A 56,155-nucleotide genomic window follows, 5' to 3' on the forward strand; every position below is an offset into this window, starting at 1 on the left:
AGCCTCATCGAAAATAGGAGAATGATGATGAGAATGTTCAAGGCCGCGGTGTTCGCGGCGTCCCTGATGATGAGCGTAGCGCCGGCGGCGCTCGCCGAAACGCCGGCGGAAGTGCTGGTCGTGGCGCAGAACATCGACGACATCGTCAGCATCGATCCGGCCGAAGCCTACGAGTTTTCTTCGGGCGAATACGTCACCCAGACCTATGACCGCCTGGTGCAGTACGATGCGCCTGATGTGAAGAAGCTGGCGCCGGGCCTTGCCTCCGAATGGACGGCCGACGATGCCGCCAAGACGATCACCTTCACGCTGCGCGATGGGGTCACCTTCACCTCCGGCAACCCGCTGCGCGGCGAAGACGTCGTCTATTCCTTCAAGCGCGTCGTCGTTCTCAACAAGGCGCCTGCCTTCATCCTGACGCAGCTTGGCTGGACGCCTGAAAACATCGACAAGATGGTGACGGCCAACGGCAACAAGGTCACGATCAAGTATGAAGGCGACTTCTCGTCGGCCTTCGTTCTGAACGTTCTCGCCGCCCGCCCGGCTTCGGTCGTCGATGCCGAGACCGTCAAGGCCAATGAGGCCGATGGCGACTTCGGTAATGCGTGGCTCAAGGCCAATTCGGCCGGCACCGGTCCCTTCGTGCTGAAGGCCTTCCGCGCCGGCGAGCTCCTGAACCTGCAGAGCAACCCGAACTATTTCGGTGGCGCTCCGGCAATCAAGGGCGTGATCATCCGTCACGTGGCCGAAGCTGCAACGCAGCAGCTGATGCTGCAGACCGGCGACGTCGACATGGCCAAGAACCTGACGCCGGACCAGGTTTCGGGTCTCGAAGGCAAGGACGGCGTGAAGGTCGAATCCTACCCGCAGGCCGCCGTGCACTTCCTGTCGTTCAACCAGAAGAACGCAGCCCTGCAGCCGGAAGCCGTCTGGGAAGCCGCCCGCTACCTCGTGGACTACAAGGGCATGACCGACAGCTTCCTGAAGGGTCAGATGGAAGTTCACCAGGCCTTCTGGCCGAAGGGCTTCCCGGGCTCGCTCGATGAGACGCCCTACAGCTACGACGTCGAAAAGGCGAAGAAGATCCTCGCTGACGCCGGTATCAAGACGCCGATCAAGGTAACCCTCGACGTCATCAACTCGACGCCGTTTACCGACATGGCACAGTCGCTGCAGGCATCGTTCGCCGAAGCCGGCATCAACTTCGAGATCATCCCGGGCACCGGCAGCCAGGTGATCACTAAGTACCGTGCGCGTACCCACGAAGCCATGCTGCTCTATTGGGGCCCCGACTTCATGGACCCGCATTCGAACGCCAAGGCCTTCGCCTATAACGAAGACAATGCCGACGACAAGTATCAGTCGACGACCACGTGGCGTAACGGCTGGGCCGTGCCGGCCGAACTCAACGAAGCGACCAAGGCAGCACTCAAGGAAGCCGATCCGGCCAAGCGCGATGCGCTCTATGTCGACCTGCAGCGCAAGGTGCAGGAAAAGTCGCCGATCGTGATCATGTTCCAGGCCGCGACCCAGGTTGCAATGAAGGACAAGGTCGAGGGCTACGTCAATGGCGCGACGTCGGACTTCGTGTTCTACCGCCTGGTGAAGAAGAACTGATCGAGCATCGCTCTTGCGCCGTTCTTCAAAGGCGCACATATCAACGCCCTGGGCCTTGCGGCCCGGGGCGACGTGTTTCTGCCGACAACGATGGTGTCGGTTCCGAGAATTCTGGGAAGGTTTGCGAGATGGCGGATGTGAAAGTGAGAACGCGTGAAACCGGTGCAACGGCCGTGGTCGGCAGAACCGGCTTTCCGCATGTGACTTCGGTGACCGGCGGCGAACTCGATATCGTTACCGGCCCGTCGCAGGCGGGTTACGGCCCGCTCGATCTGCTTTACGCCTCGCTCGCAAGCTGCCTGGTCTTGAGCGCCCGCATTGCCGCCAGCCGCTATGGCGTGCTCGACCGGTTGACGGAGGTAAGTGCCAAGGTGACCGGCGAGAAGGCCCATGACGAACCCTCTCGCGTAGCCAAGTTCAACATCGTCTTCGACATCAAAGGCGATTTCGACGATGCGGTCCGTCATGCGATCGCGGAAGCCGCCGAAAACGAGATCTGCACCGTCAGCAACACCATTCGCGGCAATCCGGAATTCGTGACTGAGTTCAGTCACTGACGGTCCAAGGTCTAAACATCAAGGGCGGGTGCCACCGGCAGCCCGCCCTTTTTGCGCACAACTATGGGGAAGAACTCAGGCCGGCTGCGGCACCAGCGCCTCCGGCTGGCGCCGGCCGATCGTCAGGACTAGCAGGGCGGCGACGATGCAGAGCATTCCGGCGGCGATCAGCGCCGGCGCGTAGGTTTCGAGCGACGTCCGGCTTGCGCCAGCGAGGAAGGTCGCACTGGCGGCGCCGAGCTGATGGCCGGTAAAAACCCAGCCGAAGACGAGACCGGCCCGTTCCGGGCCGAAGCGTTCGGCCGAGAGCTTCACGGTCGGCGGAACCGTCGCGACCCAGTCCAGGCCGTAGAAGATCGCGAAGATCGACAGCGTGTAGATGTTGAAGCCGCTGAACGGCAGGAACATCAGCGAGAGACCACGCAGGCCATAGAACCAGAAGAGCAGCCACCGGTTGTCGTAGCGATCCGAAAGCCAGCCGGAGCCGACGGTCCCGATGAGATCGAACACGCCGATCAGCGCCAGGAGGCTGGCCGCGGCGACGGCGGCAATACCCACATCACCGCAGATCGAAACCCAATGGGTCTGGATCAGGCCGTTGGTGCTGAAACCGCAGACGAAGAAGGTGGCGAACAACACCCAGAAGGTGTTGGTCTTCGCGGCGTCGGAAAGCGCCCTGATCGGTGCCATCAGCAGAGCCCCGAAGCTCTTTGCCTTCGGCGCCGCCGGCACCATCTGTTTCGAGCCGAAGGGCGCGAGGCCGAGATCACCAGGGCGATCCTGCATCAGCAACAGGACCAGTGTGAGGGCTGCCATGAGGATGACGATGATCAGCGTCAGTGCCGAGCGCCAGCCGATCGTTTCCGTGAGAGACGCGAGCAGCGGCAGGAACACCAGCTGCCCCGTGGCGTTGCTGGCAGTCATCAGTCCCACGACGAGCCCGCGTCGCTTGTCGAACCAGCGTGTCGCGACCGTCGCGCCGAGAACCAGCGCCGTCATGCCGGTGCCGACGCCCAACACCACGCCCCAGATCGCGACCAGGTGCCAGAGCTCCGTCATGTAGAAGGAGGCGGCGATGCCGGCGATGATCAGGACCAGCGCCGCGGAAACGACCGGGCGTACCCCGAAGTGGTTCATGAACGATGCTGCGAACGGTCCGAGCAGACCGAACAGGCAAAGGCGGATCGCCAGCGCCAGCGAGATCTGGGCATTCGACCAGCCGAACTCGGTTTCAAGCGGCTTGATCAGCACGCCGGCCGAGCCCATCGCTCCCGCAGTCGACAGCATGACCAGGAAGGTGACGGCGGCCACAGCCCAGCCGTAATGGATATTGCGTTTGGCTAGATAACGCGCAAGCGCCGGACCGAGCATAGTCGACTTCCTTTCGTCCGTGTTTTCGGGTGTGCGAGAACGCTGCGCGGGCTTTCGGAGCGCAGGTCGCAGGTTGAATTGTTGTTTTGCAGTTTGCTGACGGTTCCTGGCAGGCCAGGTTGTCTAGAGCGCCAGAAGCAGGTCCTCTAGCTGGGCGGCCGCGTCGGTCCCCAGTCGCGCCTCGATCTTGTCCTGTGCGGCCTGCCAGAGCGGTGCGCCGTCAATGAGAATCCGATGGCCGTTTTCCGTAAGTTCGACAACGGCCTCCCTCTGATCTTTCCCGCTTCCGGTTGCCGCCAACCCCATTCCTTCCAGCACCTTGACGTTGCGGCTGACCGTCGAGCGTTCGAGTTCGATCTTGCGGCCAAGTTCGGTCATCGAGATCGGCTCATCGCGCGCGATGTGCCGAAGCAAGCTGAACTGGGCGAGGTTGAGACCGATCGGCTGCAGCGCGTCGTCGTAGACCGACGTCACTCTCCGGGTGGCTTTGCGTAAAAGGGCACAGTAGCAACGAGACATGATGTGTGTATATACACGCAATATCCCGACGTCAAGTCCGCGATCGCGGAAGCACCGTTTTAAGCGTTGTCAGCGACGGACCGATTTAGGCGAAAATGTAGGATGTTGTTCGGGTAGGCCCGGTCGCCGGTCTCCCCGACCTTCTCGAAGCCGCTCGCGATGTAAAAGGCCGTGGCCTTTTCATTTTCGGCGTTCACCGCCAGCCAGGTGCTCGCCCTGCCAATGTCCGAGCAGTATTGAAGCCCCGTTTTCAGAAGCTTCCTGCCGATGCCGCGGCCGTGGTGACGGGGCTGCACATAGAGCGTCGCGATTTCAAGGTCCGAAACGATATCGACCGGCGCCCGTGAATTCGACGACATCCGCAGAAAGCCGTCGATGCCGACGGCATTCTGCGAAACCCAGATGTTCTCGTTCTCCTGATCTAGAATGTCCTTGAAGCGTGCGGCGGTGAATTGTTCCAGCGCATAATCGGCAAAGAACGCGTTGACGCCATCGCGGATATAGGTGTTGAGCCAGACTTCCAGGCTGGACGCATCCTCGATCGTGGCCGGTCTGGTCATCGTCTTTCCTATTGCTGCGGCAGCAAGCTGAAACATTTGGTTCGTCGGCTTCTCAGTCGACGAACGGTTCCAGTTCCTTGTCGAACTCGACCTCGACGACATTGTTGAAGAGGGCGGTCGCCACCATGATGCCGGCGAAGGCGACGAGATCGACCAGCGCCTTGGCGTCGTATCGCGCCTTAAGTTCGGACCAGATCTCCGCCGGGACGGCGTTGCTATCGACGACGACCGCACGACCGAAGGCGATCAGCCGCTGCTCGTCTTCGGTCGGAGTGACCGTGTGGAAGTCGATGCCGGCATTGGCGAAGGCGCGGCGAAAGAAACCCATGGCGATCGGCGATCGCATGGCCTCGGAAATCGCGTGTGAAAGAAACCAGATCTCGCGGTCGTTCAACGACGGGCGCAGTTCTTCGCGTAGCGTGAACCATTCCGCGTAGATGCGATGGGCGACCGGCGAATGCAAAAGTGTGCGCTTCATGTTGGTCATGCGTCCGCGCACGCGCACTTCCTCGTCATGGGCGGCGCGGATTTCGTCGGAAGCGGTGTCGTAGTCGATCTGGGGAATATGGCTCATGGGTCTTACCGGTCTTGAATGGCGCGCGGGCGGCGCGCTTGTGATGGTGGGGGATCAGACGGTGCTGAGCAGAATGCTCGTTTCGCTGTTCGATACGCCATCGACGTCGCGCACTTCGCGCAGGATGCGGTCGAAATCGCTGAGGCTGTTGGCGCGGATTTCGGCGACCAGATCCCAGCCGCCATTGGTCGTGTGCAGGGCATAAAGCTCGGGCAGCCCGCGCAGATATTTGATCACCTTGGTGGTATTGCGGCCGCTGACCTCGATCATCATGATCGCACGGATGGCGCGATCGTCATAGTCCTGACGCACGCGCAGCGTGAAGCCGAGCACGGCACCGCTTTCGAGCAGCCGGTCGATGCGCGTTTGAACCGTGGCCCGGGAAATGCCGAGCACGGCCGCGATCTTGGAGTAGGGGGCGCGGCCGTCTTCTCGCAATAGCGAGATGAGTTGGTGATCGAGGTCGTCGAAGATATGCATGAAAATTGTATAATCCGACTGCGCAAAATGCTCAATAAGGCTTTGCATATTAGGCAGGTTTAAAATTTCAACTCACTTCTTGCAAGCCTAGGCTGACTTCATCGAATTTCTCCGATGGAGTTTTAAACGTGGTTCAGTATGTCGGTGTCGGCAACGTAATCGAGCTGGTCAAATCGATCGGCATTGAGACGTTCCTTGTGGGTCTTGCGGAATACATCGAGGATGATTTCCGCCGGTGGAACGCATTCGAGAAAACGCCGCGGCTCGCGAGCCACTCGAAGACGGGCGTCATCGAGCTGATGCCGACCTCGGACGGCGAGCATTACGGCTTCAAATATGTCAACGGACACCCGAAGAACCCGAATGTCGGCCTGCAGACGGTCACCGCCTTCGGTGTTCTCTCCGATGTCAGCACCGGCTATCCCTGCCTCGTCTCCGAAATGACGATCATGACCGGTCTGCGCACGGCGGCCACCTCGGCGCTTGCCGCAAAGTACCTCGCTCGACCCGACGCCCGTTCGATGGCAATCATCGGCCTCGGCGCGCAGTCTGAATTCCAGGCGCTTGCCTTCCGTGCCCTGCTCGGAATCAAGCGGCTGCAGGTCTTCGACATCGATCCCGAAGCCGCCGAGAAGTTCTGCAACAACCTCTCGGACATGGATTTCGATATCGTCGTTGCTGCGACGGCGGAAGAGGCCGTTGCCGGTGCCGACATCATCACGACGGTGACGGCCGACAAGCGCAACGCCACAATCCTTTCCGACAACATGGTTGGCGCCGGCGTTCACATCAATGCGGTCGGCGGCGACTGCCCCGGCAAGACCGAGCTCCAGGGCGACATCCTGCGCCGTGCCGACGTCTTCGTCGAATATCCGGAGCAGACCCGCATCGAAGGCGAAATCCAGCAGATGGCGCCGGATTTCCCCGTTACCGAACTCTGGCAGGTCATCGCCGGCGACGCCGAGGGCCGCCGCAGCAACGGCCAGATCACCATCTTCGATTCCGTCGGTTTTGCCACTGAGGACTTCTCGGCACTGCGCTTCCTGCGCGACAAGATCCAGGGCACGGCGTTCTACACCGAACTCGACCTGACGACACAGCCGGAGCATCCGCGCGATCTCTACGGCCTGTTCCGGCAGCAGCCGGCCGCCTTTGCCGAGCGGAGCGTTGCATAACATGAAGAGACTGTCCGTGCAGGCGCCGAAGGGCGTCGTGATGATCCGTCCGCATCATTTCGGCCCGAATCCGATGACCGCTGAGGACAACGCCTTCCAGGCGACCGACGCGGCACGCCAGCCGTCGGCGATCGCCAAGGCCGCTTATGACGAAGTCAGCCGTATGGCTGATGGCCTCACCGGTGCAGGTGTCGCGGTGCATCTCTTCGAGGATGAAACGACGACGCGCCCCGACTCCGTCTTTCCGAACAACTGGTTCTCGACCCATTCCGGCGGCCATGTGGCGATCTATCCGATGTATTCGGAGAGCCGCCAGAGCGAGCGCCGCGTCGATATCATCGAGATGCTGAAGAACGAGTATCGCGTCCAGGACGTGATCGACTATTCCGGTCTCGAAAAGGACGGCGTCTATCTCGAAGGCACCGGCGCCATGGTGCTCGACCATATCGGTCGCGTCGCCTATGCCGCGCGCTCGAACCGCACCAACGAGGTGGCGCTGGAGCGTTTCTGCACGCACTTCAATTTCGAGCCGATGATCTTCGGCGCCGTCGATCGCAGTGGCAATTCGATCTATCACACCAATGTGCTGATGTGCATCGGCACCGACTTCGCGCTGATCGGCACCAGCATGATCCCGGATGCGGCCCGCCGCCAGGAAATCTGCGCACGGCTCGAGGAAACCGGTCGCCAGGTGATCGACCTGACGCTCGATCAGATCGAGAACTTCGCCGGCAACGCCATCGAGCTCGACGGTGCGGACGGTCGCGTGGTCGTCATGTCGGCCCGCGCGCTCGCCTCGCTCCGCCCCGATCAGATCGAGGCGCTCGAAGTCTCCGCCCGCGTGCTCGCCTTCGACGTGCCGACGATCGAGCTTGCCGGCGGTTCCGTGCGCTGCATGCTCGCCGGCGTTCATTTGTCACGAAGAGAACCGGCCGGTACGCAAAAGCTTTACGCCGCCACGTCCGATCGATAGAAGCACCTCATCCAAGCCAAAGGTCCCACAAATGTCGCAGTCACGCCCCGTCTACCAGTTCAACAACATCATCGTCCGCACGCCGTCGAAGTCGGTCGTCAACGGCCTGCGCGCCGACGATCGCGGCAACCCCACCTTCGAAGGTGTGAAGGCCGAACACGACGCCTACATCGCGGCGATGAAGGACGCAGGCGTGAAGGTGACGGTGCTGCCGGCGCTCGAAAATTTCCCGGATTCGATCTTCGTCGAGGATCCGGCGCTGGTCTTCACCGAAGGCGCGATCCTCCTGCGCCCGGGCGCCGAGACGCGCGTCAAGGAAACGCCGGAGATCGAGCCGACGCTCCGCGCCATGTTCGAGACCGTTCTCGACCTGCCGGGCAGCGGCTTTGCCGATGGCGGCGACGTGCTGACGACCCGCGAAAGCGTGATGATCGGCCTTTCGGCCCGCACCAACAAGGTCGGCGCCGAAGCGCTGCAGGCCTGCCTTGCCAAGCTCGGCCGCAAGAGCGAGATCGTCGCGACGCCGGAAGGCGTGCTGCACTTCAAGACCGATTGCTCGCTGCTTGACGACGAGACCGTGCTTTCGACCGCGCGTCTGGCAAAGTCGGGTGCATTCGAGCGCTTCAAGCAGGTGATCATTCCCGAAGGTGAAGAGCCGGCGGCCAATGCGCTGCGCGTCAATGACGTCGTGATGGTCGGCTCCGATTTCCCGCGCACGATCGAGATGCTCGACAAGCTCGGCTACAAGGTCGTGCCCATGAAGACGACGGAGATCGGCAAGATCGACGCGGGCCTGTCCTGCATGTCGCTGCGCTGGTTCAGCAACACGCTCTGATCCGTCGCAATCCCCGAGGAGGAAACAAAATGAAGACGTTGAAGACCGCCCTGTTCGCAGGGATCGCCCTTTCCATGACTGTTGGCAGCGCATTGGCCGAGGACACGCTGCGCCTCGGCATGACGCCGGAGCCCTACATGCCCTTCACCCAGGTGAACGCCGGCGGCGAATGGGAGGGCCTCGAGGCCGACCTCTCCCGCGCGCTCTGCGAAAAGATGGCCGTGAAGTGCGACATCAACCAGATGGCCTGGGACGGACTGATCCCGTCGATGAAGGAAAACAAGGTCGATTTCATCATCGGCGCCTTCTCGATCACCGACGAGCGTCGCCAGGTCGTCGACTTCTCGACGCCCTATTACACCGAAGGCACCTCCTTCGTCGGCGCCAAGGCTGACACGAGCGAGATCAAGACGATCGATGCCGCAGACGGTTCCGGCAAGATCATCGATCCGGCAAGCGTCGAGGGCAAGATCATCGGTGTGCAGACGTCCAGCGTACAGTCGGCCTATGTTGCCAAGTACCTGACTGGTGCCGAAGCCAAGAGTTATGACACGGCAGACAACTCGGTCGCTGACCTCATTGCCGGCCGCGTCGACTACGTGTTGATCCCCGACCTCTACATCCAGACCTTCCTGAAGTCGCCTGAGGGCGCCGACTACGAGGTCAAGGTCGAGGTCCCGAAGAATGCCGTTCTCGGTGAGGGTGTCGCCTATGCCGTTCGCAAGGGTGATGCGGCGACGCTTGAAAAGGTCAATGCCGGCCTTGCCGCTCTGGAGAAGGACGGCACGACCCAGAAGCTCGTCGACAAGTGGATCTTCGGCAAGAAGTAAATCGCTTTTCAAGGGCGGCGTGCGGCCTATGTTTCGCGCCGCCCTCGATCGCCAAACCGGCCGCAGCGCCGGGGCATCTTCGCAGCGACCGCTACAGCGATCCAGCCCGACAGAGGGCGGCGTGAGGGCTAGAGACAATCGGGAACAGGTAACGACGGATGGACTATTACTGGCAATTGCTTGCCTGGGGCGGCGAGGGCTGGGGCGACGATTTCGCCTGGGGCCTGGTGATGACCTTGCAGGTGTCCGTGGTCGCCTATGCGGTTGCGGTTCTCTTCGGCTTCCTCGGTGCGGCCGGCAAACTGTCGAAGCACCGCGTCCCGCGCTTCCTTGCCGAGATCTATACGACCGTCGTTCGCTCGCTTCCCGAACTGCTCGTCATCCTGCTCCTCTATTTCTCCGTCGCGAGCGGTGCCGAGCGGCTGTTGAAGCACTTTGGCCTTGTGGCCGAGACCTTCCAGTTCAGCTCGTTCTGGGCGGCAATCATCGCACTCGCTTTCGTCTCCGGCGCCTTCATGACTGAAGTGCTGCGCTCCGCCTTCCTTTCCGTGCCCCCCGGCCAGGTCGAGGCGGCGGTTTCGATCGGCATGCCGAGACGCAAGGTCTTCACCCGCATTATCCTCCCGCAGATGATGCGCCACGCGGTTCCAGGCATGGGCAATCTCTGGCTGTCGATCACCAAGGAAAGCGCCATCATCAGCGTGCTCGGCTCATTCAGCGAATTGCTCTACACCGGCTACCGCGCTGCGGCCGGCACCAAACAGTACATCTTCTTCTACGGCCTCACGGCCATCCTGTTTCTGGCGATCACGCTCGTTTCCGTCCTGGTGATTGCTCAGATCGAGCGCCGCCTCAACCGGGGGCACCACTGATGGAAACAATCTCCAACGTCATCGGCTTCCTGCCGGCGCTGATCAAGGCCACCCCCCTGACGCTGCTTTTGACGGCGGTGGCGGGCGTCTTCGGTCTGGTCATCGGCACTCTCGTGGCGCTTGCCCGGCTTTCCGGCAGGCGCGTGCTCTCGGTCCCGGCCTATGTCTTCACCTTCGCATTCCGCGGCACGCCGCTCCTGGTACAGATCTACCTGATCTACTATGGCCTCGGGCAAATCCTGCCCGGCACCTGGGTACGCCACAGCTTCCTCTGGCCCTATCTTCGTGACGGCCTGTGGTACGCGATCTTTGCGCTCAGCCTCAACCAGGCCTCCTACAATGCCGAGGTTATCCGCGGCGCGATCAAGGCGATCCCGCGAGGCCAGATCGAAGCGGCAAAGTCGATCGGCATGCGCTCGTCGATGATCCTTCGCCGCATCACCCTGCCGCAGGCGTTCCGATCCTGCCTGCCGGTGCTGACGGGCGACCTGATCATCCTGTTGAAGACGACGTCGCTTGCCTCGACCATCACCATCCTCGAGGTCATGGGCACCGCCCGTATGTTGCAGCGCCAGTCGCTGTTGATCTTCGAACCGCTGATTGCCGCCGGCATCATCTATTTCACCGTCGTCTTCATCCTGACGCGCGTCATGGGCGTCGTCGAGAAGCGGCTCACCCGCTACCGCACGGCGAAAGCATAACGAGGAGGCGCGCCTGGGCGCGACGAGAGGAACGATCATGGTCGCAACAGCGCTATCGGTGAAGAACATTCACAAGAGCTTCGGGTCCGTCGAGGTGCTGAAAGGCGTCTCCTTCGAGGCGAAGTCCGGCGACGTCATCTCGCTGATCGGCAGCAGTGGTTCGGGCAAGAGCACTTTGCTGCGCTGCATCAACTATCTGGAGACGCCCGATGAGGGCGAGATCGCGGTCTCGGGCGAGGTGATCCGCACCGTCAAGGGCAAGGACGGCAAGTTCCATGCCACCGACAAGCGGCAGCTCGAACATATCCGTACGCGCCTTGGCATGGTGTTCCAGAGCTTCAATCTGTGGTCCCACAAGACCATCCTCGAAAACCTCATCGAGGGCCCGATACATGTGCTCGGCATGACGCGCAAGGATGCGATCGGCGAGGCCGAATTGCTGATGGAAAAGGTCGGCATCACCCCAAAGCGCGACCACTATCCCAACCAGCTTTCGGGCGGCCAGCAGCAGCGCGCGGCGATCGCCCGTGCTCTCGCGATGAAGCCGGAAGTCATGCTCTTCGACGAGCCTACGTCGGCGCTCGACCCGGAACTCGTCAACGAAGTCCTGCTCGTCATCAAGAAGCTCGCCGAAGAAGGGCGCACCATGGTCATGGTCACGCACGAAATGTCACTCGCCCGTGATATCTCCAGTGAGGTGATCTTCCTGCACAAGGGACTGGTGGAAGAACGCGGCGCGCCGTCGCAGGTGATGCGCGACCCGCAATCGGCGCGGCTGCGCCAGTTCTTGCAGATGGCTTGAGGAGGCCCCAATGCGCGACGCCAATTTTTCTGAGTTCCTGCCCGAACTCGTCGAGATCCGTCACAAGCTGCACGAGATGCCCGAGATCGGCCTATCCGAGGTGAAGACCTCCGAATTCGTCGCCGGATTGCTGCAATCCTGGGGCTTCGAAGTGACGCGCGGTCTGGCAACGACAGGCATCGTTGCGACGCTGAAGCGCGGCAACAGCAACCGCGCCGTCGGCTTTCGTGCCGATATGGACGCGCTGCCGATGCAGGAGGAAACCGGTCTTGCCTATCAGAGCAAACATCCGGGCGCGATGCATGCCTGCGGCCACGACGGTCACACCAGCATGCTGCTCGGCGCTGCCTGGGCTCTGTCCAAGGACGAGAGCTTCAACGGCACCGTGCACCTGATCTTCCAGCCGGCCGAAGAAAATTTCGGCGGCGGCAAGCTGATGATCGAGGACGGCCTGTTCGAACGCTTCCCCTGTGAGCGGGTCTATGCGCTCCACAACTGGCCGGGCCTGCCGGTCGGCCAGTTCTCCAGCCGCGCCGGTGCGATGGCTGCATCGATCGATGTACTGACGCTAACGATCAGGGGCAAGGGCGGTCACGGCGCCCAGCCGGAACTGACGGTTGACCCGGTCGTCGTCGGTTCCAGCGTGGTGATGGCGCTGCAGACGCTGGTCTCGCGCAATGTATCGCCGCACCAGCCGTCGGTGCTGACGGTCGGTTCGTTCTGGTCCGGCTCCGCCTCCAACATCATCCCGGATACAGCAGTGCTGGAAATCAGCATGCGTGCGATGGATCCGGCCGTGCGCAAGCAACTCCAGGAACGTGTCGAGCAGATTGCCCGCTTTCAGGCGCAGAGCTACAACGCTGAGGCGACTTTCGACTGGCAGGTCGGTTATCCCGCGACGATCAACGATGCCGATGCCGTCGAAGATGCGCGTGCGGTGATCGCGGAGACTTTTGGCACCGACGCCTATGTCGAATTGCCCGAGCCGCTGATGGGCAGTGAAGACTTCTCCTTCCTGCTGGAGAAGGTGCCGGGCGCCTATGTGCTGATCGGCAACGGCGACAGCAGTGGATTGCACACCACCCGCTACGATTTCAACGACGACATCCTCGAACGCGGCGCTACGTATTTTTACCATCTCGCGCGGGCAGCGCTCGTCTAACCGGGCGGTCGCTAACGTCCGGTCGCTCAGGTGGCCGGGTGCAGGTCACCAAACACCGTCGGGATAAGCTCCGACACCGTCGGGTGAATGTGCACCGCGTGGGTGATCGTCGTGTAGGGTTTGCCGGCATACATGACGTCAAGGATGCTCTGCACCGCTTCGTCGCCGCCCGTGCCGAGGATCGAGGCGCCGAGGATTTCCTTGCTGTCGGCGTCCACGATCACTTTCATGAAGCCCTCGGTCTCGCCCTTCTCGACGGCGCGGCCGACGCGGGTCATCGGTCGCGTGCCGATGAGCAACTTGCGTCCTGATTTGCGCGCTTCGGTTTCCGTCATCCCGGCGCGGCCAAGCGGCGGATCGATGAAGAGGCCGTAAGTCGCAATCCGGTCGCTGACCTTTCGTGCCTCGCCATCGATGAGATTCGCGGCGATGATCTCGAAGTCGTTATAGGCAGTGTGGGTGAAGGCGCCGCGGCCGTTGCAGTCGCCCATGGCGAAAATGTGCGGGACATTGGTCCTGAGCGTTTCGTCGACTTCGACATAGCCGCGCGCGTCGGTCTTCACGCCGGCTCGATCGAGGTCGAGATCATCCGTATTCGGCCGTCGCCCGGTGGCAAGCAACAGGTGGGAGCCGACGATCTCGGGTGCGCCGGCGGTGCAGTCGACGCCGGCGACGACTTCGTCGCCGCGCCTGGCGAAGCGGATGCATTCGGCGTTCAAGCGGAAGTTTATGCCCTCTTTCTCCAGAATCGCGAGAATGGCGTCGGAAACGTCCGCATCCTCGCGACCGATCAGGCGTGGGCCCTTCTCGATCACCGTGACCTCGGAGCCGAAGCGGCGGAACATCTGTGCGAACTCAAGCCCGATATAGCTGCCGCCGATGACGATCAGGTGGCGGGGCAGGGTGTCGAGATCCATGATCGAGACGTTGGTCAGATAGGGCACGTCCTCGACGCCAGGGAAGTCCGGCGTCGCCGCACGTCCGCCAACGTTCAGGAAGATCTGGTCGGCCGACAGCAACTCACCGCCGACGCGCACTTCGTGCGGGCCTTCGAAGCGCGCATGGCCTTCGATGACGGTGATGTTCGGCATGCCCTTCAGCCAGCCTTCGACCCCCTTGCGCGAATTGAACCGCACCGTGTCCTTGCGCGCCATGACGCGGGCGAAGTCGATCGTGATCGGCCCGGTCGTGACGCCATAGTCGGCGCCCCGGCGCGCCAGGTGCGCCGCATAGGCGCTCGCAACCATCGCCTTGGTCGGCATGCAGCCGGTGTTGACGCAGGTGCCGCCGAAGTGCTTGCGCTCGACGAAGGCGACGGTCTTTCTCGCTGATGTCAGCCGGCTGGCCAGCGAAGGGCCGGCCTGGCCGGCGCCGATGATGATTGCGTCGAAATGTTTCGTCATGACACCGAGGACACCACCCAGAGTGCGAGGAGAACGGCAACGACATCCTCAAGAAGCGCGATCGGCAGATCTTTGCCGCCGATGGCCGCGACGAGGCGCTTGCGGGCTTCGTAGCCGCCGAGCGTGCCGATGACGGCACCGAACACGCCGGCGACCAGTCCGCCCAGCATAGCACCTGCGGCCGTTCCGAGCACGGCGCCGCAGAAACCGCCCGAGACGATGCGGGCGCCGAATTGCTGCGGAACCTTCCGGCTCGGCGTGCTCGGCAGTTGGTCGGTCACAAACTCAACCAGGGCCAGCAGGCCAAAGATATAGGGCGTGAAGCGAAAGCCCATGAAGGCTGCCCAAGTGCCGTGGAGCGGCAGCCAGCCGGCTGCCGCTCCAATGCTGACGGCGGCAGGCGCGGTCATGGTGCGAAGGCCGGCGACCACGCCGATGAGTAGCGCGAGAAGATAGATCGACATGAATTCCCCGAACGTTCGCCGGGCGAACCCAATCCACCAGCCCCCAAGCGGTTCGGGTCGAGCGGCATCGCAACCAAGAGTGAAAACGGATGTTTCTGGCGGGCCTCTGTCAGAGTGGCCGACAACGCCCCTGATTGCAACGGCCAATCACGCACCGCCTTCCACGGTAGTCTAGTCTTTCGATCGCGTTAGTCGCTGACGAAATTTTTTGTCCGCCACAGTCTCTGCGTGCAACCCTATTTTTTGCCGGGGGCTGACATATATGGAATGGCTTGCCCCGACGCGGCGGACTTTCCGTGATCAAACTTGCGGAGCGAATTTCGAGGGAGAAACTCATGCGATTGACCACACTACTTATCGGAACTGCCCTTGCTTTCACTTTGACCGCTGCCACGGCGAATGCCGACGTGGTCGTCTCCTCGAAGATCGACACGGAAGGCGGCGTGCTCGGCAACATCATCCTTGCCGTGCTCAATGCCAACAACATCAAGACGGTAGACCGCGTCCAGCTCGGTGCGACGCCGGTCGTGCGCAAGGCGATCACCGCCGGCGAGATCGACATCTACCCGGAATACACCGGCAACGCCGCCTTCTTCTTCGAAAAGGCCGACGACCCCGTGTGGAAGGATGCCGCCAAGGGCTACGAGACCGCCAAGAAGCTCGACTACGACGCCAACAAGATCGTCTGGCTGACGCCGTCGCCGGCCAACAACACCTGGGCGATCGGTCTTCGCAAGGAAGTGGCTGACGAAAACAAGCTGAAGACGCTCAGCGACTTCGGCAAATATGTCGCCGGTGGCGGCAAGGTCGTGCTGGCCGCTTCGTCTGAGTTCGTGAATTCGGCCGCCGCTCTCCCGGCCTTCCAGACGACCTATGGTTTCACCTTGAAGCAGGATCAGCTGATCACGCTTTCCGGCGGTGACACCGCGGCGACCATTGCGGCTGCTGCCAACCAGACGAACGGCGCCAATGCGGCGATGGTTTATGGCACCGATGGCGGCATCGCACCTTCTGGCCTCGTCGTGCTCGAAGATGACAAGGCGGTCCAGCCAGTCTACCAGCCGACCCCGATTATTCGCGAGGCTGTGCTCAAGGAAAACCCGCAAATCGAGGAACTGTTGAAGCCGGTGTTCGAGAAGCTCGATCTGGTGACGCTTCAGGACCTGAACGGCCGCGTGCAGGTCGGCGGCGAACCGGCCAAGGCGGTTGCCGAGGATTTTCTGAAGAAGAACGGCTTCCTGAAGTAGTTGACGGATAACCGGAACGCTGGTCCGATGGCTGGCGTTCCGGGGTGTGCCTGCAGGTGCCGAAGTCGCGCCGGCACAGGCGGGGAGGGAATGTGGTTTGAGACAACTCCGCTTTGACAAGCTCGGAGCGATCATCGCGGCCTTGGCGCTTGGCGGCGCCTTCATCGCGCCTTTTGCAACGTTTCGTGCCAATCGCATCGTCGCCGGCGAGGCGAAGACGATCGTCGAGTCCCTGCCGCAGCCCTGGAGCGCGGCAGTGCTGCTGGTGATTTTGGTGGGCGTGCTCGTCGCGGCCATGCGCTCGCCGGCGATTCTGCGCCTTGTCGCTGCCTTCGCAGCGCTGGCCGTGCTGGCGCTCGGCATTGGCGTCGCCGCCAGCCACCTGACGCCTGAGGGCAACACCTATGCCCGCGTATCGCCTGCCTCCGGCTTCTGGGTCATGCTCTTTGCTTTCGGGCTGCTGGCAGCCGATGCCCTGACGCGATTGCGCCCAGCCCCCTTCATGCGCATCGTGGTGCTTGTCGCCGTGCTCGCCTTTGTCGGGATGCTTTTGCTTTCCGGTACCTGGGACGGTCTCTCGATCCTTAGGGAATATGCGAGCCGGGTGGACACTTTCTGGGCGGAAGCCCGAAAGCATGTGACCTTGGCGCTCGGCTCGCTTGTGGCCGCGACCATCGTCGGCATTCCGCTCGGTATACTGTGTCACCGCGTCGCCCGATTGCGCGACGGTTTGCTGGGCGTCCTGAATGCGATCCAGACGATCCCGTCGATCGCGCTGTTCGGCATTCTCATCGCACCGCTCGGCTGGATCGCGGCGAACGTTCCGGGCGCTGCCACGATCGGCATTCGTGGCATCGGCGTGGCACCCGCCTTCGTTGCGCTGTTCCTCTATTCGCTGCTGCCAGTGGTTGCTAATACCGTCGTCGGCCTGGCCGGCGTTCCGAGGGATGCGAATGACGCAGCCCGCGGCATCGGCATGACCGATTGGCAACGGCTGGTCGGCATCGAATTTCCACTGGCCTTTCCGGTGATCCTGACCGGCATCCGCATCGTGCTCGTCCAGAACATCGGCCTGGCGACCATCGCTGCCCTCATCGGCGGCGGCGGGTTCGGCGTCTTCGTCTTTCAGGGCGTTGGCCAGACCGCGATGGATCTCGTGCTGCTCGGCGCCGTCCCGACCGTGGTGCTCGCCTTTGCGGCGGCGATCGTGCTCGACGCGGTGATCGAGATGGCCACACCCAACACCAGGCAGGCAGAGGCCTCATGATTGAGATCGAGAACATCACCAAGCGCTATGGTGAGACCGCCGTCGTCGACGACGTCAGCCTGACGATCGCACCGCGCACCGTCACCGTCGTGGTCGGCACCTCGGGTTCCGGCAAGACGACGCTCCTGCGCATGATCAACCGGCTGGTGGAGCCGACTTCGGGGACGATCCGCCTCGACGGTGAGGACAACCGTTCGCTGCAAGGCTATGAACTGCGCCGCCGCATCGGTTACGCGATCCAGGGCCACGGCCTGTTTCCGCACCGTACCGTCGCGCAGAACATCGCCACCGTGCCCACGCTGCTCGGTTGGGAGCGCGCGCGCATCGATGCCAAGGTGGACGAGCTTCTCCAACTGTTCCAGCTCGATCCGGGCGCCTTCGGGCCGCGCTTTCCGCACGAGCTTTCCGGCGGTCAGCAACAGCGTGTCGGCGTCGCCCGGGCGTTGGCTGCCGAACCGAAAGTCCTGCTGATGGACGAGCCCTTCGGCGCACTCGACCCGATCATCCGTGCCAAGGCTCAGGATGATCTGCTCGCCATTCAGAAGCACTTCGAGACGACGGTCATTCTCGTCACCCATGACATGGAGGAGGCCTTCCAGCTCGCGGACCGCATCGCCGTCATGGACAAGGGCAAGGTGGTGCAATATGCGACGCCCGCCGAAATGCTGATCAAGCCCGCGACCCCGTTCGTCGAGAGCCTGATCGGGGTCAGCGAACGACCTTATCGGTTGCTCGCGATCGAGCCGGTCTTGAGTGCCGTCGAACCAGGGTCAGCAGACGGCACAGCCATATCGAGCACGCTCAGCCAAAGGGAGGCGCTTGCCGAACTGCTCTGGTCCGGGCGGAGCGCGCTGCCGGTGGCTGACCCCGCGGGGGCAATCATTGGCAAGGTCAGTCTCGAAGGGCTGGCGAAACGGGCAGCCGGGCCAGTCTGATGCCGAAACTGTCGACGCTTTTTCGCTTGGGATTTTTCCTGGTTTTGGTCGCCTTCCTGCTGCAGCCGCAATGGTTCGAACCGTTGCTGCGGCCGCTGGTTCAGGCGAATGCGCCGGTGATCTACAATCAGGGCAGCCTATTGCAATTGACGCTGCTGCATCTACGCACCGTCGCCATCGCAGTGGCTGCTGCGGCTTTGGTTGCGCTTGCTTTGGCAATATTGGTGACGCGCGAATCCGGGGCCGAGTTCCTGCCGCTGTCGCGCAGCCTGGTCAACATCGGCCAAACCTTTCCGCCGGTGGCCGTTCTGGCGCTCGCCGTTCCCATCTTCGGTTTCGGTGAGAAGCCGACATTGATCGCGCTTTTTCTCTATGGCCTGCTACCAATCTTCGAGAACGCGCTGACGGGGCTGACGACATTGCCGCCATCTGTCATGGAGGCGGCGCGCGGTGCCGGCATGACAGGCGGCCAACGGCTCCTGAAGGTGGAGCTGCCGCTGGCGATGCCGGTGATCCTTGCAGGCATCCGACTCTCGGTGGTCATCAGCCTGGCAACGGCCACGATCGGATCAACGGTCGCGGCGAAAACCCTCGGCGAAGTGATCATTGCCGGCCTGCAATCGAACAATCTGGCCTTTGTCGTTCAGGGTGGCCTGATCGTCGCGACACTTGCGGTGCTGCTGCACGACGGATTGCAGGCGGCCGAAAGGAAACTCGCGGCTCGAATGGGTCGGTGAGGTGCCGTCGGAAGGCGGGAAGCCCGGAAAGCGTTCGCCGGCCGTGCCAAATGCCGATGGGGCGTGATAGAGTGACCATGCTCTACCGCGGCGCCAAAAGTCCTCTTGTCAGGGATATGGGCAGGTTCAAGGCCAGGCTCAACATGCCCGGTTGGCTGCTGCCACGACCGCGTGATCACGGCTACGGCCCTCTAGCAATGGTTGTTGAGTCGATCCTGGAGCCGGGCAGGCTGATCGCCATGCACGAGCACCAGAACGATGAAATCCTGTCATGGGTGCCGGAGGGTGTCATGCGCCACGATGACCGCGCTACCGGGAGACTGGTCACGGACAGCGGGCACCTTATGGTGATGAACGCGGGAAAGAGCTTCTGGCATTCGGAGGAGACCCTGCCGAGCGATCCACCGTTGCGGATGCTCCAGATCCTTGTGCGGCCTCACGGTTTAGATCTCCCACCGGCCATCCAGCACGGCCCCATTGCAGTGGCACCTGTCAATCAATGGAGGCATCTTGTCGGGCCGGAAGGTGGCACAGCACCGTTTTTCGTGCGCAACAGCGTCGACTTTTTCGATCTCCGGCTCGAGGCTGAGACAAAGACTGCGTTTCCGCGGGCGGAAGGGCGACACCTTTACTTTTATCTCTTTTCGGGCTCGATAAAGGTCGGAGATATCGCCTTCGGTGAGGGGGATCAGGGGATATTCCTGTCGGACGACGCCCTGGAGCTATACGCCACTCGCAGCTCGCTGATCGTTGCGTTCCTGATCGAGCCGAGCGCGCGCGCCGCACGGCAGGGGACGGTTGGCGACCATCCCAAGATACCGCGACCTTATCTGGCTCGACCTTTACTGCGGCTGCTGCACTGGCGAAACCGGCTGGTCGGAAAGGGCTGAACTGATCAGAAGTCAACCACGCAACGTGCAGTGGTCTGGACCGCTTTCTTCCTGCCGTAGAGTTGCGGGATACGCACCCTTTTTAGTTGTCCATGAATTGCCTGCTTTCTCGGCATTTGCCTGTCGTATGAAAATGAATTTCACAATTTTACAAAATATGCGGATTTGAGTTGACGGCCTGAAAAAACTGTCCCAGTCTGCGAAAATAAATTACGCCAAAAGGCAGGGGAACAGGACGAGCATGAAAGTCGGCATCATCGGACTCGGATTCCGTTTGGGTTATCTGGGCTATGTCTTCAAGGCCATGGACGAGAACTTCGAGATCGCCGGCTACGTCGATCCGAACCCGGCTGGTTTGTCCACGCTCACCGAAAAAGGCATCTCGGCCGGCAAGGCTTACGCGACCCCCGAAGAGCTGATCGCCAACGAGAAGCTCGATCTCTTGATGATCGGCTCGCCAAACCACATGCACCTCGATCATATCCGGATTGGTCTCGAAGCCGGTCTCAAGGTGTTCAGCGAGAAGCCGATCGTCACGACGGTCCAGGAGAGCCTGGAACTCGCGGGGCTGATGGCGAAGTTCGGCCATGAGCGCCTGATGGTCGGTCTGGTGCTGCGCTACGCGCCCATGTATCGCGACCTGCGCGCAGCCCTTGCGGAAGGCAAGCTCGGCCAGGTCGTCTCGATTGAAGCGTCCGAGCATATCGAGCCCTATCACGGCGCCTTCTTCATGCGCGACTGGCGCCGCTACGAGCGTTATTCCGGCAGTTTCATGCTGGAAAAATGCTGCCACGACCTTGATCTCTACAATGGTGTCGTCGGCGCGCGGCCGGAACGGGTCGCGAGCTTCGGCGGCCGCAAGAGCTTCATTCCCGCCAACGATCCGGCCCGCGAAGGCATCAACGATCTGGAACTCTTCCATCGCAAGCCGAGCGGCTGGATGGGCTCCGACAAGGTCTTCGACAGCGACGGCGATATCATCGACTACCAGGTGGCGATCGTCGAATACGCCAACGGCGTCGGCATGAACTTCCACACCAATCTCAACGTACCGGACCAATTCCGCCGCTTCTGCATCATGGGGTCACGTGGCATGGCCGAGGGCGATTTCATCCGTGGCTATTTCGACGTTCACGAAATGCTGACCGGCAAGAAGGTCATCGAAAACAAATACGCCGCCACGGAACTGTCGCAGCACTACGGTGCCGACGAGCAGATGGCGACCGATATCATCGGCCATGTTCGTGACGGCCGGCCGCTACCGGTTTCGACGCTCGATGCGCTTGAAGCGGGTATCCTGGCGCTTTCGATGGACGAGGCGCGGCGCAAGAAGAGCGTCATAGATCTCCGGCCCATCTGGGACCGTTTCGACGAAGCACTGCATTCGCGCGCTGCGTAAGGGGAGGTGGGGATGAGTGTTCAACGCAGCACGGTCATCTTCGCCTGGATCCTGCTTCTTCCCGCCGTCCTCTACGTCACGGTGATCGTCGCCTATCCACTGGTCGATACCTTCATCCTGTCGTTTACGGATGCGTCGCTGAAGAAGACGACCAACTGGGTCGGCTGGGCGAACTACGACAAGATCTTCAACGAGACCTTCGCCGAGGTCATCTTCCGGACCTTCATCTGGACGTTCTTCTCGGTCTCGATCAAGATGATCATCGGCGTCTTCGGCGCGACGATGCTGAACGCCGCCGTGCCCGGCCGTGCGCTCTTCCGCTTGCTCACCATGCCGCCATGGATCGTACCGATGGCGATCGGCATCTTCATGTGGGGCTGGATGTACAACGGCCAGTTCGGCATGATCTCCGGCGTGCTGCAGAATTTGGGACTGTCCAATGGTCCCATCGCTTTCCTCGCCCACGGGTCCACCGCCTTCTGGGCGACGATCATCACCGACGTTTGGATCGGCGTGCCGCTGGTGACGCTCTATATGCTGGCGGCCATGCAGGCGATTCCGCAGGATCTCTATGAAGCTGCCTGGACCGACGGAGCAGGGCGCCTCTATCGTTTCCGCCGAATAACCCTGCCGCTCTTGATTCCGTCGCTGATCACGATGTCGATGCTGTCGCTGATCGCGACCTTCAATTCCTTCGATATCATCTGGATTCTCACCCAGGGTGGCCCCAACGGTGAGACCACCACGATGATCATCGATACCTACCGTACCGCCATCGGGTCGAAGAAATACGGTGAAGGCGCCGCGCGCGCCGTGCTGATCTGCATCTTCCTGTCGATCTTCTGCTTTGCCTATTTCCGGGTCACCAGCCGTCTTGCCGCGGGGGAACAGAAATGAGCCAGCCTGCCATGATCAACCGCTATCGCTGGTACGAGCTCCTTGGCATCTATGCCGGTATCTTCGTCTTCCTGTGCTTCATTCTGGCGCCCTTCGTCGAAGGGTTCCTGGTGTCGTTGAAGCCGCTCGGGCTGCTGTTCTCCTCGCCCTATCGCTTCTGGCCGCAAAACGGCTCGTTTGCCGCCTACTCGACCATGTGGGTCAGCGTGCCCGGCTTTGCCCGCTACATCTTCAACTCCTTCTTCATCTCCACCATCGTGACCGCCATCGTGCTGATACTTGTGATCCCCGCGGCCTATGCCTTTGCGCGCTTCAATTTTCGCGGCGCCGGGCTGCTGCTTGGTGCCTTCCTCGCCGTCAACATGTTCTCGGGCGCAGTGCTGCTCATCCCGCTGTTCCGGCTGATGCGCACTTTTGGCGTGCTCAACACCTATCTCGCGATGATCGTGCCGGGCGTCGCCTTCCTGATCCCCTCGGCGATCTGGCTCTTGCGCACCTACATGATGCGCATTCCGCGTGAACTGGACGAGGCCGCTTTCGTCGATGGCGCCAGCCATTTCTACACGCTGCGACGGGTGATCCTTCCGATTGCCATGCCCGGTATCACCGTGGTGGCGATCACCACCTTCATCGGCGCCTATGCCCAACAGTTCATCTATGCCCTGACCTTCAATTCCAAGAGCGAATACATGCCGCTGCCGGTCGGCCTCTTCGCCTATTTCGGTCGCCAGGAAGTGGTCTGGAACGAGCTCATGGCCGCGAGCTTCGTCGGCATCGCGCCGGCTGTCGTCGTGATCTTCCTCCTACAACGGTATCTCGTCAGCGGCCTGACCGCGGGCGCGGTGAAACAATAAGACTTAAGTCAACCACCAGAGAACGGGAGCATAAAACGTGTCTATTCATTTCAAGACGGGGGTACTCGCCCTGGCGCTGCTCGGGTCGACCGCGCTCGGCGCTGTCACCGCGAAGGCGGCCGACCAGGAGATCAGCTGGATCTACTGCGGCGACACCATGGACGCGGTCCACGCGAAATACATCAAGCAGTGGGAAGAGAAGAACCCGGGCTGGAAGGTCACGCCTGAAGTCGTCGGCTGGGCCCAGTGCCAGGACAAGGCCACGACGCTCGCCGCCGCCGGCACGCCCGTTGCCATGGCCTATGTCGGCTCGCGCACGCTGAAGGAGTTCGCGCAGAACGAGCTCATCGTTCCCGTCCCGATGACGGACGAGGAAAAGAAGAGCTACTACCCGAATATCGTCGATACAGTAACCTTCGACGACAACCAGTGGGGCGTTCCGATCGCGTTCTCGACCAAGGCGCTCTACTGGAACAAGGACCTGTTCAAGCAGGCCGGTCTCGATCCGGAGAAGCCGCCGAAGACCTGGGCTGAAGAGATCGAATACGCCAAGGCGATCAAGGAGAAGACCGGCATCGCCGGCTACGGCCTTCCGGCCAAGACCTTCGACAACACCATGCACCAGTTCATGCATTGGGTGTACACAAACAACGGCAAGGTGATCGACGGCGACAAGGTCGTCATCGACAGCCCGCAGGTGCTGGCAGCACTCCAGGCTTACAAGGACATCACCCCCTATTCTGTTGAAGGCGCCACCGCCTACGAGCAGAACGAGGTTCGCGCCATCTTCCTGGACGGCAAGGTCGGCATGATCCAGGCGGGCTCAGGTGCGGCAACGCGCCTGAAGGAAACCAAGGTCAACTGGGGCGTCGCGCCGCTGCCGCTCGGTCCTGAGGCGAAGGGCGAGGGCACGCTGCTCATCACCGACAGCCTGGCGATCTTCAAGGGCTCTGGCGTCGAGGAGAAGGCGATCGAATTCGCCAAGTTCATCACCTCGCCGGGGCCGCAGGGTGAGTATGAGCTGCAGGGCGGCGCCGGCCTGACGCCGCTGCGTCCGTCGCCGATGGTCGACGAGTTCGTCAAGAAGGATCCCTACTGGAAGCCGTTCATCGACGGCATCACCTATGGTGGTCCGGAACCGCTCTTCACCGATTACAAGGGCTTCCAGAACGTCATCATCGAGATGGTCCAGTCGGTCGTGACCGGCAAGGCCGAGCCGGCCGACGCCTTGAAGAAGGCGGCCGCGGACCTCGAAGAGTACAAGTAAGGCCACCGGGGCCGCGCGCCGACGGGATCGGTTCGCGGCCCCACCTAACTCTGCTATAAATGAGCCGCTTCTCGCCGGTGGCCGGAGACAGTTTCTTGGGACAGCTCAATCTCAATCGGATTCAGAAATTCTACGGGACTTTCGAGGTGCTGAAAGGCATCGATCTCGAAGTCAGGAACGGTGAGTTCGTCGTTTTCGTCGGACCCTCCGGTTGCGGCAAGTCGACCTTGCTCAGGATGATAGCCGGTCTCGATGAGGCCAGCTCGGGGGACATCCTGATCGAGGGCAAACGCGTCAACGACCTGCCGCCTGTCAAGCGTGGTATCGCCATGGTCTTCCAGTCCTACGCGCTCTATCCGCACATGACCGTCTTCGAGAATATCGCCTTTCCGCTTCGCGTGGAAAAGATGGCCGAGGAGAAGCTGAAGGCGAAGGTGGAGCATGCAGCACGCATCCTGCACCTTGATCAGCGCCTGCAGCAGAAGCCCGGGATGCTTTCCGGAGGCCAGCGTCAGCGTGTCGCGATCGGGCGAGCGATCGTGCGCGAGCCGAAGATCTTCCTCTTCGACGAGCCGCTTTCGAACCTCGACGCGGCGCTTCGGGCGGACATGCGCATCGAACTGGCGAAACTGCACCGGCAATTGCAGGCAACGATGATCTACGTCACGCACGACCAAGTCGAGGCGATGACGATGGCGGACCGGATCGTCGTCCTCAATGCCGGGCAGATCGCCCAGACGGGCGCCCCGCTCGAGCTCTATCATAAGCCAGCCAATACCTTCGTTGCCGGCTTCATCGGCAATCCGAAGATGAACTTCCTGCCGGTCACCTGCAAAGGTATCAGCGACGCCGGTGTCGAGGTCGACTACAAGGGGCAGACGGTGGTCATTCCCGTCAACCCGCAGAGCGGCCTTGCCGGGCGGACACTGACGCTTGGTGTTCGGCCGGAGCATATCACGCTGGGCTCCGGAGACCTGACCCTCAAGGTCACGCCAACGGTTATCGAACGCCTCGGCGCCCATACGGTCGCCTATGCGGCGATCGGCGGCGAGGGCGAAAACTTCTGCGCCATGTTGCCGGGAACGGCCGCGATCCGGCCGGAAGAGACGATCCAGACCGGTATCAAGGTTGCGGATTGCCACCTGTTCGACGAGGCGGGCCTTGCGCTCGAACGTCGCGTCGAACTGACCGACATCGACATGGGCGTGCTCGATCCGGCGGCTGCCTGATCGTTCAGAACTAAGGAAAAGACCGCTGTCTAGCGAAAGACAGCGGTCTTTTTTGTCTGCGTACTAAGCCCGTCGTACCGGTGTCGGCGAGACGCGATGGCCGCACTCTAGGCGCGGTTCGGGCCGCGCCCTTCTGCGTGCGGATCGGCGACCTTCGGCCAGATGTTCTTCGGTGCCCGCTTGTAGTCGGTCTTCGCAGGGTTGTTCGGATAGGGAGTGCCGGCCGAACAATAGAGGATTTCGGACGCGATCTTCGAGAACGAGGCATAGAAGTGATTGGTCGACTTGATGACCAGGACCTTCTTCGCCGTTGGGTCGATGCCCATCACCGAGAACAGGCTCGGATCGAAGCTCTGCGCTCGCGTCGAATTGAGGATGATGTCGATGCCGTTGAAGACGATGTGGGCGGCATCGCCGAACGGGGCAAAACTCTCCCCGAACCGCATCTCGGCGTCCCGCACCAGCTTGACCACCCTGACGGTGCCATCGACCGGATGACCGGTTCCGGGAGCCGACTTGGCGCCGAAGCGCAGCGGGATCTCGGCGCCTTCGCCGGCCGCCATGCAGATCTGCACCGCCATCGGGTCCCAGATCGTCCCGACCGCAACGTCGGTTGCGCCGCGCGCCAGGAGCTCTTCGAGCAGCACCGTTGCGTCGCCGGCGGTGCCGCCGCCTGGATTGTCCCAGACATCGGCAATCACGACAGGACCCTTCGATGCGGCGAGTGCCTCGGAAACGGCCTGCTTCTCGTCGATCTGCGGCATGATAAAGGTTCCGCGGTGGGAGAAGAGTTCGAGACCCAGTTCCCGCGCGAGGCTCGCGCCCTTCTCCGGTTTGCCGTTGGTGACGGCAAGCAGCTTCGTTCCCATTTCCGATACGTCGCCGGCCATGAAGCCGTGGATCACGGAGAGCGAGAGCACGTCCGCATCTTCTTTCTCGATGCGCATGAGCTTGTCGACGAAGGAGCGCATCGGATCGCGCGAGGTCGGGTAAACGTCGATCATCCGACAGTCGAAGATCGACATGACAGGCGTGACGCGCCCTTCGAGCGTATCGACGACGATACGCCAGAGATCTTCGGCACGGTCGACGAAGTCGGTGTGCGGAAACTCCTTGAAGTAGACGAAGAAGTTCGACGCGGCAGCGCGCTTGGCCGTCAGGTGGCTATGGGGGTCGAGTTCGGCGCAGACGAGGATGTCGGGGCCAACGATCTCCCGGACGCGCGTCAGCAGGTCACCCTCCGGATCTTCGTAGCCGTCGGCGACCATGGCGCCGTGCAGGCCGAGCACTACGGCGTCGACGGGCATGGCAGCGCGTAGCTGGTCGAGGATTTCGTCGCGCAGGCCTTCATAGGTCTCCCGGTTGACGAGGCCGGCTGGATCCGCCCAGGTGGCGGTGCCCTCGACCAGTTTCCAGCCCTTCTCCACGGCGATGCGGCGGCCGACTGTGATCGGCGCGGTGCAAAGCGTCGGTGTTTCCGGGTGTTCTCCGGGCGGCGCGTAGAGCGACGCTTCGAAGGCCCGGCGGTCGATGCAGATCGGGGAGAAGGTGTTGGTTTCGGTCGCAAGCGCCGCTGTGAAGATCCGCAATGCCTTTGCCTTTTCTATAGCGTCTTTCAGGCCGGGCCCATCGGGTTCGGCAAGTAGCCGGTAAAGCCGGCAATCTTCCAGCGTCCCTCGTGCAGGCGGCAATAATAGACGGTCTGCCATTTCAGGATGTCGACGCTGCCGTCCGACTTCTTGAGGCTGCCATCGAATTTCTTGCGCGCCAGCGCCTGGTCGCCGTTGATCTCGATGTCTTCGAGAGTCGTCGTCGTGAAGATCGCATTGCGCGGATCTTCGGCGAAGCTCTGCGTCGCAAAGTCGTTAGCCTGGCGCAGCCACTCCTCGCGATAGGCCGCAAGCGACGGGAAGGTCAGCCGCCAATTGTCGGGATTGGTTTCGCGGCGGCCGTCGATGCCGATGAAGCCGTCCTCGACGAAATCACCTGCGACCATCGACCAGTCTGCGGCCAGGAAGGCGGTAATGTCGCGCGAGACGAGCATCTCCCAGATCGAGTGGCGTGCCGTGTCGGAGGAGGGGAATGGATTGAGGAAAGGATCCCGCATATTCGCGCCCTGGATTGAAATTCTTTTCATGAATGGTGTTTTTCGCTAGCCAAACTCAGCTTTCTATGGTCACTTGTCAACGATCAAAGAAAATAATTTGCAAGAAGGCTCATGATGACGATCAAGCGCTATGGTGCGGAACAGGTCGGCGCTGGTGGCAAACCCTTGCCTTTCGCACGTGCGGTGGAAGCGGACGGCTGGCTTTATGTTTCCGGCCAGGTTGCCATGGAAAATGGCGAGATCATCGAGGGTGGGATTATTCCGCAAACCCACAAGACGATCGCCAACGTACTGGCCATCCTGACTGAAGCCGGCTACGGTCCGGAACACGTGGTTCGTTGCGGTGTCTGGCTCGACGATCCGCGTGATTTCTGGACATTTAACAAGATCTACCAGGAGTATTTCGGTGCTCATCCGCCGGCGCGGGCCTGCGTCCAGTCGTCGATGATGGTCGATTGCAAGGTCGAGATCGACTGCGTCGCCTACAGGCCGAAGGAAGGCTGATCTTAGAGCGGGATGAGGAAAAGTGTATGCGGTTTTCCGCCCGCATCCCGCTCCCATTCATGATCTGAAGCAAGGCGCAAGCGGGCGATGGACATCTTCGCGACACTCCAGGAAGAAAAAGGGCGGCTCTCCCAATCGGAAAACCGCATTGCCGACATTCTCCTGAATGATTTCGAGTTTGCGGTGAACGCCTCCATCATCGAATTGGCGAGCAAGGCGGACGTGTCGCCGCCCACCGTCACCCGCTTCTGTCGCCGGCTCGGCTGCGACAGCTTCTCCGATTTCAAGGTGCAACTTGCCCGCACCGCCTATATCGGCATGCGCTATCTGAAACCGGAGCCGAAGAGCCGCGAGACCGGCGATGTCGCGCAGGACATCATCACCAAGTCGCAGAACGCGCTGTTCCTTCTGCATCGCTCGCTTGACCTGGCGGCGATCGAGCAGGCCGTCGAGCGCATCGCCGCAGCGGAAATGATCTACGCCTTTGGTTCCGGTGGTAATTCCTCGATGATTGCCGGCGAGTTGCAGAACCGGCTGTTCCGCTATGGTCTTCGCATCACCTCCAGCTCCGATCACAGCATGCAGCTGATGATGACGGCGGCGGCGCGGCCGACCGACGTGCTCATTGGCTCGTCCTTCTCCGGCCGCAACGCCGAGCTCGTGCGCGCTTTTACGCTCGCCCGCGAACTGAAGGTGCCGACCATCGCGCTGACACAGAGCGGTAGTCCGGTGGCGGCCGCCGCCAGCATCACCGTGCCGGTCGATCTGCCCGAGGGCAACAACATCTACCGCCCCACTTCCACCCGCATCGCCTATCTGGCGCTGCTCGATATCCTCTCCAGCCTCGTCGCCTACCGGGTGCAGCCCCAGGCGACGACCACACTTCGGCGCATCAAGCAGCAGCTGGTCACGCACCGCGACGGTGACGATCGCCAGCTTCTCGGAGACTGACGTGCCGCGAAAGGTCAGCGCATGACGCAATCCCTCGCGATCGTAACCGGTGCAGCCGGCGATATCGGCCGCGCTATCGCGCGCAAGCTTTCCGACGATCACGATGTGATCCTGCTCGTCGACATCGACGCGGACGCCGCTGAACGGGCGGCGCGCACGCTCGGCGATGACAACCGCTTCGTGGCCGTTGCCTGCGACGTAACCGATACGACAAGCGTTGCGGCGATGGCCGCGACGGCGGCAAGCCGGGGGACGGTGCGCACGCTCGTCAACAATGCCGGCGCGGCCCGTGCCGTCAGCCTGCACGATACGACACCGGAAATCTGGCGCATGGACAACGCGTTGAATCTCGAAGCAGCATTCCTCTGCTTCCGCGCCGTCGAGGACATGCTGAAAGAGACGGGCGGATCGGTGGTCAACATCGCATCGGTCAATGGCATGAACGTCTTCGGCCATCCGGCCTACAGCGCTGCCAAGGCCGGCCTGCTGCATCTCACCCGACTGATCGCGGTCGAATACGGCAAGTTCGGCATCCGCTCGAATGCCGTTGCACCCGGTACTGTGCGCACCCAGGCCTGGGAGGCGAGGGCGGCGTCAAACCCGGATGTCTTCGAAGAAGCGCGGCGCTGGTATCCGCTGCAGCGGATCGTCAACCCCGATGATGTCGCCAATGCGGTGCATTTCCTGGCGGGACCGCTCGCTGCGGCCATTTCGGGCGTCTGCCTGCCCGTCGATTGCGGGCTTACTGCCGGTCAGGCGGAACTGGCCCGCACGTTTTCACAATCAAGCCACTACTGACACTGCATTTGGAGGAAGAGCATGCAGCCGGTTTCCTATCGTCTCGAGGCGTCTTGGCAGCCGGATGGCGGGCCCTTTGGTCGGTTCACCTTCGCGCTGTTCAATTTCTCTGGCGCGCCGCTGTCCGGTTTCAGGATCGCCTATACGTCGCTGACGCGGGTCATTGATCCCAAGGCTTGCGACAATGCGGTGTTCCTGCGCCGCAACGCCAATTTTCACGAATTCGCCCCACCCGAGGGGCTGACGATCGACAACGGCGGAAGCTGGACCTTCACCGTCAGCGGCCTGCATCGCAATGCGCGCCACTGCACCGACGGTGCCAAGTCCGCCTATCTGACGCTTGCCGATGGCCGACACGTCCCGGTCGCCGTATCGGATCTGCTGCTTGAGAACGCCGTCAGTGAACCGCCGCCGGTGCGGCTGCCGGAAGGCAAGCTCGACCAGCCCTATGCGCTGCAGCCCTGGCCGGCGAAGCTCGAGCTTCGGGCTGGAACTGGTTTCCCGGTCGTTCTCTATCCGGCCGCTGGCGCTGGACAAGACGACCTTGCAGCGGTCGATACGGTCCTGTCGATGTTCCATCGATTGTTCCCTGAGGGCCATACCCCTTTCAGCCTCGCTGCATCGAAGCAGGGGCGGCCGGTCGTCTTCACGGCGGATCCCGGGTTGGCGGCGGAAGCCTATCGCCTTGAATTCTCCGAAACCGAAATTCGCCTGAACTACGGCGGCAGTGCCGGCCGGCAATACGGCTTGACCAGCCTTGCCCAGCTTCTGGACGGAGCGCGCAATCATCCCGGCAAATTCCGCTTTCCGGCGAGCGGTACGATCTCGGATGCCCCACGCTACGGCTGGCGCGGCTGCCATCTCGACGTCTCCCGCCAATTCTATCCGACCGCGGATGTGGCGCGGCTGATCGATATCCTCGCCTGGTTCAAGCTCAACATCTTCCACTGGCACCTGACGGACGACGAGGCGTGGCGCCTGGAGATCAAGGCGTTTCCGGAGCTGACGACGCTTGGCGTTCTGCGCGGTCCGGACGAGGCGCTGCTGCCGCAGCTCGGCAATGGTGCAGAACCCGTCGGCGGCTTCTACAGCCAGGCTGACGTCAAGGCGATCGTCGCGCAGGCAACGTCGCTCCATATCGATGTCGTGCCGGAGATCGACATTCCCGGACACAGCACGGCGACGCTTGTAGCATTGCCTGATCTCTCCGATGGCCAGGAGGCGCCAGAGAGCTACCATTCGGTGCAGGGCTATCCGAACAATGCGCTCAACCCCGCCGTTGCCTTTACCTATGAGTTCCTCGAGAAGGTGTTCGATGAGATGGTCGAGCTCTTCCCAAGCAAGTACATCCATATCGGCGGCGACGAGGTGGCGAACGGCTCATGGCTTGCTTCGCCGCTTGCCAAGTATCGGATGGAGCAGGAGGGCATTTCCGGCACCTTCGCGCTGCAGTCCTATTTCCTGAAGCGGGTGAAACAGATGCTGACGGCGCGTGGCCGCAAGCTCGCCGGCTGGAACGAGGTGGCGCATGCCGGCGGTGTCTCGACCGAAGAGACGCTGCTGATGGCCTGGGAGCGGCCGGAGGTCGGCATCGAACTGGCACGCGAAGGCTATGACGTGGTGATGACCCCCGGACAGGCCTATTATCTCGACATGGCGCAGGCCGATGCCTGGCAGGAGCCCGGCGCGAGCTGGGCCGGGACGGCAACGCCCGCCCACACCTATGGTTATGAGGCCGAGGGTGAATTCCCCGAGGAGCTGAAGCCGCGCCTCAAGGGCGTCCAGGCCTGCATCTGGTGCGAGCACTTTTTTTCGCGCAGCTACTTCAACCGCCTCGTCTTCCCGCGGCTTCCGGCGATTGCCGAGGCGGCCTGGACACCGAAGGCGGCGAAGGACTGGCTGCGCTTCGCGGCCATCGCTCCGCTCAGCCCCAATCTCTAAGAGGAAAGCCCATGCGCATCGCCGTCGGTGGCATCCACACTGAATGCAGCACCTATTCGCCAGTCCTGATGACGGAGGAAGACTTTCGCGTGCTGCGCGGGCAGGCGTTGCTGGAGGCCGAATACTTCAGCTTCATGAAAGCCGAGGGCGTCGAGCACTTGCCGCTGCTGCATGCGCGCGCCGTCCCCGGTGGTCCCGTATCGCGAGGGGTCTACGACGCATTCAAGGCAGAGTTTCTCGAGGGACTCCGTGCGGCCCTGCCGATCGACGGGCTCTATCTCGCCATGCATGGCGCCATCAAGGTCGATGGCATGGATGATGCCGAGGGAGATTGGATTTCGGCGGCCCGCGCCGTTGTCGGTCCCGATTGCCCGATTGCCGCAAGCTACGACCTGCACGGCAATGTCAGCCAGAGGATCATCGATCAGCTCGACATCTTTGCAGCCTATCGCACTGCGCCGCATATCGACACGCCGGAAACCATGACCCGCGCCTGGTCGATGCTAGTCTCGGCGCTCAGAGACGGAACGCGTCCGGGTATTGCTTGGACGCCGGTTCCGGTGCTTCTGCCCGGCGAATGCACCTCGACCGAAGACGAGCCGGCGAAATCGCTCTACGCTCATCTGCCGGAGATTGATAAGCGGCCGGGCATCCTCGACGCCAACCTGATGGTCGGCTACGTCTGGGCCGACGAGCCTCGGGCGACCGCCTGCGCGGTCGTGACCGCCACCGATAAGGCCGCAGCCAAGGAGGCGGCAGAAGAGATTGCCGCGGGCTACTGGGCTGAGCGTAGCAACTTCCGCTTTGGCCCGGTGACCGGACCGCTCAACGAGATGCTGGATATCGCCGAACGGGCGACGACGACGCCGATCATCCTCGCGGACTCCGGCGACAATCCGACCGGTGGCGGTGTCGGTGACCGAGCCGATGTGCTGAAGGCACTGCTGGCACGCGGCTGGCGCGGCGCCCTGATCGCCGGCATCACCGATCGCCCGGCGGTGGAAGCCTGCTTTGCTGCCGGTGCCGGCGAAACACTGATGCTCAAGATCGGCGGTAGCCTCGACCCGGCAAGCCCCTGCGCCGAAATGTTGGTGGAGGTCGTCAGGCTCGACGATTCCGGTCTGGAGCGTGAGCGGCAGGCGGTGGTGCGCGTCGGCGCCATCGATATCGTCATTGCCGCGCGCCGCAGGCCCTATCACGATATCGAGGATTTCCGTCGGCTCGGTCTCGATCCCCAGGCCGTGCGGCTGCTCGTCGTCAAGTCGGGTTATCTGTCGCCCGAACTCGCGCCGATCGCCAATCCCAATCTGATGGCTTTGACCGAAGGCGTCGTCAATCAGGGCATCGCCGGCCTTGCGAGCTTGCGCCGTCAGCGGCCTGCTTATCCGTTCGACCAGGACTTTGTCTTCGAGCCTGTCGCCCGCTTCTCGTCCCGTTGGTCGAGCGGTGGCTGAGGCTTTACTATCTGTATTTTTCCTACCCGAATTTTCGGGTAGGCCCTCCTCTGCAGCGCCGCCGTCGTTCAAGACGCGTCAGGTCGCTGTAACGCTTTAAGTTGCTGCATGTTTGTCCTTAACTCGATCCCGATTTAAGAACGATGCAGTGCCCTTCACCCGCTTCGCGGACACGTTCTAGCATGACTTCCACCATTCTCAGCGCCATGCGCAATCCGGCCATGCGGATCAGCATGCTGGCGATCTTCCTGTTCGGCTTTGCGGGTGCTGCAACCTCGCCCTATCAGTCCGTAGTCGGCATCAACGAACTGGGTCTCAGCGACGCCATCTATTCGCTGCTGATCCTTCTTGCTTCGACCGTGAACGTCATCGTCAGCGTCTCGATCGGCATCCTGGCGGACCGCGTCGGCAACTACCGTGTGCTGATGTCGACGGCGATCCTCTTCGGCGTCGTCGGCTACGGCATCGTCTATGTGCTGCCGTACCAGACGAGCTTCGTCGTCAGCGTCCTCTTGCTGCTGCCGATTTATGGCGCGCTCTACACGCTGCTCTTTGCGAATGTGCGCAGCATCGCCCGGCGGATGAGCGGGCATGACGCCGCGTCGCTGACGACCGGCGCGCGCGCGGCGATATCGGTGTCCTGGGTTCTGGTGCCCGGGCTGGTCGGCTTCGCTCTGGCGGGCGGCGAAAGCATGCTGCCGGCCTATCTGCTCGCCTGCCTTGGTTGCCTCGCCAACCTGCTGATCGTCTATTTCAGATTGCCCAACGAAGGCGGGGCCGACGCTGCGCTCGGCAAGCGGCTTTCCTATTGGACGTCGTTTCGGGAGATCCTGGCACCGCGCATCTTCCTGCGGGTGATTGCCGTCGCAACCATCACCTCGACGCTCCACGTCAACGCTGCAGTTCTGCCCCTGATTATGACCGACGAGATCGGCGGCAGCGTCACCGATATCGGCATCATCGTCGGCATCGTCGCCTTCCTCGAAGTCGTCTTCATCTTCGTCTGGGCACGCATCCAGTTGAGCCTGGTTCCGTTCAAGGCGCTGGCACTGGGGACGGCCATCTACATCGGCTACATGGCGTTGCTCGGCTTTTCGACGGCCACCTGGCAGATCTACGCGCTCACCCTCATCGGCGCCTTCGGTGCAGCGGCGCTGATCACCATCCCGATCAGCTACCTTCAGGACCTGATTGCCGACCGGCCGGGCCTGGGAAGCTCACTGATCGCCGTGAACCTTTTCCTGAGCGGCGGGCTTTGCGCCGGGCTTTTTGCGCTCGGCACCCGGATCAGCAACTATTCCGGAACGGCGCTGCTCGGTGGTGTTGCAGGATCTGCCGGGTTGTTGCTGCTGCTGGTGCTCGATGGCGATAGAAAAGGAAAGAGGACGGTCAGCCGCGAACCGGGTTAGTCCCAGGGCTCCTCGACAAATTTGCAGGTCAATGTGGTTTGGTTGTCCTGGAGACATCTCTTCTTTTGATCGACAAGGATCATAATTCTCGCGAAGAAGCGCGAGAAGTCGGCCTTGCTGGAGTTAAAGGTGGCTATCCCCAGCGCATGCGCCTGGGCCTGAGCCACGCAGGTCGCCAATTCCTGATCGGGGACATCGTTGTTTGCAACGACGACGGCTCGGTCAAACCGCCCTTCCGCAGAATAGTTCACGGCAGAGGCGCAGTTTCCTGGGCCGCTTCCTGCCGTGTCGTTGAGCAATTTGCTGTAGTAGGGGTCGAAGCCGAAATCTTCAATTTTGCGAACGTCGACCCGGCCATTCTGGACGACATCTTTTCTGAATATCACGCCGATGGTGTTTCTTCCGAGGCCTGGTTGGGCTCGCACCTCAATTCCGGCAGTGATGGCGAGCATCTGAATTGTTGAGAAGACCACGTCCCTCTTCTTGGTCTCCCCTTGGCTCATTCCGACGCCGATATACTCCGGGAAGGCGGTAAAATGCCGCTCTCCGTTGCGAACAGGGCCGAAGAAACTCACGTTCTGGGCGACCGAAGACGAAGCAATAAAGACGCTCGTAAGAAGCCCCACGGCAAACATAGGATGTCTAATGGTTCTTCTCTTGTTTCTGCCCTTACACATGAAGCCTTCTCATAAACAATCAGCGCTCGCTTGAGCGAAAAGAGATCTTCTGCAACGCATCGTCAGAAATGCGATGGCATCATTATTTTTCTAGCATTGCGATCAACAGTTGCAAGGCGCCGAAGCAAGGAAGACGCAGTCCCGGTACTTGTCTCATCAAAAAGTGATAGGGGCGCCTTTCGGCGCCCCTATCAGCATTTCCGTTGAGTATGTCAGTCGAAAGCGTATCAGTTGCCGAGGATACCCGGCAGGCGCAGGCCCTTGTCCTTGGCGCAATCAAGAGCGATGTCGTAGCCCGCATCGGCGTGGCGCATGACGCCGGTCGCCGGGTCGTTCCAGAGCACGCGCTCCAGTCGCTTGGCTGCATCATCCGTGCCATCGGCGCAAATGACGACGCCCGAGTGCTGCGAGAAGCCCATGCCGACGCCGCCGCCGTGGTGCAGCGACACCCAGGTCGCACCCGAGGCGGTGTTGAGTAGCGCGTTGAGCAGCGGCCAGTCGGAAACGGCGTCTGAGCCATCCTTCATCGCTTCGGTTTCGCGGTTCGGCGAGGCGACCGAGCCCGAGTCGAGGTGATCGCGGCCGATGACGACAGGCGCCTTCAGCTCACCGTTCCTGACCATCTCGTTGAAGGCGAGGCCGAGGCGATGGCGGTCGCCGAGGCCGACCCAGCAAATGCGTGCCGGCAGGCCCTGGAACGAGATGCGCTCGCGCGCCATGTCCAGCCAGTTGTGCAGGTGCTTGTTGTCGGGCAGCAGTTCCTTGACCTTGGCGTCGGTCTTGTAGATGTCTTCCGGATCGCCGGAGAGAGCCGCCCAGCGGAACGGTCCGATGCCGCGGCAAAATAGCGGGCGGATGTAGGCCGGAACGAAGCCCGGGAAGGCGAAGGCGTTTTCGAGGCCCTCTTCCTTGGCGACCTGGCGGATGTTGTTACCGTAGTCGAAGGTCGGGATGCCCATGTCCTGAAAGGCGATCATCGCTTCGACATGCTCGCGCATCGAGGCGCGTGCGGCCTTTTCGACAGCCTTCGGGTCGCTCTCGCGCTTGGCCTTCCATTCGGCCATGGTCCAGCCCTTCGGCAGGTAGCCGTTGACCGGGTCGTGTGCCGAGGTCTGGTCGGTGACCATGTCGGGGCGGATGCCGCGGCGAACCATTTCCGGCAGGATTTCAGCGGTGTTGCCGAGCAGGCCGACGGACTTCGCTTCACCGTTCTTCGTCCAGCGGGCGATGATCTCCATCGCCTCGTCCAGCGTCTCGGCCTTCTCGTCGAGGTAGCGGGTGCGCAGGCGGAAATCGATCGAATCCGGGTTGCATTCCACGGCAAGGCACGAGGCGCCGGCCATGACGGCTGCGAGCGGCTGGGCGCCGCCCATGCCGCCGAGGCCGCCGGTCAGCACCCATTTGCCCTTGAGGTTGCCGCCATAGTGCTGGCGGCCGGCCTCGACGAAGGTTTCGTAGGTGCCCTGAACAATCCCTTGAGTGCCGATGTAGATCCACGAGCCGGCGGTCATCTGGCCGTACATGGCGAGACCCTTCTTATCCAGCTCGTTGAAATGATCCCAGGTCGCCCAGTGCGGCACGAGGTTGGAGTTGGCGATGAGAACGCGCGGCGCGTCCTTGTGGGTGCGGAAGACGCCGACCGGCTTGCCGGACTGGACCATCAGCGTTTCGTCGTCGTTGAGGTCCTTGAGCGTCTCGACGATCTTGTCGAAATCGGCCCAGGTGCGCGCCGCGCGGCCGATGCCGCCATAGACGACCAGTTCGTGCGGGTTTTCCGCCACGTTCGGATCGAGGTTGTTCATCAGCATGCGCAGCGGCGCTTCGGTCAGCCAACTCTTCGCGTTGAGCGTCGTGCCCTGGGGGGCGCGCACGTCGCGAATGTTGTGGCGCGGATTGTTCATGGTCATGCCTCGCTCCCTGTCTGTCTCTTGAGGTCAAATGCGATGGTTTCGATGCGGTTCAAAATGGCTTTCAGCGGTTCACGCAGCAGTGCTGAACGGGCGGCGTCGAGCGCGAAGGGTGGTTCTTCCGCTGCCAGATGGGTCGATTGCGCGAGTTCCATCTGGATCGCGTGCACGCCAGTCTCGGGGCGCCCATAGTGGCGGGTCGTCCATCCACCCTTGAAGCGACCATTGAGAATGCTGCTGTAACCTTTTGCTGCAGCAGCGATTTCTGCCGTTTCTTTCTCGACTTCCGGCGCGCAGGTCTTGCCCATGTCGGTGCCGATGTTCAGATCCGGCAGCTTTCCTTCGAAGAGGAACGGGATGTGCGAGCGGATCGAATGGCAGTCATAGAGCACGACGATGCCATGGATCGCCTTGACGCGCTCGATCTCGGCGGCAAGCGCCGCATGATAGGGCGCGTGGAACGTCCGGAGGCGTTCGGCGATATCGGCTTCGGTTGGTGCCTCTCCATCCTTCCAGATCGGCTTGCCGTCGAAATCCGTTTCCGGGATCAGGCCGGTCGTGTTCTGGCCGGGGTAGAGGCTGACGCCCGCGGGATCGCGGTTGGCGTCGATCACGTAGCGGTGGAAGGTGGCGCGAACGACGGTCACCTCCGGCAGCAGGCCGCCATAGAGCTGGTGGATATGCCAATCGGTATCGGCAAGGATTCGTCCGTTGTCGTTCAGCCGGTCCCAGATCGCAGCCGGCACGTCAGTGCCGGTGTGCGGAAATCCGAGGATGACCGGGGAGTTTCCCCTTTTGACTTCGAAGACCGCCATCTTAACCCTCCAGGCCAGGCAGGATGCCGGCGGAGATCGCGGCGTTCAGGCGGCCGGAGGCGACGAGATCGCCGGCGGCCTTGAGGTCGTTGGCCATGTAGCGATCTTCCTCGATCGTCAGAGAGACGGCGCGAAGTGCCGCGGCTGCCTTCTGCAGCTCGGGGCTCGTCTTCAGCGGCGCGCGGAACTCGACGCCCTGGACCGCGGTCAGGGCTTCGATGCCGACGATCGAGAACAGGTTTTCGGTCATCTGCAGCAGGCGGCGGGCGCCGTGGCAGGCCATCGAGACGTGGTCTTCCTGGTTGGCCGAAGTCGGTGTCGAGTCGACCGAGGCCGGGTGCGAGAGCTGTTTGTTCTCCGACATCAGCGCAGCGGAGGTGACCTCGGCGATCATCAGGCCGGAGTTGAGGCCCGGCTTTTTCGCAAGGAAGGCCGGCAGGCCGTAGGAAAGGGCAGGGTCGACGAGCAGCGCGATGCGGCGCTGCGAGATCGCGCCGATCTCGCAGACGGCGAGCGCGATCTGGTCGGCGGCAAACGCAACCGGTTCGGCGTGGAAGTTGCCGCCGGAGACGACGGAATTGTCCGAAAGGACCAGCGGGTTATCGGTGACGGCGTTCGCTTCGATCTCGAGCACGCGCGCGACCGAGCGCAGGAGATCGAGGCAGGCGCCATCGACCTGCGGCTGGCAGCGGATGCAATAGGGGTCCTGTACGCGCTCGTCGCCTTCGATATGGCTTTCGCGGATCGCGGAGCCGGCAAGCAAAGTGCGCAATGTGGCGGCCGTATCGATCTGGCCGCGATGACCACGCAGCTTGTGGATGTCGGGGTGGAAGGGGGCGGACGAACCCATGGCGGCGTCGGTCGACATAGCGCCGGTGATCAGTGCTGCCTGCGCGGCGCGGTGGGCGCGGAAGAGACCGGCAAGCGCCAGCGCCGTCGAGGTCTGGGTGCCGTTGATCAGAGCCAGGCCCTCCTTAGCGGCAAGGATCACCGGTTTGAGGCCGGCAGCAGCGAGCGCCTCGGCGCCGGACATGCGGCGCCCTTCGAAGAAGGCTTCGCCATGGCCCATCATCACGGCTGCCATATGGGCGAGCGGTGCGAGGTCGCCGGAAGCACCAACCGAGCCCTTCTCGGGAATGACCGGGACTACGCCCTTTTCGAGCATGGCTTCGATCAGACGCACGAGTTCGAGGCGGACGCCGGAGGCGCCGCGACCGAGCGAGACGAGCTTCAGCGACAGGATGAGGCGCACGACGTTTTCTGCGAGCGGCTCGCCGACGCCACAGCAATGCGACAGGATCAGATTGCGCTGCAGCGTTGCGACATCGGCGCTGTCGATCTTGATCGAGGCGAGTTTGCCGAAGCCGGTGTTGATGCCGTAGACCGGGGCATTGCCGGCGACGATTTCGGCGATGCGGCCGGCCGCCTTCTTGATTCCGGCGTCAAAGGACGGGTCGAGACGAGCCGGCTCGCCGGTCCAGTAGATGGTTTCGAGGTCGCGAAGGGGCACGGAGCCCGGGTGTAGAATGATGGTCATTGACCGATCCTTTGCCCTCTGAAGATACGTTCATGAAGTGGGTTGAAGCCGATGCGGTAGACGAGCTCGGCGGGATCCTCGATGTTCCAGAGCGCGAGATCGGCCGACTTGCCGACCTCGATGGTTCCGGTGTCCGCAAGCAGGCCGAGGGCGCGCGCGGCTTCGCGCGTTGTGCCGGCCAGGCATTCGGCTACCGTCAGCCGGAAGAACGTCGCCGACATGTTCATGGTGAGAAGCAGCGAGGTCAGCGGCGAAGTGCCGGGGTTGCAATCGGTGGCGATCGCGATCCGTGCGCCGGCGTCGCGCAGCGCCTGAACCGGCGGCAGGCGCTCTTCGCGGAGTGCATAGAACGCACCGGGGAGCAGGACGGCAACCGTGCCTGATTTGGCAAGGGCTGCGGCGCCTTCGGCGTCGAGATATTCGAGATGGTCGGCCGAGAGCGCACCATAGGTTGCCGCGAGCTTGGCGCCGCCGAGATTGGAAAGCTGTTCTGCGTGCAGCTTGACCGGCAGGCCCAGTGCCTTGGCGCGGTCGAAGACACGGGCGATCTCGGCGGTCGAGAAGGCAATGCCCTCGCAGAAACCGTCGACCGCATCGACCAGCCCTTCGGCGTGCGCCGCATCGAGGCCGGGCAGGACGACGTCGGTGATGTAGTCGCCGTTGCGGCCCTTGTAGTCTGCCGGCGTCGCATGCGCGGCGAGGTAGCTGGTGACGACGCGGACCGGGCGGAGCGTTTCGAGCTTGCGCGCGGCGCGCAGCATATTGAGCTCAGCCGTCACATTGAGCCCGTAACCGGACTTGATTTCGACCGTCGAAACACCTTCGGAAAGAAGCGTGTCGAGCCGTGGCAGAGCGCTTTCTACGAGTTGGTTGACGCTCAGCGCATTGGTCGCCTTCACCGAGGAAACGATGCCACCGCCGGCCCGTGCGATCTCTTCATATGTGGCGCCTTCGAGCCGCATCTGGAACTCGCGGGCGCGGTTGCCGCCGTGCACGAGATGCGTATGGCAATCGATCAGAGCCGGCGCCATCACGCGGCCTTCGCAGTCAACCGTTTCGAGGCGGCCTGCGAGGTTGGCCGGCAGATCGCGATCGGGACCCGCAAAAGCGATCCGCCCATCGACGACAGCAACGGCCGCATTCTCGACAAGCCCAAGTCCTTCGGCGGCTTCGCTCAGCGTCACAAGGCGCGTGTTGCGCCAAACGCCGGATGCCTGCTTGCGGGTCGAGATATCGTTCATGAGGTCGCCTCCACTGGATATAATGTATATACATATTAATTCGCTCCACAAGAGGAAAATCGTGTGGCGGGAGGAAAAGGACAGGGCGGAAAGGCTAAGAAAAGAGGCGCGGCGTTGTTCAAAAATATGAGCAAGCGGCTTCAACAAATTGATTCTGTGAGCAACTTCTGTGCGATGTGCTTCCGAAGTGCGAGAACGCAAAAAAAGCCCCGAAACCGGAATTTCGGGGCTCGTGTCAATCGATCGTCAGAAAAGATATCCGGCCGAGAGCCCTGCCATGTCGATTCGAGAGGCGAAGCCGACGGTACCGCTCGCCCCCGTCAGGCGGCGTGGTCCGCCTTGATGCGCAATCGTTCCACCAGGTCGACGAAGCGGGTGCCGGCGATGTCGAGCCTGCCGCTATTATCGATGACGCTCACGCCGGGCCCCGACGTGACATCGGGGGCCTGGCGGCTCAGCCGTCGCAGGACTTCTTCCTCGCTCTCGCGGCCGCGTTCTGCAAGCCGCTTGGCCAGAACCGGTGCCTCGGCGGTGATGACGACGACGGCGATGTCGCCAAACGCTTCCCGGAACGCCGGCAGGGCGCCGCGGCTGCCGTTGACGATAGCGGTCATGCCGTTCCGCACATTTTCGAGCACCACGGAGGGGATGCCGTATTTGAGGCCATGCGCGTCCCAGAAGACGGCGAAGGCGCCGTCCTTCTGCATGTCGACGAATTCGTCTTCGGACACGCTTTCATGCACCTCGCCGCCGGCATCCGACGGACGGGTGATGACACGCCGGACGAAATGCACGTCGTGACAGTCGGCAAAATGCCGGGCGGCAAAGCCCATGACGCTGTCCTTGCCGGCACCGCTCGGTCCGACAACGACGACGAGTGCGCCTGCACCCTGTTCGCTCGCGCTCATGCGACACGCCGTCCTTCGCGCCAGACGGAGCGCACGACCGGAATGCCTTGCCTGCGGTGGACGCGGGCGATGTCGGCGCGCAGGCCGACTGCGACGCGGCCGCGGTCGTCAAGGCCGACGGTACGGGCCGGTGTCGAGGTCACCATCGCGATCGCCTTCGGCAGGTCGATGGCTTCGACTTCGTCGGAAAGAACGAAGGGCGCGTGGATCAGGCTGAAGGGCACATAGTCCGACGACAGCACGTCGAGCACGCCACATTCCGCCAGGTCGCGGGCGGCGATGTTGCCGGAGTGCGACTTGCCGCGAACGATGTTCGGCGCGCCCATGAGCACGCTCAGGCCCGCGCGGTGCGACGCTTCGGCGGCTTCGAAGCTTGTCGGGAATTCGGCAAGCTTGATGCCGAAGCCGACCGATTCTTCGACGTGGTCGACGGTCGCGTCGTCATGGCTGGCAATCGTGATGCCGCGGGCCGCGCAGGCCTCAGCCAGCGCAGTGCGGTGCGGGCCGGCATATTTCGCCGAAAGCGCCTGCTGACGCTCGACGAAGCGGGCGAATTCCGCGTCGGAAAGGCCGCGCTTGGATTTGTAGTAGAGCGTGTACTGGTCCATCGTCTGGAACTGACGCTGGCCGGGCGCGTGGTCCATCAGCGAGACGAGCTTGACCTGTGGGTCGTTCCGGAAGTCCTCGTAGTGATCGAGCACGTCGGAGGTGGAGACCTCGCAGCGCAGGTGGATCAAGTGGTCGGCGCGCAGCCGACCTTCTTCCTTGGCCTGCGCCAGCGCGTCGGCCATGCTGCGCATCTCGCCCTTCTGGAAGCCGCCATCTTCGTCGGAGCCGAGCCGAAGGCAGTCGAAGACCGTGGTGATGCCCGAGGTGACGACCTGCGCGTCATGCGCCTGGATCGCCGCGATCTTCAGCCAGCGCACGCCCGGGCGCGGCGAATAGTGGGCCTCGAGGTGATCGGTGTGCAGTTCAATGAGGCCCGGAATGAGGTAGTCGCCTTCGAAGTCCTCGCCGCTGGCGACCGTCCCCGCGGAGATATCGGCAATCTTGCCGTCGCGGATCAGCACCGAACCGTCGAGGATACTGTCCTCAAGGACGATGCGGGCGTTGGTCAAAACCTGTTCTTTGCTCATCTCATGCGATCTTTCGTTGGGTGTCGCTGCCGAGCGGCAGCAGGGAGCGGACAGTAAAGGGGGCGCCGCGCTCCGGTTCGACGAAGAGCGCGACTGACGTTACGTGAAGTGGCTTGCCGATGTGCTCGGCAAAGGTGGTTTCGAGCGCCGAGCTCATGATGCCGCTGGTTTCGGCAGGGACCGGTCCGGTCAAAGTCAGATGGAACTGAAATTCTTCGAATACATAGGGATAGCCCCATTCCCTCAGGTAACGCCTCTGGCGTTCCGGGAGGCTCTGCGGCTTGCGCCGGGCGAAGTCCATCTCCGACAGAGGCGCACGGAACGGGTCGAAGCGGTGAACGGCATCTTCGGCCAGATCCTGCAGTTCGGCAGAGGGAGCGGACGGCACCAGGGCAAAAAAAGGACCGAGCTGGTGCAGGACGATTTCAGGGATTTCGAAGGGATCGAGGTCAGCGGCGAAGCATTCGAAGATGCTGAGGAGTTCGTCTTCGTCGCGGCCCTCGGCAAGCTCGAAGGGTGCCTTCAGCGTTCCGTGAAAACCGTAGCGTCGCGGGTCTGCTGTCAGTGTGCGTTGCGTCGCTTCGTCGATCCCGGCGATCGTCGGAAGAGCAAGATCCTGGCCGGTAAAGGCGTCACGGCCAAGCCAACGGGACGCGGTCTGCGACAGCCGGTCGTCCGCCGGCGGCGCGAAGTAGATTGCATAACGCACGGTCTTCACTTTCTTGTAGCGACCGGCCCGCCGGGGAGGCGGGTCGATTGTTTGCGGGATGCGATGCGCAGCTAGCCGATTTCCATGACAACATCATGATGGCGGACGCGCAAATGCTTGGCTGTCGTCAATGTGCCCTGCGACCCATCAGGCGTGAACGGCACGCGTTCGAGATGCTGTCGAAAATAAAGACAACCAGCAAGATCAGAAGCACCATGTAGGCGACATTTTCCCAATCGGAATTGGTGCGCATTGCTTCCCAGAGCTTGAGACCGATACCGCCCGCGCCGACGGCGCCGATGATCGTCGCCGAACGGGTGTTCGATTCCCAGAAATAAAGCGCCTGGCTCGCAAAGACCGGCAACACCTGCGGCAGCACGCCGAAGCGCTGTACGGCAAGCGGCGCAGCACCCACCGACTTGACGCCTTCGCGCTGCTTGTCGTCGATGTTTTCCAGCGCCTCGGAATAGAGCTTCCCGAGCGTGCCGGTGTCGGTGAAGAAGATCGCCGAGATACCGGCAAGCGGTCCGGGGCCGAAGGCGCGGGTAAAAAACAGCGCCCAGATAAACATGTCCACCGATCGCAGGAAGTCGAAGAAGCGCTTGACCAATTGGTTGGTCATGAAGCTCGGCGTAATGTTGCGCGCCGCGAGGAAGCAGAGCGGGAAGGCGATCAGCGATGCAAAGAGTGTGCCGACGAAGGCCATGACGACGGTCTGCAGGAGCTTCGTCCAGACATCCAGATGCTGCCACTCGGCGTTGTAGAGGATGTTGTTCCAGGCAAGCGAAAGGTTCGAGCGGGCCGGATCGATGCGCTCGCCGGATATGATGAGCGAGGCGACCTCGCCGTAGCTCTTGCCGAAGAAGGGCGAGTTGGTGTCGAAGAGGAAGTTCGCCCAGCCGAAGAAGCGATTGCGGATAGAAACCTCGTCACCTTCGACTTCGGCCCAGCCGGTGGCGCCGAATGCAAGCACGATCTTCTCGCCTGGACGCTTCTGCGTCGCCCAGGTGGGCAGCGTGCCCTGCGGCATCACCCTGTCGGCGCCATCGACGGCCATCACCAGGGTCTCGCCTCCATGGGTCGCCTTGACCAGGCTGTCGGCGATCTCGATCCTGGTTGAGCGGTCATAGGTCACGACGACTCGGGTCAGGACTTCTTCCGTGCGGGTTTCGACGCGGTTTTGAGCTTCGGCCGTGGTGGTGCCGCCGAGTGCTGAACCGGGCGTCATGAAGCTGAAGGACGAGCTTGCCTTCGGCTTTGCCGCCTGCGTCGTCGACGCCGGAATTTCCACGCGGCGCGTCACCGTCTCCTTGTCGAGTTCCACCCAATCCGGATCGGGATTGGGCCCGAGCGGCGAATTGCGCTGATAGTTGAGGCTCATTGTCCGGTCGGAGGCGATGTGGATCTCGGGCCGCACCTCGTAGGAGACCCAGTCGGCGAGATAAGTGCCGGCGATACCCCAGTTGGCGTTGCCAAGCACCTGACCGATCGAGAAGAACCACCAGCTGAAGATGAGATAGACGACAATGCCGCCGGCGATCGTTGCCGTGCGTACACGCTTGGAGGTCGAGGATTTCAGGAGCTCGGGATGGCGGGCCGCGATCGCGTCCATCTCCATCGGGCTCAGTCGTGTGGTCGTGGTCATAGCGCGCACCTACTGGGCAAGCTGGAAGGCCTGTTCGCCGACGAGGCGACGGCGAAGCCAGGCGGAAAACTGGTCGACGGCGAAAATGGTCGCGAACAGCAGGATGACGATCGCAAGCGTTTTCGCCTGGTGGCCCTGGCCGATCGAAAGGCGCAGCAGCTCGCCGATGCCGCCGCCACCAACGGCGCCGATGATGGTCGAGGCGCGCACGTTGATTTCGAGGCGCAGCAGGAAGTAGCTGGTGAAGTTGGGCAGCACCTGCGGCACCATGCCGAACCAGACGCGCTCGATCCAGTTGCCGCCCGCGGCACGCAGGCCCTCATCTGCTTTCATGTCGGCGTTTTCGACCACTTCGTAGAAGAGCTTGCCGAGCGCACCGACCGTGTGGATCGAGACCGCGGCGATCGCGGGAATGGGGCCGAGCGAGAGGATGGCAAGGAAGAAGCCGGCAATCACCACTTCCGGAAAGGCGCGCAGGATCTCCATGATCCGGCGAACGGTACCGCGGATCCACGGATTGGGCATCAGGTTGCGCGCTGCGAAGAAGCAGAGCACGAAACCGAGTGCCGTGCCGATGATCGTCGAGAAGATCGCGATGTTCACGGTCTCCAGCATCTTGTGCACGTATTCGGGGATATAGAAGCTGTCGGTCAGGTACAGCCGGCCGTCCGGGTAGTTGTATTTGAAGCTGCCGTCGTCATAGGGCGAGGGCAGGTCGAACATGGCACGGAAGATTTCCAGCCCGTCACGCGGTGCGAGATCGCCGACGAAGTCGAAGAAATGCGGCAGGCGATCGAAGAACTTGCCGGCGTTGGAATCGTTGGCGAACCAGAGCGAGCCCGAGAGCGCCAGGAAGAGGATGCCGAAGCCGAGCCAGGAGTAAAGCCGGCGGCGGGAACTCAGTTCCTGCCAATGGCGCTCGATGACGGCGCCGTTGTCGCTCAGATTCCGCGGGAGCAGGGAAGTTGCCATGACCGTTCCGGCTCGCGCCGGCCTCTATGGCATTTCAAGGAAAAGCACGAAGCGGCTTTCCGTCAGGAAATGCGTGAAAACAAAGCGGTAGGGTATGATTGAAGGGCTGGTGTCGAGCACCCCTTCAAACAGTGAAACGCTGGCCGTTTGGGCGGCCAGCGTTCCCGGAAGATGCGGTCTATCAGCCGCCGATCGTTGCCTTGCGGGCGTCGATGATCGGCTTGTAGAAATCGGAGTTGACTTCGGTGTAGCCGGTGAAGTCACCGCCCTGGATGGCCGAGAAGCAGGCAGCGTCGGTCTTCGGCAGGTCGACCATGAACTGCTTGAACTTCACCTTCATGTCGTCGTTCATCGAGGTGCGCACGACGATCGGGCCGTTCGGGATCAGCGGCGACTTCCAGAGCTCGACGAGGTCGTTCATGTCGAGGATGCCCTTGTCGACCATCTTCTTCAGGTTGCCCGAGGTGTAGCCGTCCTTGAATTCGCCGACGCCCGAGCCGAAGGTCGTGCCGGCATCGAAGGTGCCCTTGACGACTTCGAGAACGAGGTTTTCGTGACCGCCGCCGAAGCCGGTTTCACCGAAGAATTCCTTGACCGGCGCGCCGATCGCTTCCGGCAGGGTGACGAGCGGGACGAGGTAGCCCGAGGTCGAGTCCGGATCGGCGAAGCCGAGCTTCTTGCCCTTCAGGTCTTCGAGCTTGGTGATGCCGGAATCCTTGCGGGCAACCATGATCGAGTGGTAGCCGGTCGAACCGTCGGTCTGAACGGTCGTCAGGATCGGCTCGACGGCATCAGCCTTGGCGAGGTAGATCTTGGCATAGCCGGAAGCGCCGAGCTCGGCGTAGTCGAGCGTGCCACCGAGCAGGCCCTGGATAACGCCGTCATAGTCGGCAGCCGGGAACAGCGAGACCTTCTCGACGCCGATGGCAGCCGGCAGCTTGTCGACGAGGCACTGGAAGTTGCGCAGGCGGTCGGCTTCGTTTTCGCCGCCGAGAATGCCGATGCGGAATTCCTTGAGGTCTTCAGCCTGGGCGTGGCCGACGAGGGCGAGGAGCGCGACGGCGCCCAGAAGAGCTTTCTTCAGCATAAGGTTCTCCCGTGTGTCCGGCTTGACCGGATCCTATTCGGTTTCAAAGAGGTGCCCTTGACGCGGGCTTTCGATCCTGGCGGGCGTCAGATGCCGGCCAGTGCCAGCGGCTTGAGGCCGGTCGATGCCGTTTCTTCCTGCGGTTCGGCCGCCGGAATGTTGATGCTGGTGGAGGTCATCGACTCCTCGATGCCCGTGTCGGCGCCGTAGATCTCGGCAACCGCTGCCGCCGTCAGATCCTTGGGCTGGCCGTCGAAGACGACGCGGCCATGCGCCATGCCGATGATGCGTTCGCAATAGTTGCGCGCGGTATCGAGGGTGTGGAGATTGGTGATGACCGTGATGCCGTCGCGTTCGTTGATGTCGCGCAGTGCGTCCATGACGATCTTGGCGTTCAGCGGGTCGAGCGAGGCGATCGGCTCGTCGGCGAGCAGAACCTTCGGCTGTTGCATCAGCGCGCGGGCGATCGCGACGCGCTGCTGCTGGCCGCCGGAGAGCGTGCCTGCGGGCTGAAGTGCGGTCTGTTCGATGCCGAGGCGCTCGAGCGCGCCGATCGCCATGATGCGTTCTTCGCGGGTGAACATGTTGAGGATGCTGAGCACCGTCGAGCGGTGATTGAGGCGACCGAGCAAAACGTTGGTGAGTACGTCGAGGCGCGGCACCAGGTTGAACTGCTGAAAGATCATGGCACAGTCGCGCTGCCAGTTGCGCAGTGCAGCGCCGCGAAGTGACGACACTTCCGCGCTGTCATAGACGATCGAGCCTGAAGACAGGTCGACGAGGCGATTGATCATGCGCAGCAGCGTCGACTTGCCGGCACCCGAGCGGCCGATCACGCCGACCATCTGACCCTGCGGGATGTCGAAGGTAACCGAACTTACGGCTGTCTTCTTGCCGAACTGGCGGGTTACACTCTTCAACTGAAACATTTCTAGCAGGTCCTCTTTCGGGGAGACCGGTCATCGGTGTGACACCTGCCATATCGGCGCTTCATGAAAGCGAAATGTCAGTTTGTTGTAAGTTCTGTTACAGTTCACACCCGCGCGGGCTGGGTTAATCAAAAGTGAAGGACATCGCGCCGGTGGGTGCCCGATTGGCCACCTCCCGCACGATTGCAGCTTGAGATTCGGCTGGATCGAGGGCGGTCGCCTGATCGCGTCCTTGCACAGTACCGCCGTGCGATTCCTGGCTCTACGGTCCAGGCTCCAAGGTCGCCCCCGGAACATAGAGCGCGATCGGTCGGATCTCGTAGATCGCGGTGGGATTGCTGCGCCGCAGGTCGCGTGCCGCTGCGATTGCTGCGTCGAGCGTCGGAAAGTCCACGACGTAGAGGCCAAGGAGATGCTCTTTGGTTTCAGCGAAGGGGCCGTCCGTGACGATGCCTTCGCCCTTGCCCCTCAGCGTCACCGCTCCCTCAGCGGGGCCGAGCCGCGCGGCCGGTCCGAATGATTTCTGCTGAACGAAGCGATCATGCACCTGGAGTAGATCGGACATCAGGGCCGCATCCTCCTCCTCGCTCCAGGATTCGACGACGCCTGCCGTGTGATAAGCCAAGATCGCATAATACATGAACCGTCCTCCCGGACGTATTCCTGTCAGGTTTCGCCGATGGCTTCAATCGGTGTGGCGAGGTTCATGGGTTCAACGCTACACTCTAAATCAGCCTCAGGATGCTGCGACCCACGATAGGCCCGGGCGTCAGTCCGGGAACTGCGCCTTTGAGTTCGCGCGCCGGACTGCCGCGTTGTCCTGTACTTGTCCGAAGTCGGAGCCGGGGATGCCCCGGTGCCTCTTGCCGGTATGAAGGCGCTTCGGTGCAGGAGCGTGCTTAATTGGCTCATTCATCACGAAGACACATGGTCCCATCACTTCGTTTCATGGGGCGGATGCGCTTCCGCCCTTGACTCGTCTTTATCGATCTTTTCTAACTTATGTTGTCAGACATCTTACATAAACGGGAACCCATTGCTGACGTTCAAACAGGAGGAATGCGTGAGGAAACTGGTTCTACAGCTCGCCGTCGGCGCTGCCGCGCTGGCGCTTGCCACCGCCGCGCAGGCAGGCGAGACGCTCGACCGTGTCATGAGCAAGAAGGCCATGGTGGTCGCCACCAATAGCGGGTGGCCACCGCAGAGCTATCTCGACGACAGTAACCAGCTGGTCGGCTTCGACATCGATGTCTCCCGCGAGATCGGCAAGCGCCTTGGCGTCGAGGTCAGCTTCGAGACGCCGGACTGGGCGACCTTGACCGGCGGCCGCTGGCAGGGACGTTATGACGTCGGCGTCGGCTCCGTCACCCCCACCAAGGCACGCGCCCAGGTCATCGACTTTGCCGGCATCTATTACTACAGCCCCTATGTCTACGTGTTGCACAAGGACAGTGAGGCGAAGTCTGTCACCGACCTGAACGGCAAGGTCGTCGGCGTTGAAACGGCCACGACATCGGAAGATTTCATTCGCCGGCAGTTGGAAATCGACGCGCCGGGGCTTCCGCCGATCGAATACAAGCTGGAGCCGGGCGAAATCCGCACCTTTGCCGACTCCATGCTTCCCTTCGACGACCTGCGCCTCGGCAATGGCGTGCGCCTTGATGCGGTCATCGCGCCGGAACAGACCGCGCTGAACGCCATCAAGAACGGTTATCCGCTCAAGGTCCTTGACGGCGAGTACGCGTTCAAGGAGCCGCTCGTCGTGATCGCGGAAAAGACCGACCCCGAGTGGACGAAGAAGATCGGCGATCTCATCGACGAGATGAAGAAAGACGGCACGCTCGCGAGCTTTACCACCAAGTGGTACGGCAAGGACTACAGCGCCGACTGAGTTGGACAAGTCTGTGCGGCGGCAGTTCATGCCGCCCGCAACCCTTATTCGCTGTCTGCAGGGCGAGAGAACATGTCCTATCCCGATACCTACTACAAAAACACGATGGTCGACCGGAAGGTCAGACCAGTGCTTTCGGAAACCATCGAATGTGACACGGTCGTTGTCGGCGGTGGGCTTGCTGGTCTGACAACGGCGCTTCAGCTTGCACGCGCCGGGCAGTCGGTTGTGGTGCTCGAGGCCGAGAGTGTCGGCTTCGGGGCTTCCGGTCGAAATGGCGGCTTCGTCAGCCCCGGTTTTGCGACCGGTGGCGAGAATATTGCTCGACTGGCCGGTGCCGAAGGTGCACGGCAGATCCACCGCCTGTCGATCGAAGGCGTGGATTTCGTTCGGGATACGATCGCGGCGCTGAAGATCGAGAGCGCGCAAGCGCAGCCCGGCATCACCAGCGTGCTGCGCTACGACGACGACGGCAGTTTGAAGGCACATGCCGACGCGATGCGCCAAAACCACGGGTACGAATTGGAATACTTCGACACCGAGCACATTCGCGCGGTGCTGAAGTCGAAGCGCTATTTCCAGGGTCTGCGCGACCCCAAGGCCTTCCACATGCACCCGCTCAACTACCTTCGTGCGGTGGCAGAAGAGATCGAGCGGCTGGGTGGGCAGATCTACGAGGGCTCGGCGGCAACGGCGAGCACGCTCGATGGGGCCGAGAAGACGGTGTCGACCGCCCGCGGCCGCGTCAAGGCACGCCAGGTCGTCTTCACGACCGGTGGCTACACCGGCGCGCTCAACGGCTGCAGCGGGCGTTCCTGCCGATCGCCACCTATGTGATGCTGAGCGAAGAGGCGCCGGATCTGATCCGTTCGGCCATCGCCACCCGCGACGCGATCGGCGACAACCGCCGCGCCGGAGACTATTACCGGCTGGTGGATGGAGGCAAACGACTGCTTTGGGGCGGGCGGATCACCACGCGGGCAGCTTCGCCGGCGGCCCTTGCGGCCGAATTGCGGCGCGAGATGACGGGCACCTATCCGCAACTCAAGGAACTGAAGACCGAGCTCGCCTGGTCTGGGCTGATGTCCTATGCACGCCACCTGATGCCCCAGATCGGCGAGATGCGGCCGGGAGTCTGGCATTGCACCGCCTTTGGCGGCCACGGGCTCAACACCACGGCGATCGGCGGCAAGCTGGTGGCCGAAGGCATTCTCGAACAGTCCGACCGCTACAAGCTCTTCCGGCCGTTCGGTCTGGTCTGGGCCGGCGGCTATGCCGGGCTGGCGGTTGCTCAACTCACCTACTGGAAACTGCAGGCACAGGACTGGTGGCGCGAGCGCGCGGCCTGAACGCCGGAGATTTTGAGATGATTGGTCGTCTGATACTGACTTATCCGGATGTCGCGCGACGGTCCGGCATGTTTCTCATGCTGGCGCTCGTCACGCTGGCGATCTACGGGCTCGGCATCAGCCCTGCCTGGATCGGGCATCTGCTGCCGACTTCGGCAGGGTGGCTGGAAGCCAATCCAGCGCTCGGCCGGTTGGTCAGTGCCTTGCTGGTCGCGCTGATCGCGGTAGCGAACTGGAAGGCTTTGCGGCAATTGCCGCGTAGCGGACAGGTGATCGGCGTCTGGGTCGAGCTCTTCGTCCTGCTGATGCTGTTTTTCTACTCGTTCGATCTGTCCTTCGCCTTCATCGCCAAGAAGATCGGCTACCTGGTCTCCCAGGGCGTCGTCACGACGCTCTATATCTCGGTTATCTCGATCGCGATCGCCACCCTCATCGCGCTGGTCGGGGCAATTGCGAAGCTGTCGAAGAACGGCGTGATCTACGGTCTCGCGACCTTCTACACCTCGCTCTTCCGCGGTCTGCCGTTGTTGATGCAGATCTACATCATCTACCTCGGCCTGCCGCAGGTCGGCTACGTCATCGGCGCGGTGCCGGCGGGCATCCTGGCGCTGTCGCTCTGCTATGGCGCCTATATGACAGAGATCTTCCGGGCCGGCATCGAGAGCATCCCGCGCGGCCAGACGGAAGGGGCGACCGCACTCGGCCTTAGCCCGAGCCAGACAATGGCGCTGGTGATCATGCCGCAGGCGATGCGCGTCATCGTCCCGCCGACTGGCAACCAGTTCATCGCCATGCTGAAGGACTCTTCGCTCGTCTCCGTCGTCGGCGTCTGGGAGATCATGTATCTCGCCCGCACTCAAGGCCAGACCGAGTTCCGGCACATCGAGATGCTGATCACCGCCTCGATGATCTACTGGATCCTGTCGATCGGTCTTGAGTTCCTGCAGTCTCGTGTCGAGGCCCGCTTCGGGCGCTTCGATGTCCGCTGAGTACGGTGCGCACGCGAATTTCTTGGGGTGGAAAGCCTGAAGACGCCCGCCATTTACCGGGCCCGTTGTTGAACTGGGTCGGGTGAGGCGGGCTCGTCTTGTTACAGAGTGTGCGGCTGTTGCGGAAACCCGCCGACATGGGTGCAGGTGCGCGCAGCGAGGTCGCGCCCGGCCTCCAGCCGCTTGATCAACGGGCGGCCTTGAAGGTGAGCCAGAATGAACCCGGCGATAAAGCTGTCGCCCGCGCCGGTGGTATCGACGACATCCACAGGACGGCTGCCGGTCGATACCAGTTCGGTTCCGTCGCTTGCGAGCGAGCCGAGGGCGCCTCGCGTGACGACGGCCAGCTTAGCACCGCGAGAGAGGAAGCCATCAGCCAAGCGTTCTGCGTCCTGAACACCGTCGCCGCCGGACCCGAAGGCGATGTTGAGGCCCTCCACGCCGAGGTCGGCGGGGGCGGCGTTGACGGAGACATCCTGCGAGACGCTGACACCCGCGGCTGCAAGTGCCCGGCGCAGCGCGCCGCCGTCGTCGAGCCAGCCGATATGCACGTGATCCATGGTCTTCAGGAGAGCGAGGTCGTCCGCGTCGGGTCGGTAACCGGCACAGGCGCCGAAATCCTCATAGAGGAAGACACGGTCGCCATCCGGCGTGATGCCGATGTCGGTATAGGCGGTGTTGACGTCACGCTCCTTGAGGCCGTCAAGCCGCACGCCGTTCTGCTCGAGAAGCTGCCGCACCTGTGCGCCGTCGCGGTCACGACCGACGGCGCCGAAGTAGAAAGATTGGTGTCCGAGAAGCGCCGACTGCACGGCGACATTGATCGCGTTACCACCGACATAGGTTTCCCCGACCGGCGCCTGGAAACGGTCGATGCAATTGTCGCCGACGGCAGCAAGGCGGAAAGTGGTCATAGCGTCTCCTGGCGGCCGCATGGAAAGGTCGCGAACGCGTTTTCGCATCCGCGACCGTCGGGCGAACGATTACGTCTCGAATGCTCAGTAGGCAACGCGCTTGTAGTAGCGCCGCGTTGTCAGCGGGTGATTGCGCATGACCTCGAGGTGGGCACTGATGCGCTCGAGCACTGTTGCAAGCACGATCGGCGAGACGAGACCGCGCACGTCGGGAGAGAGGCCGGGGAGGGAGAACTCCGTCGTGTCGAGCACGGTGAGCTTGCTCGTGTAACCGGGCACGAAGTTCTGAACGCGTTCGGCGAGCGGACGCATCGCATCTTCGCCCTTGAACAGGATGACGCTGACATCCTGTTCCACCAGTTCGAGCGTTCCGTGGAAAAAGTCTGAGGCATGCACCGGACGGGTGCGGATCCACTGCATCTCCTCGAGAATGCACATGCCGTAGTAGAAGGCTTCCGGCCACACGTTACCGGCGCCGGTGATGATGTGGTAGTTGGAGCCGGCAAGAACCTTCGCGAAATCCTCTGCTCGGGGTTCGAAGCTTCGCTTCACCTCCAGCAGCGCCTGCGGCAGGGTTTCGAGTTCACCCACAATCCGCTCGTAATTTTCGAGTTCCCCGCGGTGGCGCATGATCGAAAGCGCAATGAACAGCGATTGCAGAAAGAAGGACTCGCAGGAGGTGTCGTCTTCGGCGAAATTGACGAAGACGTGGTCTCCGCCTTGGCCGAGTGGCGTGTCCCGATGCCCGACCAGCGTCAATACCGTCGCGCCAACCGCTTTTGCCTTCTCGAGCAGCGCCACGCTTTCCTTCGTGGTGCCGGAGAGGGAGGGAATGACCACGATGGACCTGGAATTCAGGTTTGCCGATCCGGAAAGGACGAGCTCTGCCGGCATGTCGATAAAGGTGGTAAAGCGGGACTGGCGCTGAAGAAGCTGGGCTGCCGGCTGCATCAGGATGGCGGCGCCTCCCGTTCCCGTGAAAAAGATGTTCTCCGCGCCGGCGGCGAGACAGGCCGAGATGGTGGTGTCCAGTTGCTGGCGCAGTGCGCCAGCGCCCGACTGGATGCGAAGAAATCTCTGTTCGTCGAAGTTCAGCATGACACGCTTTCCCGGTGATTGCCTCGGTCGGCGGTCATGGCGTCCGCCGTTCTCCTTAATGTTGTAAGACAACTGACAACAATGCGAAGCGGTGTCAAGAGAGATATCTCGCCAGCACCGCTGCACCTCGCGATGCACGCCGAGTAGCAGCGAAAATCCGGTTGGCCGGAGGCGCACTTGACCTTCCAGAATTTGTCAGACAAGAACATCCTTGTGATTGTTCAACGGAGTGAGAGGAATTGGACGAACCCCTTCGTGATACGCGCACACTGGTCATTCAGCTCCGCGACCGCATCGCGGATCTGATTCGCGACGAAGGGCTCAATCCCGGCGACAAACTGCCAACCGAGGCGCAGTTGACGCAGCGCTTCAAGATCTCGCGTCCGGCGCTGCGCGAAGCGCTGAAGCTGCTCGAGCAGGACAGCATCATCTATGTCGAGCACGGCCGGGGACGGTTCGTCTCGGCGATGTCCGCCGTGCAGGTCGATCGCCCGATCACGGTCTTCGAAAGCGTCACGGACATGGCCAGGCACTATGGCTACGCCACGGCCAACAAGGTTCTTTCGGTGGCGGAGGAAGCACCCGACGCCACCACAGCTGAGCAGTTGCGGCTGCAGCCGGGCGAGCGGGTGATCCGTCTCGAACGGCTGCGGCTGCACAAGGACGAGCCGATCCTCTATTGCGTCGACTTCATCCCACGCAGCATCATCCCGTTGCGCCTTTATGATGTCGATTGGACCGGTTCACTGCTCGATCTGCTGGACCAGCACAGGAGCAGGCCCAGGATGTCGGCCGCGATCGTCTCCGCCGTCATGCTTCCCGATGATGTGGTGGAGCGCAACGACCTGCGCGATTTCGGGCCGGCACTGCTGATCCGCGAGACCTGTTTCAATGCGGCCGGCTTGCCGGTGGTCTACGCGCTCGACTATCACCGCGGCAGCCATTTTTCCTTCAGCCTGGCGCGCAAGTGATCCGGCCGACGGTCTAGACTTGTCGGCAAATGGTCCGTGAACGGTGTCGGGCGGCGGCGAGCGGCCGTGTCACTTCTCCAGGCGTGTCGGGCTGAACTTCGAGGGATCGAGACCGACCGCCTCGAAGCCGTCCGGTGTTGTGGTACCGATGACGAGGTTCGCGGCGAGTGCGCCGAGCGCCGGTGAGGTCAGAATGCCATAGCCGCCCTGGCCGGCGAGCCAGAAGAAATCCGGTCGGTCGCGGGCAAAGCCGATGACCGGCAACTTGTCGGGCGAGAAGCTGCGCATGCCGGCCCAGCTCTTGAAGATGCGGCGAACCGGTACGGTCGTTGCCTCTTCGATGTAGTGCGCCGCCCAGGCGACGTCGATTTCCTCGGGCTGGACGTCGGCCGGCTCGCAAGGGGTGGCGTCGGCGGGCGAGGCGAGCAGCCGCCCACCCTCGGGCTTCATGTAGAAGTCTTCATCGATCTCGTTGATCTCCGGCAAGGTGAGCGCATCGATGCCTTCGGGGAGATCGACGGTGATCGCCGTGCGGCGATGCGGCACGATACCGACGGGGGCGACGCCGAACAGGTCCGCAACCGGATCGGCCCAACCGC

At 62.2% G+C, this 56,155-nt stretch carries 55 protein-coding genes and 1 pseudogene (2 of these 56 only partly in view); 31 read left to right on the top strand and 25 right to left on the bottom strand.

Features of this window, described 5'->3' with window-relative positions; genetic code table 11:
* The 3 genes from AC070A_RS21800 to AC070A_RS21810 form a co-directional block, all read left to right on the top strand.
* On the top strand, nucleotides 1-17 hold the 3' portion of the coding sequence (locus AC070A_RS21800; protein WP_057249186.1) for a helix-turn-helix domain-containing protein. It extends 664 nt beyond the left edge of the window; the window shows 17 of its 681 coding nt (coding positions 665-681); its start codon lies beyond the left edge, outside the window; its stop codon occupies nucleotides 15-17.
* Nucleotides 18-27: 10 nt separating this feature from the next.
* Nucleotides 28-1,617, top strand: a complete 1,590-nt coding sequence (locus AC070A_RS21805) for an ABC transporter substrate-binding protein (RefSeq protein WP_112996937.1) — start codon at nucleotides 28-30, stop codon at nucleotides 1,615-1,617.
* A gap of 128 nt (nucleotides 1,618-1,745) precedes the next feature.
* Nucleotides 1,746-2,174 carry an OsmC family protein gene (locus AC070A_RS21810; protein WP_112996938.1) on the top strand — a complete coding sequence of 143 codons (429 nt, stop codon included), beginning with the start codon at nucleotides 1,746-1,748 and terminating at the stop codon, nucleotides 2,172-2,174.
* 75 nt (nucleotides 2,175-2,249) lie between these two features.
* Here AC070A_RS21810 and AC070A_RS21815 read toward each other — a convergent pair whose 3' ends face one another.
* The 5 genes from AC070A_RS21815 to AC070A_RS21835 form a co-directional block, all read right to left on the bottom strand.
* Entirely contained in the window at nucleotides 2,250-3,545 is a 1,296-nt protein-coding gene (locus AC070A_RS21815) for an MFS transporter (RefSeq protein ID WP_058325011.1), read from the bottom strand.
* Nucleotides 3,546-3,668: 123 nt separating this feature from the next.
* The gene (locus tag AC070A_RS21820; protein ID WP_058325010.1) at nucleotides 3,669-4,064 is read right to left on the bottom strand and encodes a MarR family winged helix-turn-helix transcriptional regulator; all 396 of its coding nucleotides are present in this window, start codon (nucleotides 4,062-4,064) and stop codon (nucleotides 3,669-3,671) included.
* A 59-nt stretch (nucleotides 4,065-4,123) separates the two neighbouring features.
* The gene (locus tag AC070A_RS21825; RefSeq protein ID WP_492383913.1) at nucleotides 4,124-4,624 is read right to left on the bottom strand and encodes a GNAT family N-acetyltransferase; all 501 of its coding nucleotides are present in this window, start codon (nucleotides 4,622-4,624) and stop codon (nucleotides 4,124-4,126) included.
* A 52-nt stretch (nucleotides 4,625-4,676) separates the two neighbouring features.
* The gene (locus tag AC070A_RS21830; RefSeq protein ID WP_112996939.1) at nucleotides 4,677-5,198 is read right to left on the bottom strand and encodes a carboxymuconolactone decarboxylase family protein; all 522 of its coding nucleotides are present in this window, start codon (nucleotides 5,196-5,198) and stop codon (nucleotides 4,677-4,679) included.
* A 54-nt stretch (nucleotides 5,199-5,252) separates the two neighbouring features.
* The gene (locus AC070A_RS21835) at nucleotides 5,253-5,678 is read right to left on the bottom strand and encodes an Lrp/AsnC family transcriptional regulator (RefSeq protein WP_043613515.1); all 426 of its coding nucleotides are present in this window, start codon (nucleotides 5,676-5,678) and stop codon (nucleotides 5,253-5,255) included.
* Between the two features lie 92 nt (nucleotides 5,679-5,770).
* On the opposite strand from AC070A_RS21835, the gene ocd reads away from it, so the two are divergent.
* The 8 genes from ocd to AC070A_RS21875 all read left to right on the top strand — a co-directional run bounded on the left by ocd (nucleotide 5,771) and on the right by AC070A_RS21875 (nucleotide 13,028).
* Nucleotides 5,771-6,853, top strand: coding sequence for an ornithine cyclodeaminase (gene ocd, locus AC070A_RS21840; protein ID WP_425988200.1), 1,083 nt, complete (start codon nucleotides 5,771-5,773; stop codon nucleotides 6,851-6,853).
* A gap of 1 nt (nucleotide 6,854) precedes the next feature.
* Nucleotides 6,855-7,826, top strand: a complete 972-nt coding sequence (gene ctlX / locus AC070A_RS21845) for a citrulline utilization hydrolase CtlX (RefSeq protein ID WP_112996941.1) — start codon at nucleotides 6,855-6,857, stop codon at nucleotides 7,824-7,826.
* 31 nt (nucleotides 7,827-7,857) lie between these two features.
* Nucleotides 7,858-8,661 carry an arginine deiminase family protein gene (locus AC070A_RS21850; protein WP_112996942.1) on the top strand — a complete coding sequence of 268 codons (804 nt, stop codon included), beginning with the start codon at nucleotides 7,858-7,860 and terminating at the stop codon, nucleotides 8,659-8,661.
* 29 nt (nucleotides 8,662-8,690) lie between these two features.
* Nucleotides 8,691-9,491, top strand: coding sequence for a transporter substrate-binding domain-containing protein (locus AC070A_RS21855; RefSeq protein ID WP_492383914.1), 801 nt, complete (start codon nucleotides 8,691-8,693; stop codon nucleotides 9,489-9,491).
* A 158-nt stretch (nucleotides 9,492-9,649) separates the two neighbouring features.
* A complete protein-coding gene (locus AC070A_RS21860) occupies nucleotides 9,650-10,363 on the top strand; it encodes an ABC transporter permease (RefSeq protein WP_057249178.1) in 714 nt (237 codons plus the stop codon).
* Entirely contained in the window at nucleotides 10,363-11,064 is a 702-nt protein-coding gene (locus tag AC070A_RS21865; protein ID WP_057249177.1) for an ABC transporter permease, read from the top strand. The genes AC070A_RS21860 and AC070A_RS21865 overlap by 1 nt, the downstream gene beginning before the upstream one ends.
* A gap of 37 nt (nucleotides 11,065-11,101) precedes the next feature.
* Complete coding sequence (locus tag AC070A_RS21870) at nucleotides 11,102-11,866, top strand: ABC transporter ATP-binding protein (RefSeq protein WP_492383915.1); 765 nt, start codon at nucleotides 11,102-11,104, stop codon at nucleotides 11,864-11,866.
* A 10-nt stretch (nucleotides 11,867-11,876) separates the two neighbouring features.
* Entirely contained in the window at nucleotides 11,877-13,028 is a 1,152-nt protein-coding gene (locus tag AC070A_RS21875; protein WP_492383916.1) for a M20 aminoacylase family protein, read from the top strand.
* A gap of 26 nt (nucleotides 13,029-13,054) precedes the next feature.
* Here AC070A_RS21875 and AC070A_RS21880 read toward each other — a convergent pair whose 3' ends face one another.
* On the bottom strand, nucleotides 13,055-14,431 hold the full coding sequence (locus tag AC070A_RS21880) for an FAD-containing oxidoreductase (protein ID WP_057249174.1): 1,377 nt from the start codon (nucleotides 14,429-14,431) through the stop codon (nucleotides 13,055-13,057).
* Nucleotides 14,428-14,895 carry a DUF4126 domain-containing protein gene (locus AC070A_RS21885; RefSeq protein WP_492383917.1) on the bottom strand — a complete coding sequence of 156 codons (468 nt, stop codon included), beginning with the start codon at nucleotides 14,893-14,895 and terminating at the stop codon, nucleotides 14,428-14,430. Before AC070A_RS21885 ends, AC070A_RS21880 begins: the two co-directional genes overlap by 4 nt.
* Nucleotides 14,896-15,230: 335 nt before the next feature.
* On the opposite strand from AC070A_RS21885, the gene osmF reads away from it, so the two are divergent.
* The 10 genes from osmF (at nucleotide 15,231) to AC070A_RS21935 (ending at nucleotide 25,617) form a co-directional block, all read left to right on the top strand.
* On the top strand, nucleotides 15,231-16,142 hold the full coding sequence (osmF, locus tag AC070A_RS21890; RefSeq protein WP_057249172.1) for a glycine betaine ABC transporter substrate-binding protein OsmF: 912 nt from the start codon (nucleotides 15,231-15,233) through the stop codon (nucleotides 16,140-16,142).
* 97 nt (nucleotides 16,143-16,239) lie between these two features.
* Complete coding sequence (locus AC070A_RS21895) at nucleotides 16,240-17,409, top strand: ABC transporter permease (protein WP_113132669.1); 1,170 nt, start codon at nucleotides 16,240-16,242, stop codon at nucleotides 17,407-17,409.
* A complete protein-coding gene (locus AC070A_RS21900; protein ID WP_492383918.1) occupies nucleotides 17,406-18,344 on the top strand; it encodes an ABC transporter ATP-binding protein in 939 nt (312 codons plus the stop codon). Before AC070A_RS21895 ends, AC070A_RS21900 begins: the two co-directional genes overlap by 4 nt.
* Complete coding sequence (locus AC070A_RS21905) at nucleotides 18,344-19,081, top strand: ABC transporter permease (protein WP_113132667.1); 738 nt, start codon at nucleotides 18,344-18,346, stop codon at nucleotides 19,079-19,081. The genes AC070A_RS21900 and AC070A_RS21905 overlap by 1 nt, the downstream gene beginning before the upstream one ends.
* Nucleotides 19,082-19,158: 77 nt before the next feature.
* On the top strand, nucleotides 19,159-19,971 hold the full coding sequence (locus tag AC070A_RS21910; RefSeq protein ID WP_492384401.1) for a pirin family protein: 813 nt from the start codon (nucleotides 19,159-19,161) through the stop codon (nucleotides 19,969-19,971).
* Nucleotides 19,972-20,212: 241 nt separating this feature from the next.
* A complete protein-coding gene (locus tag AC070A_RS21915; RefSeq protein WP_057249168.1) occupies nucleotides 20,213-21,370 on the top strand; it encodes a Gfo/Idh/MocA family protein in 1,158 nt (385 codons plus the stop codon).
* 12 nt (nucleotides 21,371-21,382) lie between these two features.
* Entirely contained in the window at nucleotides 21,383-22,267 is an 885-nt protein-coding gene (locus tag AC070A_RS21920; protein WP_057249167.1) for a carbohydrate ABC transporter permease, read from the top strand.
* Nucleotides 22,264-23,121, top strand: coding sequence for a carbohydrate ABC transporter permease (locus AC070A_RS21925; RefSeq protein WP_057249166.1), 858 nt, complete (start codon nucleotides 22,264-22,266; stop codon nucleotides 23,119-23,121). The genes AC070A_RS21920 and AC070A_RS21925 overlap by 4 nt, the downstream gene beginning before the upstream one ends.
* 37 nt (nucleotides 23,122-23,158) lie before the next feature.
* Nucleotides 23,159-24,388: an ABC transporter substrate-binding protein gene (locus tag AC070A_RS21930; protein ID WP_057249165.1), complete on the top strand. Its 1,230-nt coding sequence runs from the start codon at nucleotides 23,159-23,161 to the stop codon at nucleotides 24,386-24,388.
* 95 nt (nucleotides 24,389-24,483) lie between these two features.
* A complete protein-coding gene (locus AC070A_RS21935; RefSeq protein WP_057249164.1) occupies nucleotides 24,484-25,617 on the top strand; it encodes an ABC transporter ATP-binding protein in 1,134 nt (377 codons plus the stop codon).
* A 107-nt stretch (nucleotides 25,618-25,724) separates the two neighbouring features.
* Here the strand turns inward: AC070A_RS21935 and AC070A_RS21940 are convergent, their stop codons facing one another.
* Both AC070A_RS21940 and AC070A_RS21945 read right to left on the bottom strand, forming a co-directional pair.
* Nucleotides 25,725-27,206: a M81 family metallopeptidase gene (locus tag AC070A_RS21940; RefSeq protein ID WP_113737394.1), complete on the bottom strand. Its 1,482-nt coding sequence runs from the start codon at nucleotides 27,204-27,206 to the stop codon at nucleotides 25,725-25,727.
* A 26-nt stretch (nucleotides 27,207-27,232) separates the two neighbouring features.
* On the bottom strand, nucleotides 27,233-27,724 hold the full coding sequence (locus AC070A_RS21945; RefSeq protein ID WP_113132695.1) for a hypothetical protein: 492 nt from the start codon (nucleotides 27,722-27,724) through the stop codon (nucleotides 27,233-27,235).
* 114 nt (nucleotides 27,725-27,838) lie between these two features.
* Between AC070A_RS21945 and AC070A_RS21950 the strand changes: the two genes are divergently transcribed.
* The 6 genes from AC070A_RS21950 (at nucleotide 27,839) to AC070A_RS21975 (ending at nucleotide 34,781) form a co-directional block, all read left to right on the top strand.
* A complete protein-coding gene (locus tag AC070A_RS21950; protein ID WP_057249271.1) occupies nucleotides 27,839-28,228 on the top strand; it encodes a RidA family protein in 390 nt (129 codons plus the stop codon).
* 87 nt (nucleotides 28,229-28,315) lie between these two features.
* On the top strand, nucleotides 28,316-29,179 hold the full coding sequence (locus tag AC070A_RS21955; RefSeq protein ID WP_057249162.1) for a MurR/RpiR family transcriptional regulator: 864 nt from the start codon (nucleotides 28,316-28,318) through the stop codon (nucleotides 29,177-29,179).
* A 21-nt stretch (nucleotides 29,180-29,200) separates the two neighbouring features.
* On the top strand, nucleotides 29,201-29,977 hold the full coding sequence (locus AC070A_RS21960) for an SDR family oxidoreductase (protein ID WP_218373262.1): 777 nt from the start codon (nucleotides 29,201-29,203) through the stop codon (nucleotides 29,975-29,977).
* 21 nt (nucleotides 29,978-29,998) lie between these two features.
* Entirely contained in the window at nucleotides 29,999-31,918 is a 1,920-nt protein-coding gene (locus AC070A_RS21965) for a beta-N-acetylhexosaminidase (RefSeq protein ID WP_492383919.1), read from the top strand.
* Nucleotides 31,919-31,929: 11 nt separating this feature from the next.
* The gene (locus AC070A_RS21970; protein ID WP_218373260.1) at nucleotides 31,930-33,372 is read left to right on the top strand and encodes a M81 family metallopeptidase; all 1,443 of its coding nucleotides are present in this window, start codon (nucleotides 31,930-31,932) and stop codon (nucleotides 33,370-33,372) included.
* Nucleotides 33,373-33,554: 182 nt separating this feature from the next.
* Nucleotides 33,555-34,781 carry an MFS transporter gene (locus AC070A_RS21975; protein WP_057249158.1) on the top strand — a complete coding sequence of 409 codons (1,227 nt, stop codon included), beginning with the start codon at nucleotides 33,555-33,557 and terminating at the stop codon, nucleotides 34,779-34,781.
* Here the strand turns inward: AC070A_RS21975 and AC070A_RS21980 are convergent.
* The 13 genes from AC070A_RS21980 to AC070A_RS22040 all read right to left on the bottom strand — a co-directional run bounded on the left by AC070A_RS21980 (nucleotide 34,778) and on the right by AC070A_RS22040 (nucleotide 48,984).
* The gene (locus AC070A_RS21980; protein ID WP_492383920.1) at nucleotides 34,778-35,416 is read right to left on the bottom strand and encodes a hypothetical protein; all 639 of its coding nucleotides are present in this window, start codon (nucleotides 35,414-35,416) and stop codon (nucleotides 34,778-34,780) included. The genes AC070A_RS21975 and AC070A_RS21980 overlap by 4 nt on opposite strands.
* A gap of 269 nt (nucleotides 35,417-35,685) precedes the next feature.
* Nucleotides 35,686-37,359 (bottom strand): urocanate hydratase, encoded by a 1,674-nt coding sequence (gene hutU, locus AC070A_RS21985; RefSeq protein ID WP_057249270.1) that lies wholly within the window; start codon nucleotides 37,357-37,359, stop codon nucleotides 35,686-35,688.
* 2 nt (nucleotides 37,360-37,361) lie between these two features.
* Nucleotides 37,362-38,180: an N-formylglutamate deformylase gene (gene hutG, locus AC070A_RS21990; protein ID WP_218373258.1), complete on the bottom strand. Its 819-nt coding sequence runs from the start codon at nucleotides 38,178-38,180 to the stop codon at nucleotides 37,362-37,364.
* A 1-nt stretch (nucleotide 38,181) separates the two neighbouring features.
* The gene (hutH, locus tag AC070A_RS21995) at nucleotides 38,182-39,717 is read right to left on the bottom strand and encodes a histidine ammonia-lyase (RefSeq protein ID WP_218373257.1); all 1,536 of its coding nucleotides are present in this window, start codon (nucleotides 39,715-39,717) and stop codon (nucleotides 38,182-38,184) included.
* Nucleotides 39,714-40,958, bottom strand: coding sequence for an imidazolonepropionase (hutI, locus tag AC070A_RS22000; protein WP_218373256.1), 1,245 nt, complete (start codon nucleotides 40,956-40,958; stop codon nucleotides 39,714-39,716). The genes hutH and hutI overlap by 4 nt, the downstream gene beginning before the upstream one ends.
* Before the next feature lie 320 nt (nucleotides 40,959-41,278).
* On the bottom strand, nucleotides 41,279-41,866 hold the full coding sequence (gene phnN, locus AC070A_RS22005; protein WP_112996966.1) for a phosphonate metabolism protein/1,5-bisphosphokinase (PRPP-forming) PhnN: 588 nt from the start codon (nucleotides 41,864-41,866) through the stop codon (nucleotides 41,279-41,281).
* On the bottom strand, nucleotides 41,863-43,002 hold the full coding sequence (locus AC070A_RS22010) for an alpha-D-ribose 1-methylphosphonate 5-triphosphate diphosphatase (protein WP_112996967.1): 1,140 nt from the start codon (nucleotides 43,000-43,002) through the stop codon (nucleotides 41,863-41,865). The genes phnN and AC070A_RS22010 overlap by 4 nt, the downstream gene beginning before the upstream one ends.
* Nucleotide 43,003: 1 nt before the next feature.
* Nucleotides 43,004-43,711: a DUF1045 domain-containing protein gene (locus tag AC070A_RS22015; RefSeq protein ID WP_112997022.1), complete on the bottom strand. Its 708-nt coding sequence runs from the start codon at nucleotides 43,709-43,711 to the stop codon at nucleotides 43,004-43,006.
* A 127-nt stretch (nucleotides 43,712-43,838) separates the two neighbouring features.
* The gene (gene phnE, locus AC070A_RS22020; RefSeq protein WP_492383922.1) at nucleotides 43,839-45,356 is read right to left on the bottom strand and encodes a phosphonate ABC transporter, permease protein PhnE; all 1,518 of its coding nucleotides are present in this window, start codon (nucleotides 45,354-45,356) and stop codon (nucleotides 43,839-43,841) included.
* A 9-nt stretch (nucleotides 45,357-45,365) separates the two neighbouring features.
* Nucleotides 45,366-46,328, bottom strand: a complete 963-nt coding sequence (gene phnE, locus AC070A_RS22025; protein WP_492383923.1) for a phosphonate ABC transporter, permease protein PhnE — start codon at nucleotides 46,326-46,328, stop codon at nucleotides 45,366-45,368.
* A gap of 181 nt (nucleotides 46,329-46,509) precedes the next feature.
* On the bottom strand, nucleotides 46,510-47,415 hold the full coding sequence (gene phnD / locus AC070A_RS22030) for a phosphonate ABC transporter substrate-binding protein (RefSeq protein WP_057249149.1): 906 nt from the start codon (nucleotides 47,413-47,415) through the stop codon (nucleotides 46,510-46,512).
* A gap of 86 nt (nucleotides 47,416-47,501) precedes the next feature.
* A complete protein-coding gene (gene phnC, locus AC070A_RS22035) occupies nucleotides 47,502-48,344 on the bottom strand; it encodes a phosphonate ABC transporter ATP-binding protein (RefSeq protein WP_492383924.1) in 843 nt (280 codons plus the stop codon).
* Between the two features lie 262 nt (nucleotides 48,345-48,606).
* Nucleotides 48,607-48,984: a YciI family protein gene (locus AC070A_RS22040; RefSeq protein ID WP_112996972.1), complete on the bottom strand. Its 378-nt coding sequence runs from the start codon at nucleotides 48,982-48,984 to the stop codon at nucleotides 48,607-48,609.
* Between the two features lie 423 nt (nucleotides 48,985-49,407).
* Between AC070A_RS22040 and AC070A_RS22045 the strand changes: the two genes are divergently transcribed.
* From AC070A_RS22045 to AC070A_RS22055, 3 genes and pseudogenes are all read left to right on the top strand, one after another.
* Nucleotides 49,408-50,235 (top strand): transporter substrate-binding domain-containing protein, encoded by an 828-nt coding sequence (locus AC070A_RS22045; RefSeq protein ID WP_112996973.1) that lies wholly within the window; start codon nucleotides 49,408-49,410, stop codon nucleotides 50,233-50,235.
* Between the two features lie 72 nt (nucleotides 50,236-50,307).
* A pseudogene (locus AC070A_RS22050) lies at nucleotides 50,308-51,584 on the top strand (NAD(P)/FAD-dependent oxidoreductase).
* A 17-nt stretch (nucleotides 51,585-51,601) separates the two neighbouring features.
* Entirely contained in the window at nucleotides 51,602-52,573 is a 972-nt protein-coding gene (locus AC070A_RS22055; protein ID WP_057249268.1) for an amino acid ABC transporter permease, read from the top strand.
* A gap of 101 nt (nucleotides 52,574-52,674) precedes the next feature.
* On the opposite strand, the gene AC070A_RS22060 is transcribed toward AC070A_RS22055, so the two are convergent.
* Entirely contained in the window at nucleotides 52,675-53,487 is an 813-nt protein-coding gene (locus tag AC070A_RS22060; RefSeq protein ID WP_218373246.1) for a PfkB family carbohydrate kinase, read from the bottom strand.
* 84 nt (nucleotides 53,488-53,571) lie between these two features.
* Nucleotides 53,572-54,585: an SIS domain-containing protein gene (locus AC070A_RS22065; protein WP_492383925.1), complete on the bottom strand. Its 1,014-nt coding sequence runs from the start codon at nucleotides 54,583-54,585 to the stop codon at nucleotides 53,572-53,574.
* Nucleotides 54,586-54,824: 239 nt separating this feature from the next.
* Between AC070A_RS22065 and AC070A_RS22070 the strand changes: the two genes are divergently transcribed.
* Nucleotides 54,825-55,556, top strand: a complete 732-nt coding sequence (locus AC070A_RS22070) for a GntR family transcriptional regulator (RefSeq protein WP_057249142.1) — start codon at nucleotides 54,825-54,827, stop codon at nucleotides 55,554-55,556.
* A gap of 69 nt (nucleotides 55,557-55,625) precedes the next feature.
* Here the strand turns inward: AC070A_RS22070 and AC070A_RS22075 are convergent, their stop codons facing one another.
* Nucleotides 55,626-56,155: the 3' end of an NAD(P)/FAD-dependent oxidoreductase gene (locus AC070A_RS22075; RefSeq protein WP_492383926.1), read on the bottom strand. 598 nt of this gene lie beyond the right edge of the window; the window shows 530 of its 1,128 coding nt (coding positions 599-1,128); the start codon falls outside the window, past its right edge; it ends in the stop codon at nucleotides 55,626-55,628.

It is taken from the genome of Ensifer sp. GW101-20A05 (assembly GCF_059424735.1).

Bases quoted from the DNA above. Each gene is read 5' to 3' on its own strand.
- AC070A_RS21830 (WP_112996939.1), bottom strand. From the start codon at position 5,198: ATGAGCCATATTCCCCAGATCGACTACGACACCGCTTCCGACGAAATC.
- AC070A_RS21955 (WP_057249162.1), top strand. From the start codon at position 28,316: ATGGACATCTTCGCGACACTCCAGGAAGAAAAAGGGCGGCTCTCCCAA.
- AC070A_RS21920 (WP_057249167.1), top strand. From the start codon at position 21,383: ATGAGTGTTCAACGCAGCACGGTCATCTTCGCCTGGATCCTGCTTCTT.
- AC070A_RS21815 (WP_058325011.1), bottom strand. From the start codon at position 3,545: ATGCTCGGTCCGGCGCTTGCGCGTTATCTAGCCAAACGCAATATCCAT.
- AC070A_RS21885 (WP_492383917.1), bottom strand. From the start codon at position 14,895: ATGTCGATCTATCTTCTCGCGCTACTCATCGGCGTGGTCGCCGGCCTT.
- ctlX (WP_112996941.1), top strand. From the start codon at position 6,855: ATGAAGAGACTGTCCGTGCAGGCGCCGAAGGGCGTCGTGATGATCCGT.
- AC070A_RS21850 (WP_112996942.1), top strand. From the start codon at position 7,858: ATGTCGCAGTCACGCCCCGTCTACCAGTTCAACAACATCATCGTCCGC.
- AC070A_RS21820 (WP_058325010.1), bottom strand. From the start codon at position 4,064: ATGTCTCGTTGCTACTGTGCCCTTTTACGCAAAGCCACCCGGAGAGTG.
- hutH (WP_218373257.1), bottom strand. From the start codon at position 39,717: ATGACCATCATTCTACACCCGGGCTCCGTGCCCCTTCGCGACCTCGAA.
- AC070A_RS21860 (WP_057249178.1), top strand. From the start codon at position 9,650: ATGGACTATTACTGGCAATTGCTTGCCTGGGGCGGCGAGGGCTGGGGC.
- phnE (WP_492383923.1), bottom strand. From the start codon at position 46,328: ATGGCAACTTCCCTGCTCCCGCGGAATCTGAGCGACAACGGCGCCGTC.
- AC070A_RS21970 (WP_218373260.1), top strand. From the start codon at position 31,930: ATGCGCATCGCCGTCGGTGGCATCCACACTGAATGCAGCACCTATTCG.
- AC070A_RS22055 (WP_057249268.1), top strand. From the start codon at position 51,602: ATGATTGGTCGTCTGATACTGACTTATCCGGATGTCGCGCGACGGTCC.
- AC070A_RS21945 (WP_113132695.1), bottom strand. From the start codon at position 27,724: ATGCGGGATCCTTTCCTCAATCCATTCCCCTCCTCCGACACGGCACGC.
- AC070A_RS21980 (WP_492383920.1), bottom strand. From the start codon at position 35,416: ATGTTTGCCGTGGGGCTTCTTACGAGCGTCTTTATTGCTTCGTCTTCG.
- AC070A_RS21950 (WP_057249271.1), top strand. From the start codon at position 27,839: ATGACGATCAAGCGCTATGGTGCGGAACAGGTCGGCGCTGGTGGCAAA.
- AC070A_RS21925 (WP_057249166.1), top strand. From the start codon at position 22,264: ATGAGCCAGCCTGCCATGATCAACCGCTATCGCTGGTACGAGCTCCTT.
- AC070A_RS21855 (WP_492383914.1), top strand. From the start codon at position 8,691: ATGAAGACGTTGAAGACCGCCCTGTTCGCAGGGATCGCCCTTTCCATG.
- AC070A_RS21875 (WP_492383916.1), top strand. From the start codon at position 11,877: ATGCGCGACGCCAATTTTTCTGAGTTCCTGCCCGAACTCGTCGAGATC.
- AC070A_RS21965 (WP_492383919.1), top strand. From the start codon at position 29,999: ATGCAGCCGGTTTCCTATCGTCTCGAGGCGTCTTGGCAGCCGGATGGC.
- AC070A_RS21865 (WP_057249177.1), top strand. From the start codon at position 10,363: ATGGAAACAATCTCCAACGTCATCGGCTTCCTGCCGGCGCTGATCAAG.
- AC070A_RS21805 (WP_112996937.1), top strand. From the start codon at position 28: ATGAGAATGTTCAAGGCCGCGGTGTTCGCGGCGTCCCTGATGATGAGC.
- hutI (WP_218373256.1), bottom strand. From the start codon at position 40,958: ATGAACGATATCTCGACCCGCAAGCAGGCATCCGGCGTTTGGCGCAAC.
- osmF (WP_057249172.1), top strand. From the start codon at position 15,231: ATGCGATTGACCACACTACTTATCGGAACTGCCCTTGCTTTCACTTTG.
- phnD (WP_057249149.1), bottom strand. From the start codon at position 47,415: ATGCTGAAGAAAGCTCTTCTGGGCGCCGTCGCGCTCCTCGCCCTCGTC.
- AC070A_RS21900 (WP_492383918.1), top strand. From the start codon at position 17,406: ATGATTGAGATCGAGAACATCACCAAGCGCTATGGTGAGACCGCCGTC.
- AC070A_RS21870 (WP_492383915.1), top strand. From the start codon at position 11,102: ATGGTCGCAACAGCGCTATCGGTGAAGAACATTCACAAGAGCTTCGGG.
- AC070A_RS21880 (WP_057249174.1), bottom strand. From the start codon at position 14,431: ATGACGAAACATTTCGACGCAATCATCATCGGCGCCGGCCAGGCCGGC.
- AC070A_RS21905 (WP_113132667.1), top strand. From the start codon at position 18,344: ATGCCGAAACTGTCGACGCTTTTTCGCTTGGGATTTTTCCTGGTTTTG.
- phnC (WP_492383924.1), bottom strand. From the start codon at position 48,344: ATGTTTCAGTTGAAGAGTGTAACCCGCCAGTTCGGCAAGAAGACAGCC.
- AC070A_RS21910 (WP_492384401.1), top strand. From the start codon at position 19,159: ATGCTCTACCGCGGCGCCAAAAGTCCTCTTGTCAGGGATATGGGCAGG.
- AC070A_RS22065 (WP_492383925.1), bottom strand. From the start codon at position 54,585: ATGCTGAACTTCGACGAACAGAGATTTCTTCGCATCCAGTCGGGCGCT.
- AC070A_RS22010 (WP_112996967.1), bottom strand. From the start codon at position 43,002: ATGAGCAAAGAACAGGTTTTGACCAACGCCCGCATCGTCCTTGAGGAC.
- hutU (WP_057249270.1), bottom strand. From the start codon at position 37,359: ATGAACAATCCGCGCCACAACATTCGCGACGTGCGCGCCCCCCAGGGC.
- AC070A_RS22060 (WP_218373246.1), bottom strand. From the start codon at position 53,487: ATGACCACTTTCCGCCTTGCTGCCGTCGGCGACAATTGCATCGACCGT.
- AC070A_RS21810 (WP_112996938.1), top strand. From the start codon at position 1,746: ATGGCGGATGTGAAAGTGAGAACGCGTGAAACCGGTGCAACGGCCGTG.
- AC070A_RS21825 (WP_492383913.1), bottom strand. From the start codon at position 4,624: ATGACCAGACCGGCCACGATCGAGGATGCGTCCAGCCTGGAAGTCTGG.
- AC070A_RS21975 (WP_057249158.1), top strand. From the start codon at position 33,555: ATGACTTCCACCATTCTCAGCGCCATGCGCAATCCGGCCATGCGGATC.
- phnN (WP_112996966.1), bottom strand. From the start codon at position 41,866: ATGAGCGCGAGCGAACAGGGTGCAGGCGCACTCGTCGTCGTTGTCGGA.
- hutG (WP_218373258.1), bottom strand. From the start codon at position 38,180: ATGGCGGTCTTCGAAGTCAAAAGGGGAAACTCCCCGGTCATCCTCGGA.
- phnE (WP_492383922.1), bottom strand. From the start codon at position 45,356: ATGACCACGACCACACGACTGAGCCCGATGGAGATGGACGCGATCGCG.
- AC070A_RS21835 (WP_043613515.1), bottom strand. From the start codon at position 5,678: ATGCATATCTTCGACGACCTCGATCACCAACTCATCTCGCTATTGCGA.
- AC070A_RS22040 (WP_112996972.1), bottom strand. From the start codon at position 48,984: ATGTATTATGCGATCTTGGCTTATCACACGGCAGGCGTCGTCGAATCC.
- AC070A_RS21960 (WP_218373262.1), top strand. From the start codon at position 29,201: ATGACGCAATCCCTCGCGATCGTAACCGGTGCAGCCGGCGATATCGGC.
- AC070A_RS21915 (WP_057249168.1), top strand. From the start codon at position 20,213: ATGAAAGTCGGCATCATCGGACTCGGATTCCGTTTGGGTTATCTGGGC.